Source organism: Micromonospora sp. NPDC005203 (assembly GCF_042872705.1).
Classification (GTDB): domain Bacteria; phylum Actinomycetota; class Actinomycetes; order Mycobacteriales; family Micromonosporaceae; genus Micromonospora.
In genome coordinates, this window is record NZ_JBIAKV010000001.1 from 819521 (window position 1) to 876846 (window position 57326).

Sequence of the window (57326 nt, forward strand, 5' to 3'; positions counted from 1 at the left end):
AGGTGTCCCGCGACGGCACGAGGATCGCCGGCGGGGCGGACGCCTCCTACGACCCGGACGTGTTCGTCTTCCGGGCCGACGGCACCGAGCTGGCCCACTTCGAGCTGAACGACGACCTCAGCCCGGGCGCGCTGGCCTGGGCGCCCAACGGAGCCCGGGTCTACGCGGTCTCCTACGACTGGACCGGGGACCACCCGGTCACCCTGCACGTTCTGCCCGTTCCGGCCGGCTGACCGGCCCGCCGACGGATGGTCGGCGTGCGCGGGGCCGGGCCAGACGGTCCGGCCCCGCCCGGGAGCGCGGGTTCCGTTCCAGTCAGCTCCGTCGGGGCACTAGCCTCACCAGAATGAACCACGGCTTCGACACGCTCGCGATCCACGCCGGTCAGGACCCCGAGGCGCGGACCGGCGCGGTGATTCCACCGATCTACCAGACCAGCACGTACGCCCAGGACGCCGTGGGCGCGCCCCGGCTCGGCTACGAGTACAGCCGCTCCGGCAACCCGACCCGGGACGCGCTCCAGGAGTGCCTGGCCGCGCTGGAGGGCGGGCCGGTGGGGCTCACCTTCGCCAGCGGCCTGGCGGCCGAGGACGCCCTGCTGCGGGCCGTCTGCCAGCCGGGCGACCACGTGGTGATCCCGGACGACGCCTACGGCGGCACGTACCGGCTGTTCGCCCGGGTCGCGCGGCGGTGGGGCCTGGAGTTCACCCCGGCGAAGGTCTCCGACCCGGCGGCGATCCGGGCCGCCGTGCAACCCGGCCGCACGAAGATCGTCTGGTTGGAGACGCCGACCAACCCGCTGCTGAGCATCGCCGACATCGCCGCCCTGGCCGCCGTGGCACACGACGCGGGCGCGCTGCTCGTGGTCGACAACACCTTCGCCTCGCCGTACCTGCAACAGCCGCTCGCGCTCGGCGCGGACGTGGTGGTGCACTCCACCACCAAGTACATCGGCGGGCACTCCGACGTGGTCGGTGGCGCGCTGGTCGTCGCGGACACCGCGCTCGGCGAGGAGTTGCGCTACCACCAGAACGCGATGGGCGCGATCAACGGCCCCTTCGACGCCTGGCTCACCCTGCGCGGCATCAAGACCCTCGGGGTACGCATGGACCGGCACTGCGACAACGCCGAGCGGCTCGCCGCGTACCTCGACGGGCACGCCAAGGTCGCCCAGGTGCTCTATCCGGGGCTGCCCTCACACCCCGGTCACGAGGTCGCCGCCAAGCAGATGAGCCGGTTCGGCGGCATGATCTCGTTCCGTGCCGCCGGTGGTGAGGAGCACGCGGTGGACATCTGCAACCGCGCCAAGCTCTTCGTGCTCGCCGAGTCGCTGGGCGGCGTGGAATCCCTGATCGAGCACCCGGGTCGGATGACACACGCAAGTGCTGCCGGCTCGCCGCTTGAAGTTCCCGGCGATCTCGTGCGACTGTCTGTCGGCATCGAGACGGTCGACGACCTACTCGCCGATCTGGAGCAGGCGCTGGGCTGACCGCTGGGGGAGGATGGCCGTGCAGGACATCATGGCGACCTGGGTCGGGGCGACCGCCAAGCAGATTGCCCGGGGCGTACGCCGAGGTGACGTCTCGGCGACCCAGGTCGTCGCCGACCACCTCGAATACATCTCCCGCGCCGACCGTGAGCTGGCCGCGTTCCGCGCCGTTCGCGGCGGTGAGGCGATCACCGAGGCGGAGAAGGTCGACGAGCAGGAGGACCTGGCCAATCTGCCACTGGCCGGGGTGCCCGTGGCGGTCAAGGAGAACACTCCGGTCGCCGGTCTGCCCACCTGGAACGGGTCGGCCGCCGCCCGCAGTGACGTGGCGGAGGCCGACCACGAGGTGGTGCGTCGGCTGCGCGGCGCCGGAGCGGTGATCCTCGGTGTGACGCGGATGCCGGAGTTGGGGCTGTGGGCCCTCACCGACGACGACAGCGCGGTGACCCGTAACCCGTGGGACAGCACGCGTACCCCCGGTGGTTCCTCCGGCGGCGCGGCCGCCGCGGTGGCCGCCGGGCTGGTGCCGATCGCGCACGCCAACGACGGTCTCGGCTCGATCCGGATCCCGGCGGCCTGTTGCGGGCTGGTCGGGCTCAAGCCCGGTCGGGGCGTGGTCCCCTGCCAGCTCGGCGCGGACGACTGGTTCGGCCTCACCGAGCACGGCGTGCTGACCAGCACGGTCGCCGACGCGGCGGTGGGTTTCTCGGTGCTCGCCGGCCGGCGTCCCGAGAAGCTGGTTCCGCCGCAGCGGCTGCGGGTGGGTGTCTCGCTGCGCTCCCCGGTGCGGGGTGTCGCAGCGGACGCGCCCAACCGGGACGCGGTCGCCGCCGCCGGTCGGCTCCTCGCCGCCGCCGGGCACGACACGGTGCCGGCCGATCCGGTCTATCCCACCGCGCTGGGCCTGCAGGGCATCGCCACCTGGTTCGCCGCCGCAGCCACCGACGTGCGGGCCGCCGGGTTGGACCGCCGTGGCCTGCAACGACGTACCCGGCGGCACGTCGCGCTGGGCGAGTGGGCGCAGCGTCGCGGCTACGTGCGGGAGGCCGACCGGGCCGCGTGGCGGCAACGGTCGGTCGACTTCTTCACCGACCACTCGGTCGACCTGCTGCTCACCCCGGCGCTGGCCAGCGCGCCACCGGAGGCGGCCCGCTGGTCCGATCGGTCCTGGCGGGCGAACATGACGGCCAACATCCGGTACGCCCCGTACGCCGCACCGTGGAACATCGCCGGTCTGCCGGCGATCGTGGTGCCGGTCGGCCGCCGCCCGGACGGTCTGCCGGTCGCCGTGCAGCTCGTCGGTCCGCCCGGCTCGGAACTGCTGCTGCTCGGGGTGGCCGGCCAGTTCGAGATGGCCGCGCCGTGGGCACGCCACGCCCCTGGTTATCCCCGGGTCGGTCTCGGGGCCCCGGAGGTCCAGTCCCTGGGCTGATCCACTCCGGTCCCTGGGCTGATCCACTCCGGTTCCTGGGCTGATCCACTCCGGTTCCTGGAAAACGCGCTGTCGAGGCGCGGTTGATAGCGCGATATCAGGGATGTCGAGTGGATCAGCGCGCCGGGCCGGGGCGGGGCAGCGGTCGAGGCCGGTGTCGCCGCAGGGGCCTCCGGAGGCGGGTGGCACGATCGAGGCATGACGGAACTGGTCGGTCTCGACGACGTGCGGGCTGCACGGGAACTGCTCGCCGGTGTCATCCGGACCACCCCGCTGGAGCCCTCCCGTCCGCTCAGCGCGGCGCTGGGCGGGCCGACCTGGCTCAAGTGCGAGAACGTGCAGCGCGCCGGCTCGTACAAGGTGCGCGGCGCGTACGTGCGGATCTCCCGGTTGTCGGCGGCGGAGCGGGAGCGCGGCGTGGTCGCGGCGAGCGCGGGCAACCACGCGCAGGGCGTGGCCCTCGCCGCGGGCCTGGTCGGCACGCGTGCCACCGTCTTCATGCCGGTCAACGCGCCGCTGCCGAAGGTGGCCGCGACCAAGGGGTACGGCGCGCAGGTCGAGTTCGCCGGCAACACCGTCGACGAGTCACTTGTCGCCGCGCACACCTACGCCGAGCGCACCGGAGCGGTGCTGATCCACCCGTTCGACCACCCGGACGTGATCGCCGGTCAGGGCACGGTCGCGCTGGAGATCCTCGAACAGTGCCCGGACGTGAAGACCATCATCACCGGGGTCGGCGGCGGCGGCCTCATCTCGGGCATGGCGGTCGCCGTGAAGGCGTTGCGACCCGACGTCCGGATCATCGGCGTCCAGGCGGCCGGCGCGGCGGCGTTTCCTCCCTCGCTGGTGGCCGGGGAGCCGGTCCGGCTGCCGGCGTTCTTCACCATCGCCGACGGCATCGCGGTCGGTCGGCCCGGTGAGATCACCTTCAACCATGTGCGCAAGCTCGTCGACGAGATCGTCACGGTTTCCGAGGAGGACATCTCCCGGGCGCTGTTGATGTTGCTGGAGCGCGGTAAGCAGGTCGTCGAGCCGGCCGGGGCGGTCGGCGTCGCCGCGCTGCTGGCCGGCGTGGTCGAGGTGGAGACGCCGGTGGTCGCGGTGCTCTCCGGTGGCAACATCGACCCGCTGCTGATGCTCCGGGTGATCGAGCACGGTCTGGCCGCCGCGGGCCGCTACCTGCGGGTGACCGTGCGCTGCTCGGACCGGCCGGGACAACTGGCGTCGCTGCTCAGTCAGATCGCCGAGCACCGGGCCAACGTGGTGGACGTGGAGCACCAGCGCGCCAACCCGCACCTCAGTCTCGGCGAGGTGGAGGTGGCGCTGTCGGTGGAGACCCGGGGCGTGGAGCACTCGGACACGCTGATCAGCGCGCTGCGGGCCAGCGGCTACCAGGTGGTCTTCGCCGCCGAGGCGTGACACCGGGTGGTGCCACGCCTCGCCGGCGGTGCGTCTGGGCCTCGGTGCAGCCGGCGACGTCAGCCGGAGAAGGGCTCGAAGCTGACCACTGTCACCTTGATGTCGGCGCCACTGGGTGCCGTGTAGGTGCAGGTCTGCCCGGGCCGACCGCCCAGGATCGCCTTGCCGAGCGCGGACTCGGGGCTGTAGACGGTCAGGTCGGTGGTGGCCGCGATCTCGCGCGAGCCGAGCAGGAAGGTCTCGGTGTCGGCGGTGTCGTCGTCGAAGTAGATCGTCACGACCATGCCGGGCGACACCGCGTCCGCGGATGGCGCCCCGCCGACCTTCGCGGTGCGCAGCAGCTCCTGCAGGTAGCGGATGCGTCCCTCGGCCTTGCCCTGCTCCTCGCGGGCGGCGTGGTAGCCGCCGTTCTCCCGCAGGTCGCCCTCCTCGCGCCGAGCGTTGATCTCGGCGGCGATCGCCGGGCGGTTGGCGATGTGCTCGTCGAGCTCGGCCTGGAGGCGGTCGTGCGCGTCCTGGGACAGCCAGGTGGCGGGCGCCTCGTTGCCAGTGGACACAGGCGTTCTCCTCAGTTGTGCGTGGCTGGCTGACAGGTGAACTACCAAGTTACCAGTGCGGTACGACACAGGGTGTCGGCCATTACCGCCAGTGTCCGGATCCAACACCGGCGGGTAGGCGCCCTCCGAGGCTGGTCGCTGAGGCTGTTTCGGCAGCTCAGGACGGGGGCCGACAGCGCAGGACCTCGCCGATGAACGGCCGCGCGGTGGTGGTCAGGCGGTGCCGGGTCGTGACGTGCCGATCGCCGGGCCGGGCGGTGACGGTGATCTGCTCACGGGCCACCTCGGCGCCCGCGTGGGTCCGGGCCCGCAGCACGCAGACCGCCGAGCCACCCGCCGGTACGGTCACCCGAAAGTCGACAAGCACCTGGGTGTCCGTGATGTCGGTGTACGTGATGACCTGGGCGTCGTAGACCGGGTCGCCGTACTGGCGGTAGAGCCGGAACGAGATCACGGTCAGCGTCGCCACGAGCGCCAGCAGCACCAGCGCGGCGAGCAGGCTGCGTCGGCGTTCGCCGCCAGAGGCCCGGCGACGGCCGTAGCGTCCGGCGGGAAAAACCGGAGCGCCGGGTGAAATTGTGGCGTGCGTCTCGGTCACCGGCGGGTATCTCCTGGCGTTGTTGTCGGCGGCATCGGCAAGAATGACAGAGTCCATCCTCCCACCCGGTCCAGCGGCAGGAATGGCAGGTCATCCCCTGCGGTGCTGGCCGGCGTCAGGGTGCGGTGAGCAACGATCCCGGCAGGTCAGCCGGTCGAGCCCGGTCGGGTCCACCGGCCGGCACAGACGAGGAGTGCCGAAGTTGGCAGAGCAGCTGCGACTCATGGCCGTGCACGCGCACCCCGACGACGAGTCGAGCAAGGGTGCGGCGACCATGGCCAAGTACGTCGCCGAGGGCGTGGACGTCCTGGTCGTGACGTGCACCGGTGGGGAGCGCGGCAGCGTGCTCAACCCCAAGCTCGACCGTCCCGATGTCTGGGCCAACATCGGCGAGATCCGCCGCGCCGAGATGGACGCCGCCCGGGCGATCCTCGGCGTCGAGCAGGCCTGGCTCGGCTTCGTCGACTCCGGGCTGCCCGAGGGTGACCCGCTGCCGCCGCTGCCCGAGGGCTGTTTCGCCCTGCAGGACGTCGAGGTGGCCGCCGGCCCACTGGTGCGGCTGATGCGCGAGTTCCGTCCGCACGTGGTGACCACGTACGACGAGGAGGGTGGCTACCCGCACCCGGACCACATCATGTGCCACAAGGTGAGCGTGGCCGCGTTCGAGGCCGCCGGTGACCCGGAGCGCTACCCGGAACTGGGCGCGCCCTGGCAGCCGTCGAAGCTCTACTACGACATCGGCTTCTCCAAGGCCAAGATCATGGCGTTGCACGAGGGCATGCTGGCCGCGGGCAAGGAGTCGCCCTACGAGGAGTGGATCAAGCGCTGGGAGGACCGGCCCGACAAGGGTCCACGGATCACCACGCGGGTGGAGTGCTCCGAGTTCTTCCCCGTCCGCGACGACGCGCTGCGCGCCCACGCGACCCAGGTCGACCCGGACGGCTTCTGGTTCCACGTGCCGATGGAGTTGCAGCGCCGCGCCTGGCCGACCGAGGACTTCGAGCTGGCCCGATCAATTGTCGACAGCCCGCTGCCCGAGTCCGATCTCTTCGCGGGGGTGCGGGAGACGGCGCACGCGCGCTGATTCCGGGCAGAGCTACCCTGGTTACCAACCGCACATCGGAGGAACGCCATGCTGACCGCTGCCCAGGTGCTCGCGGAGAACAACTTCGGAGACACCCGCACGGGTGGTCTGGCCGGGCCGATGGGCCTGTTCCTCATCCTGCTGCTGGCCGCCGCGACCATCCTGCTGATCCGCAACATGAACGCCCGGCTGCGCCGCCTGCCGGACCGGTTCCCGCAGCAGGCGACGCCGTCCGACCCGACCAGGGTCGACGCTTCAGTCGTCGATCCGACAGACGGGACCACCGGGCGTGATTCATCCGCCACCGGTCCCAATGGGCACCAGCAGCACCGGAACGGGTAGCCAGCGCGTGAATCACGCCGAACCGGGTGGTCGCCCCCTGTTGCGACCACCCGGTTTGGCTTAGCCTTCCGCCGGGGGACCAAAAGTCTCCGAGCCGTGTGCGGGAGGGGGCGCCGATGACACGCACAGCACCGGCCGCCCGCCGTACCGTCGGTCGGTCGACTGACGGGGGAGGTCGATGACCTCCGGTCCGGCCGGCTGCTCGTCTGACCGGCTCGGGGTGCGGGGCACACCGGGCCGTCTGCTCGTGCTCACCGCCGCCGTCACCCTGACCGCCCTGGCCGCCTCCGCGGTGGGGTTGACCCTTCCCGCCCGGCTGCCGGCCGACGATCCCCTCGGCGGGCCGGCCCGATTCGGCATCGCGGTCGCCGTCCTCGCGCTCGCCCAGCTCGCCCGGCTGCGCTTCCGGTCGTCGGCGGGCATGGTCAGCATCACCTGGGGCGAGGCGGCGTTGATCGTCTGCCTCCATCTGACGCCGGCCGGCTGGCTGCCGTCCGCCACGCTGCTCGGCACCGGCCTGGCCTGGACGATTCTCTCCCTGCACAACGACCGCCGTCCGGCCCTCGATGTCCTCCGGATCGCCGCGTCGCTGGCCGCCGCGACGGCACTGGCCGCCTCCGTGGCCACCGCGCTCGGGCGGCCGTTGCTCGCCCCGCCCACCCCGATGCTGGCGTCGGCCGTGATCGCCGGCTCGGTGACCTACCTCCTGGTGACCGCCTGGCTGGGTGGGGTGACGCTCGGCCTGCGGCACGGGCTGCCGATCGGGCCGCCACTGCTCGCCGCGCTGCGCGGCAAACTGCTGATGTTCGTCGGCAACGTCGCGGTCGGCCTCGTCGTCGTCGCCCTGATGGAGCTCGACCCCCGGTGGTTGCTGCTGCTCCCACCGCTGCTGTGGCTGCTGCAACAGACCTACCGCTACCGGCTGCGCTCCGATCAGGAGCATCGCACCTGGCGAGCCTTCGCCGAAGCCACCGCGGCTCTCAACCAGCTCGACGAACGAGGTGTGGCGAGTGCGGCGGTCACCGGCGCGCTGACGCTGTTCAACGCCGAACTGGTGGACGTCGACGTCGCTCGGACCGACGGCCGGTGGCACCGGTACCGGGGAGACGCCACCGGCCAGTTCGTCGACCGGGAGACGGACCCGCCAGACCGGTCCGAGCTGGACGAACACGAGCTGAGTCGGGCACTGTCGGTGGGTGCCGCGCCGGTGGGTCGGCTGCGGGTCCGGTTCCCGCGATCTGCTCCGCCCAACGCCCGGGAACGCGATGCGGTGGCCGCGTTCGGTGACGCGCTCGCCGCCGCGCTGCACGACGCCGCGACCCACCGGGAGCTGCGGCTGGTCACCGCCCGTTCGTCGTACGAGGCGGTGCACGACCCGCTGACCGGGCTGGCGAACCGGGCGGCGATGCTCGGCAAGGGCGATCAGTCGCTGCGACAACTCGCCCACGATCACCCGGTGGCGCTGCTGCTGCTGGACATCAACCAGTTCAAGGAAGTCAACGACACCCTCGGTCACGCCGCCGGCGACCAGTTGCTGCGACTGACCGCGAACCGGCTCAGTGCGCTGGCCCGCCCCGGTGACCTGCTCGGCCGCCTCGGCGGCGACGAGTTCGCTCTGCTGCTCACCGCGGTGCCGGTGCTCGGGGACCGGGCCGCCCCGATGGCGCACGCACTGCGGCAGGCCCGCGAGATCGCCGAACGACTGGCCGCGCCGACCGAGGTGGCCGGCGTCCGGATGTCGATCGAGGTTTCCGTCGGGGTGGTGGTGGCCGACGCCGGCACCGCAGACCTGACCGAGCTGCTGCGCCGGGCCGACATCGCCATGTACCAGGCCAAGGAGGGCGGCGGCAACGTCGCTGCATACGACGGCACCCGCGACGCGGCAAGCACCGACCAGCTTGCCCTGCTGGCCGAGTTACGCGAGGCGCTGAAGGTCGACGACCAGTTGGTGCTGGCGTTGCAACCGGCTGTCGACCTGGCCACCGGTGCGCCCACCGGGGTGGAGGCGCTGATCCGCTGGCAGCATCCCCGGCGCGGATGGCTGGGTCCGGCCGACTTCATCCGGCCCGTGGAAAACAGCGAGCAGCTCGGCACCTTCACCCGCTACGTGCTCGACAAAGCTCTCGGCGTGGCCGCGAGTTGGGCCCGGGACGGGCTCGACGTCCCGATCTCGGTCAACCTGTCGGCGCGCAGCCTGCTCGATCCCCGGTTGCCGGCGGAGATCGCCGAGGTGTTGCGCCGACATCAGGTGCCACCGCACCGGCTGGTCCTGGAGATCACCGAGACGGTGGTGATGAGTGAACTGGAGATCATCGACGAGGTGCTGGCCACGCTCCGGTCGATGGGCGTGCAGCTCGCCGTCGACGATTTCGGGACCGGCTTCTCATCGCTGACCTTCCTCACCCGGATCGCGGTGGACGAGCTGAAGGTGGACCGCTCGTTCGTGATCCGGATGACGGACTCGCCGGAGGCCGCCGCGATCGTACGGACGACTGTGGGGCTCGCCCACGAGTTGGGGCTGCGCGTGGTCGCCGAGGGGGTGGAGACTGCCGAGCAGCGGCTGGCCCTGGCCGAGCTGGGCTGCACCTCGGCGCAGGGTTACCACTTCTTCAAGCCGATGCCGGCCGACAAGATCGGCGCGGTGCTCGGGTCGCTGCGCGACTCGGCGGAGTCGAACGTGTTCCGGCTGCGCGCCGACGGCGCCTCCTGACCGTCGCCGGCTCGGCGATCCCGACTCGACGTTCGAGCTGCGCCAGCATGCCGACAACCCGGTCGACTGGTGGCCCTGGTCGGACGAGGCGCTGCTCGAGCACCGACAGCTCTTCCGCCTGCATGCCCGTCTCCCACTCCCGGAAAGTACCGACTACCGGGACCGAGGAAGAAGCCACGCCGACGGCGTGAAGCCTTGGCGTGAGCGGCTGGAAGTCGTGGAGCCGGCTCTCTGGTACGACGTCCCCCTAGCTCCTCCAGCACGCCGCCAACCCGGTGGAGTGGTGGCCGTGGGGAAGATGCCCTTGGCAGAAGACAGACGACGAGACGTACCGGTTCTGATCAGTATGAGGTCTTCGTCTTGCCACTGGTGCTCGTGGGCATGGACAACCAGTGGCGCGCCTGCTGGGACGACACCGGGGAGGCGTCAGCCGATCACACGTGCAGCAGCTCCCACATGACCGTCACCGGCAGGGCCGGATGGGCGCAGGCCGCGCGGAGCACGTCCCGCTCGACGTTGCCCCGGGCCAGCGCCGCCAGCGTCGCCGGCCGGGTGTTCTCGTGCTCGGCGATGGCGAGCCGGGTGACGTGGTCGGCCCCGTCGAGTAGTCGGTCCAGCAGCTCTCCCGAGGCGTTCCAGTTCCGCGCCAGCCGGTGGGGCTTGGCGGGCAACCGGTCGAGAACGTCGCGCGGGGTCCGCCCGTTGGCCGCCAGCGCTTCGCCGACGCCCTTGACGGGCACCGCGGCGAGTCGGCGCAGTATCTCGGGATACGAGCAGTGCCGGGCGAGCCGGCGGCGGACCATGGGGTCCCGATCGTCGGCCAGGAGAGCGGCGGTCTCCTCCGACAGCTGCCAGTTGGCGGTGGCAGCGGCGCGTACGCGCGCCGAGCGTGAACCCGCGCACTGCGCAAGAAGGGTCTGGAGTGCCTCTTCCGCCTTCTCGACCGGCCACTCGGGCGGACCTGGTTCGCAGCCGGACTTGAACTTGCCGATCAGGTCCTCGATCTGTTCGACGGAGAGCCGGTCGGCATCGGCCTCCAACCGCGCCAGGCTGGGCAGCGGTCGGGAGGCGTCGGTCGTGAAGCGTTGGACGGCCGTACGGGCCACCGTGTCGTCCACATCGCGGGTCAGTGCCGTCAGGCTCTCCGTCGACGTGGCGGAGTTCAGCGCGACCGCGCGGCGGACCTCGGGGTCGGCGTCGCGGGCGAGAACCGTCAGCACCGGGCTGGTCAGGCGCTCCGACCAGGCCAGCGCACGACGTACGGCGACGACCGGATCGTCGGCCAGTGCCAGCATCGCCGCCGGAGACAGGCGTCCCACCCGTGCGACCTCCGCGCGGGCCTCCTGGTCGGGGCTGGCAGCCAGCTCCTCACCCAGCCAGTCTCCGGTCTGTGGGACGGCGTATGCCCGGATGGCGGGGACCCTGTCGTGCACAAGGATCTCGGCGATCTCGGCGGACAGTTCACGTTGACCAATCCCGTCACGTACGGTCGGGTCGGGGTCGCGGGCCAGCGTGGCCTGGAGTTCCGGGCTGAGGTCGACGAGGCACGCCACGGACCGCCGTACCTCGGGGTGGGGATCGTCGGCGAGGGCGGCCACGATCTCGGGTGGGCAGGCCTTGATCCAGGGAACCTCGCACCGCACCAGGTGGTCGGATGAGGCGGCCAGGGCCACGACCGCGTCGCGCGGGAAGTCGCCTTCCAGTGCGAGCCGTTGCAGCAGATGCGGATCGCCGGTCTCGGTTGTCACCGCCACCAGCGCCGCGGCGACCTCCGGCATCTCCTCAGCCAGGTCCGAGATCGACCCGTAGAGGCGCTCGGCGAGTACGAGCCGTGGCAGCCGACCACCGTCCCGAACCAGGGCGAGCAGGATGTCGGTCGGCGCGGCCGGGTTCACCGCGAGCCCGGCCAGCCGGTTCTGGGCGCGGGTGTTGGCGGGGCCGGGTAGTTCGAGCCGCCAGCGCGCGCCCTCACAGCAGCCGGTCCGGATCACCTCGGGCTGCGCCCAATCCGCAGTCTCGGACATCCGAGCACCCTAGCGGCACCACAACGGACTGGGCGCCCTGTCTGTGTGGCGGGCTGGAATCGTGAGTCGGCTTGGCGACGCCACCTCCCCGTACCTTCTCCAGCACGCCGACAACCCGGTCGACTGGTGGCCCTGGTCGGACGAGGCGTTCGCCGAGGCGAGACGGCGGGACGTCCCGGTGCTCATCTCGGTGGGCTACGCGGCGTGTCACTGGTGCCAGTGAACTCGTCAACCTCGTAGTGGGGTCTGGGCTGACGTCAGGGGTGGGCAGATGCCGGCGGCAGCGAGTCATATTTTGTTGTGTTCGAGTTCTTTTGAGTGACACTCAACAAGTTGCGAGGTGCCGAGGTGCCGAGGGATGTTGTCGCGTCTGATTAAATCTCGTCAGAGCGCGACAACTAGCACCCGCTCATCGGCTCAGGCAGGCAGCCTCGACCCCATGCCACGTGGGCGCCCATCACGGCAGACGATCTATGACCGGCTCGAGGAGGCGATCACGGACCTCCGGACGCGCATGGGAGGACTTCCGAGCCCTCGATGGCAATGGCCGTATGGGCCGGCTTCTCCTCAACCTTCTCTTGGTTCGGCTCGGGTATCCACCGGCGATCGTGTTCAAGAATGAGCGCGCAAAGTACCTCGACGCGATGCGTAAGGCGGACAAGGGTGACTATGGTCCGATGGGTGAACTCGTCGCCCGCGCTGTCACCAACAACCTCTACCGGTTCGTCGTACCTGCTGTGGCCGGCCCATCCCGCCTGGTTCCGCTAGCGAGCCTGGTCGATGAGAAGGGGGGCGTCACGGCTGTCGCGCTGCGTGCTGCAGCCGAGCGTGGACGCCTTCGGGCACAGAAGTCTGACAGTGGAATCTGGCTGAGTTCGCGGAAGTGGCTCGACGACTATCTGAAGAACAGGCACAAGCGCGCCGATAAGGTCACGAAGCAGGCCCACTTGCCTGCCGGACTTGGCGGCTGAGCGCCACGAGGGCCCATGAATGATCTTCACTGGAGAGTGACCGAGCCTAGGTGCCGACGCATCCTTGCTCCATAGCTCCCAAGGCGGTTGGAGGCCCGGAGCGGATCGGTCGACGCCCGCCAGCTCGGGCAGTATGGCGAACTGAGTCCTCAAGCTGCCTGTGAGAGGGTTGGGTCATGGCCAATCGTCTTGCCTGGGCGACGTCGCCCTACCTTCAGCAACACAAGGACAACCCGGTGGATTGGTGGCCTTGGGGGGACGACGCCTTCGAAGAAGCCAAGCGACGAGACGTTCCAGTCTTGATCAGCGTGGGTTATTCGAGTTGTCATTGGTGTCATGTCATGGCCCACGAGTCGTTCGAGAACGAGCAGGTCGCGGCCCTGTTGAACGACAACTTCGTGTCGATCAAGGTGGATCGTGAGGAGCGCCCGGACGTGGACGCGGTCTACCTGACCGCGACCCAGGCGATGACCGGCCAGGGCGGCTGGCCAATGACAGTCTTCGCCGCCCCGGACGGCACCCCGTTCTTCTGCGGCACCTACTTCCCGCGCCCGAACTTCACGCAGTTGCTCCAGTCGATCACCACCGCCTGGCGGGAGCAGCGCGAGGCGGTGGTGCGCCAGGGCGCCGCAATGGTCGAGGCGATCGGTGGCGCACAGGCCGTGGGCGGCCCCACCGCCCCGCTGGACGCGCCGCTGCTCGACGCCGCGGCCGGCAGGCTGGCCAGCGAGTACGACGCGACGAACGGAGGCTTCGGCGGCGCCCCGAAGTTCCCACCGCACATGAACCTGCTCTTCCTGCTGCGCCACCACCAGCGCACCGGCGACCCGCGCAGCCTGGAGATGACCCGGCACACCGCCGAGGCGATGGCCCGCGGTGGCATCTACGACCAGCTCGCCGGCGGCTTCGCCCGCTACTCGGTGGACGAGCACTGGACGGTGCCGCACTTCGAGAAGATGCTCTACGACAACGCGCTGCTGCTGCGGGTCTACACCCAGCTGTGGCGGCTCACCGGTGACCCGCTGGCCCGCCGGGTGGCCCGGGACACCGCCCGCTTCCTCGCCGACGAGCTGCACCGGCCGGGGGAGGGCTTCCTGTCCGCGCTGGACGCCGACACCGAGGGCGTCGAGGGGCTCACCTACGCCTGGACACCCGCGCAGCTCGTCGAGGCGCTGGGCGAGGAGGACGGCCGTTGGGCCGCCGACCTCTTCGCCGTAACCGACGACGGCACCTTCGAACACGGCATGAGTGTGCTCAAGCTCGCCCGGGACGTCGACGACGCCGCACCCGAGGTGCGGGCCCGCTGGCAACAGGTGGTCGGGCGGCTCCTCAGTGCCCGGGACAGCCGCCCGCAGCCGGCCCGCGACGACAAGGTGGTGGCCGCCTGGAACGGCCTGGCGATCACCGCCATCGTCGAGTTCCTCCAGGTGGCCGCGTTGTACGCGTCCCCGCAGGACGAGGACGCGAACCTGATGGACGGCGTGACGATCGTCGCCGACGGCGCGATGCGCGACGCCGCCGAACACCTGGCAGGAGTGCACCTGGTGGACGGCCGCCTGCGCCGGGTCTCCCGGGACGGCACGGTCGGCGAGCCGGCCGGTGTCCTGGAGGACTACGGCTGTGTGGCGGAGGCCTTCTGCGCGCTGCACCAGCTCACCGGCGAGGGACGCTGGCTCACGCTGGCCGGCGAGCTGCTGGACACCGCGCTGGCGCGCTTCGCCGCACCCGGTGGCGCCTTCTACGACACCGCCGACGACGCGGAACGGCTGGTCGCCCGGCCCGCTGACCCGACCGACAACGCCACCCCGTCCGGGCGGTCGGCACTGGTCGCCGGGCTGGTCGCGTACTCGGCGCTGAGCGGGGAGCCGCGCTACCGGGAGGCCGCCGAGGCGGCGCTCGCCACCGTCGCGCCGATCGTCGGGCAGCACCCCCGGTTCACCGGGTACGCGGCAACGGTCGGTGAGGCGTTGCTCTCCGGGCCGTACGAGATCGCCGTGGTGACCGACGACCCGGCGGGTGATCCCCTGGTGGCCGCGGCCCACCGGCACGCCCCGCCCGGGGCGGTGGTCGTCGCCGGGCAACCGGACCAGTCCGGGGTGCCGCTGCTCGCGGACCGTCCGCTTGTCGACGGGCGGTCCGCCGCGTACGTCTGCCGGGGGTTCGTCTGCCAACGGCCGGTCACCTCCGTCGAGGAGCTGGTCGCCGAGCTCGGCTGAGCGCACCGTAGTTGCCCACGCCGCACGCCGGGCGCCCGCCGCGGCGCTTCCGGGGCGGGTCGCCGGCCCACCGGGTGGGCGTGCCGAGGCCCCGGATAGGCTGGCCGCGCTATGGATTCCCGTACCGGTCTGCCTGTTGTCGGCATGGTGGGTGGCGGCCAGTTGGCCCGGATGACCCACCAGGCCGCGATCGCCCTCGGCCAGTCACTGCGTGTGCTCGCGACCGCCCCCGACGACGGCGCGGCGTTGGTCGCCGCCGACGTCCAGTACGGCGACCACACCGACCTGGCCGCCCTGCGCACCTTCGCCAAGGGCTGTGATGTGGTCACCTTCGACCACGAGCACGTGCCCTCCGAGCACATCCGCACGCTGACGGCGGAAGGGGTGACCCTCTATCCGCCGGCGGACGCGCTGCTGCACGCCCAGGACAAGCAGGTCATGCGGGAACGCCTGACCGAGCTGGGCGCGCCCAACCCGGCGTGGCGGCCGGTCGATGAGCCCGCCGACCTCGTCGGTTTCGGCGAGCAGGTCGGCTGGCCGGTGGTGCTGAAGGCGGCGCGCGGTGGCTACGACGGCCGGGGCGTGTGGATGGTCGACGACGCCACCCAGGCCACCGAGCTGGCCGCGACGCTGCTCGCCGGCGGCACCCGGCTGATCGTCGAGGAGCGGGTGCCGTTGCGCCGGGAGCTGGCCGTGCAGGTCGCCCGGTCGCCGTTCGGTCAGGTGGCCGCGTACCCGGTGGTGGAGACGGTGCAGTCCGACGGCATCAACGTGGAGGTGCTGGCCCCGGCTCCCGGCCTGGACGAGGAGCTGGCGGTCTCCGCCCAGCAACTCGCCATCGACCTGGCCACCGCGCTCGGGGTGATCGGCCTGCTGGCCGTGGAGCTGTTCGAGGTGCGCGACGACGCCGGCCGGCCCGCGATCGTGGTCAACGAACTGGCGATGCGCCCGCACAACTCCGGGCACTGGACCATCGAGGGTTCCCGGACCTCGCAGTTCGAGCAGCACCTGCGGGCGGTGCTGGACTACCCGATGGGCGACACCTCGCTGACCGCGCCGGTGGTGGTGATGGCGAACGTGCTCGGTGGAGAGCCGGGCGGCATGTCGATCGACGAGCGGCTGCACCACCTCTTCGCCGCCGAGCCCGGCGCCAAGGTGCACCTCTACGGCAAGCAGGTGCGACCGGGCCGCAAGGTCGGGCACGTCACGGTGCTCGGCGACGACCTGGACGACGTACGGGCGCGGGCCGCGCGGGCCGCCCGCTGGTTGCGCGAGGGGCACGAGTGAGCCCTACGGTCGAGAAGGAGACCTCGGTGAGCACGGTCGGCTTGATCATGGGTAGCGACTCGGACTGGCCGACCATGCGCGCCGCCGCCGAGGTGTTGGACGACTTCGGCGTGGCGTACGAGGTGCGGGTCATCTCGGCGCACCGCACTCCGGTGACGATGATCGAGTACGGCCGGGACGCCGCCGACCGGGGCCTCAAGGTGATCATCGCCGGGGCTGGCGGTGCTGCCGCCTTGCCGGGCATGGTCGCCTCGGTGACGCCGCTGCCGGTGATCGGTGTGCCGGTGCCGCTGAAGCACCTCGACGGCATGGACTCGCTGCTGTCCATCGTGCAGATGCCGGCCGGGATCCCGGTCGCCACCGTGTCGATCGGCAACGCCCGCAACGCGGGCCTGCTCGCCGTACGGATCCTCGGCGCCCACGACGAGGCCCTGCGCGCGGCGATGACGACCTACCAGCAGGACCTGGAGAAGCTGGTGGCAGACAAGGAGTCCGCCCTCCAGGCAACCCTGCCCTAGCCGTACCCCCGCGATCTTGCACTTTCGGTCGTTGCTTCGTGGCTTTTGCGCCTTATGTCGCGACAGAAAGTGCAAGATCGCGCGAGGTCGCTCCGCGAACCCCGGCCCACTCACCCACGCCGCAGGGACCCTCTGATCTACCTCATGCCGCGCAGGGCGGTCTGGAGGCGTTCCTGGGCGCGGCGGCGGCGCTCGTTACTCGCGCCGAGCACGAGTAGCAGGATGCCCACCGGGATGAGCGCCAGCCACGGGCCGAGGCTCACCAGCGCGTGGATCGCGGCGATCGCCGTGACCGATGCGCCGACGATCACCGGTGCCTGCTGCCGGCTGGACGAGCCGAAGATCAACACCGCGACCGCGCCGAGCAGCAGTAGCATCTGCCGTACCGTGCTGGACTCGGTGGCCAGCACGATGGCCAGCGTCGGTACGAAGGCGGCGACCAGCGCCGGCCCGTACGCCACCCAACTGCTCAGGTCCGGTCGGTGGCGCAGCTCCAGGACGCCGACGAGCAGGGCCAGCGCGGCGAACGGCAGCGTGTACGCCTCGGGCAGCGCCACGTCGGCGACCCGCATCAGGATCCACCACGCGGTGATCTCGCAGATCACCACGGCCCAGAACAGGATCCGGCGTTCCACCGGCCGACGGCCGGGCCGGGTTGCCGCCACGCCGAGGACCGCACCCCAGGCGGCCAGCAGGGCGGCGATGTGTCGGGGCGAGTCGAAGGCGAGGGCCAAGGCGATGAGCGCGGCGGCGTAACCGGTCCACTCTACGGTGGACGCCTCCCGCTGTGCCTCGGGACGGCGCAGCCGGGGCAGGGTCGCGGCGAGCACCTGCAGGACCGCCCCGACCGCGAGCACCCCGAACGCGGACCAGACCGCCGCCAGCCCGGCGACCAGGCCGGCGGTGAGGACGAAAAGCTGCGCCATGAGCGAGGCGAAGAGCCAACCGAGGATGCGCGCCCGCTGGGTGGTGCCGAACACCGCCCCCACCGCCCCCACCGCGACAGCGCTGCCGAGGGTGAACAGGGTCAACTTTCGATCGGCCAGACTGCCGGCGAGTCCGGCGCTGCCGCCGGCCAGACCGATGACGAACACCAGCACCCGGGCCAGCCGCAGCGAGCGGGCACGCTCGGCCAGCGGCGGCGGTGGGGTCAGCGCGAGGCCGAGCATCGCGATGGTGAAGACGGAGAGCGCGGCGACCGTGCTGGCGGGCCAGCCCCGACCCAACGCGATGGGTGCGATCAGCAGGGTGACGGCTGCCCCGGGCAGCACCACCGGCACGGCCCGGGACCGCCGCCCGCCGCTGAACCCGGTGGCGGCCAGTGCGGCGGTCGCGGTGAGCAGCAGCGCCGTCAGCACGTGCGTCGGGTTGACCACGTCCGGCGGCGGGGTGAGCAGCTCCGGCGGCGGACCCTGCCAGATCCGGGTCAGGGTGCGGTGGGGCTCGACCAGCGCGGTGACCAGCGCCGGTGCGATCGAGGCGAGAGCCAGGGCGGTCGGCAGGGCCGCCGCGGCCAGTGCACCCGCGGCCGGGTTGACCCGCCACCGGCGTCGTTCCGGGTCATCGGGCAGTCGCCGGAGCGCGCCGTCGAGCCGTACCGCCCAGCGCCGGACCGGCTGGGCGGAGCCGGTGGGCGGCACGGTGGCCGCTCGGATCAGCTCGGCCAGCACACCGAGCAGCGCGGCGGCAGCCGCGTAGACGCCTGCGGGAAGGCCGGTGGGGATGGCGGCGAGGGCGCTGATGCTGGCCCCGCCGACCACCGCGACGCTGACCCAGGGCAGATATTGCGGGACCTGGCGGCGGACCGCGGCCACGGCGGCGAGGCCGAGGCTGGACGCGGCCAGCGCGGCGGTCAGCACCACCTGCGCCGAGTTCTCGAATTCGGCGGCCAGTGCCGCCACCGCGCCGGGGAGGGCCAGCAGCGCCGCACCGATCGCCGCGCCACCGATCTGCACCAGGTGCGGCGGCATCCCCTCGGTGTCGATGTCGGCCACCTGTGGGCCGGCCAGGACGCGTGCCAGCGTCGCCACCACCACGCCGATCAGCGCAATGCTGCCCAGGGCCAGTGCGGTCGTCCAGGGCTGGACCAGGCCGGCTCCGGCGGCGTGCAGCGCGACCACTCCGGCCACGGTCGCCCGGGACAGCCCGGCGCGCGCCTCCTCGCTGGCTGCCGCCGCCATCCCGTAGACGGTGGCGACAGTTGCGCCGACCAGGACCGGCGACCACCAGGCCAGATCGAACGCGGCCGGCGCGCCGATCGTGGCGAGCACCACGGCCGCGCCGGACACGTCCCACCGCCAGGGCGGCGGGAGCAGGATGCCGGCGGCGAGGGCCAGCAGCACCAACGCGACAGGCGCCTGCCAGGTGGCTCCGCCAACGGGCGCGGCCGGCCAGCCGCTCAGGTCGCCCTGCCAGATCGGGCCGGGGGTGGCCAGCACACCGACCCCACCGCGAATCGCCGACCAGCCGGCGAGTACGCCGATGAGGAGACCGCCGGCGGCGAGGCCGAGGATTGGTCCGCGTCGCCACTCCTCCGGCATGGTGCGTGCTCCCACGGCGACCACCAGGACCAGTGCGGCGGCCATCGCCAACTGCCCGCCCGGGGCGAGTACCGCCCCGATCCGTACCAGCGTGGCGATCAGGGCGGTGGTGACCGCCGCGGCGGCCAGGTCCGAGCCGTCGAGGGTGAGGTCGGCGCGACGGCCAGCGTCGATGGATGGGGCCAGGAACAGCAGCACTGCGGCGACCAGCAGCAATGCGCCCACCCAGGCGTCGGCGACGGTCGCCCCGGGCGCTCCGAACGCGGCGGCGGTGATCAGCAACGCGCCCAGCCCGGTGCCGACCGACAGCGGTGCGGGGATGCGGCGCTGGGAGACCTGCACGACGGCGGCGTAGCCGAGGGTCACGCAGACCGCCAGGAAGCTGGCCGCCAGCACCGGGACGGTCACCTCGCGGAGGCTGGCCGGGGTGAGGGTCGGCTCGGTGGGCACGGTGGCCGCCACGAACGCGGCCACCGCCCCGGGCAGCGCGAACGCAGCCCCTCCGGCGGCCCAGGCGGTGACCGTGTCGGAGGCGGCCGAGGCGATCCGGATCCGGGGTGCCAGCGCGACAAGCGTGCCGGCCGTGAACAGGGTGAGCAGGACCGCTGCGGTGAGTGCGGGGCGCGACAGGCTGGCACCGGCGCCGAGCAGGCCCACCACGGCCGCTCCGATGGCGTGCGCCGCCGCCGCCCGGTCGGTGCGGGCGGAGAGCCCGATGACCCCGATGCCGATCGCGGTGATCACCATCGGCCAGGGTGCCGCGGCCCAACCGAGACCGAGCGAGGCCGGTATGGCGAGCGCGGTCAGCGCCGCGCCGGCGACCGCGAACTCCCGGCGGATCTCCGCCGGCAGGGCCAGCACCGCCGCGATGGTGAGCAGGAGGGCGGCACCCGCGAGCTGCCAGGTGGTCGGCCCGACCGCGGCGGCCAGCGCGGCCGGATACCGGTCGAGGTCGGCATCCCAGGCGGGCAGTGCCGCCCGGACCGGCGCCAACCCGGCGCGTAGCGCGCCACCGGCGACCACCAGCCCGCTGACGGTCAGCGCCACCGCCGAGGCGAGCTGCGGGCCGCGTCGGGCCGCCTCGGGGACCACGCGCACGGCCAGCCCGGTCACCGTGATGACCGCAGCGATCAGCAGCAGCGCGCGGCCCGGGAAGGCCACCGAGGCGATGCGACTCAGCGCGCCGATCACGGCCAGCGTGACGATGCCCGCCGCGACGTCGGGCAGCGGCGCGCGACGCAGCACCAGCGCGCCGGCCAGCCCGATCGTGGCGGCCAGCAGCAGCACCACCCCGGCGCCGGTCGCGGTCGGCACGGTCTGTGCCCGGAGCAGGGCGGTGACCGCGTACGCCAGGGCGACCGCGACCGCCACCGCGTGCAGCACCCAGGTCAGCTCGCCCAGCCCGGGGACCGGGCGGCTCGGCCCGGTGTCGGCCGAACCCGCGCTGGCGTCGATCAGCTCGGCAACCTCCTCCGCATCGCTCTCCGGCCGGGTCTCGACGCCGCGTTGGCGGGGCGCCGAGGTGGTGTCCGACGGTGGCAGATCCTGCCGGACGGGGCGTTCCAGGGCCACGCCGGAGCGGGCCAGCCAGAGGTCGACGAGGGCGACCAGGGCCAGCACCAGCGCCCAACCACCCGGGCCGGTGATCTGGTCGTACGCCAACAGCGGCAGCACCGGCTGCGCGGCGAGCACGGTGGCGAAGCGAGGTGCGCGTAGACCGGTCCAGCCGGCGTACCCGAAGGCGACTCCCGCGGTGACCGCGAAGAGCACCCCGCCGAAGACGGTGCCGGAGGCGCCGCCCGCGCCGATCCGGTCCACGGCCCAGAGGGCGTTGCCGGCGAGCGGCACCAGCAGCAGGCCGACCGCGGCGATGGTCTCGGCGGTGGAGGTGAGCCCACGCCGGGCCAGCACCGGTGGGGCGAGCAGCATCAGCACCGTCGCCAGGAGCAGGATGCCGAGCCGGGCCAGCGCGTCCATCGAGCTGGTGGCGACGGCGGCGAAGACCACCGCGGCCACCGCGAGCAGCAACGCGCCCAGCCCGAGGGGGATGTTCTGCACTTCGCGCGACGAGGCTTCCGGGGGGTGCGCCGGGTCGTCCGCGTCCAGCCAGCTCGGCCTCGGTGGAGGCGGCGGCGCGTCCTCGGGGGCGGACGGGGTGCCCTGCCGGGGGACCCGGGGCGGCACCGAGGCGCCGGCGGCCGATGGGCGCCGGCCGGGGCGGCGGCGGAGCACGCGGCGCGGCCGGGTGGCCTGCTTGAGCCGCTCCTCTCCGGCGTGGGCGAGGATGTCCCGCTGGAAGAGCGCGGCCTGCATCTTCGCGGCGATCTGCCGCTGCTCGCTGGCGATGGCGGCGTCGCGCCGCTTCATCTCCGCGATCGAACGCTCGATGTCCGCCAGGTGCTCGACCCACTGCGGCTGGTCAGCCCCGCAGTGTGGGCAGTGGACGGCCGGTTTGATCTCCCGGCCGCACGAGGAGCATTGAAAGTTCGCCACGACACCCCTCCACCCGCACTGTGGACTCCCACTGTCGCAGCATGCCCAAAGCTGGCCCGGATTTCGACTCTTGTCGGCGGGTCCGGGGCAAACAACGACACCGGCCGGCCACCGATACGTTCGATGGCCGGCCGGTGGGGTGCTCCGATCAGGGGCGGCCCATGCCCCGGTACTCCCAGCCGGCCTGGGTCCAAAGGGCCGAGTCGAGGCAGTTACGACCGTCGACCACCTTGCGACCGTTGACCAACTCACCGAGGACGACCGGGTCGGCGTTGCGGAAGTCGGCCCACTCGGTGAGGACGCAGACCAGGTCCGCGCCGGTGACCGCCTCGTTGATGCCGCTCTCGTAGATCAGCTCGGGCACTGCGCGGCGGGCGTTCTCGCTGCCCTGCGGGTCGTACACGTGCACCTCGGCGCCGGCCTTGTGCAACAACGCGGCGACGGCGAGCGCCGGAGCGTCGCGGACGTCGTCGGTGTTGGGCTTGAAGGTCGCACCGAGCACGGCGATCCGGGTGCCGGAGAAGTCCGGGCCGGCCGGACCGGAGCGGCGGCCGAGCAGATCCGAGGCGAGTTGCAGCACCCGGGTACGACGGCGCAGGTTGATCAGGTCGACCTCGTGCAGGAAGCGCAACGCCTCGCCGGCGCCCAACTCCTGGGCCCGGGCCTGGAAGGCCCGGATGTCCTTGGGCAGGCAGGCGCCGCCGAAGCCGAGGCCGGCCTGGAGGAACCGGTTGCCGATCCGGGGGTCGTAGCCGATCGCGCGGGCGAGTTGGGTGACGTCGCCACCGGAGGCCTCGCAGACCTCGGCCATCGCGTTGATGAAGGAGATCTTGGTGGCCAGGAAGGCGTTCGCGGCGACCTTGACCAGCTCGGCGGTGGCGAAGTCGGTGACCACCAGGGGCACCTCGCGGTCCTCGGTGGCGGCCAGGTCGAACACGCCCTTGTGCGCGGCGTAGAGCATGCCGTTGGCCCACTCGCTCTTCACGCCGACCACGATCCGGTTGGGGCGCAGGACGTCGTCGACGGCGAAGCCCTCCTGGAGGAACTCGGGGCTCCACGCCACCTCGACGCCCAGGTCGCCGGGGGTGTGCTTGCCGACCAACTGCTCCACCCACTCGGCGGTGCCGACCGGCACGGTGGACTTGCCGACGATCAGCGCCTTGCGGGTGAGGTGCTGCGCGAGGCTGGTGACCGACGCCTCGACGTACGACAGGTCGGCGCCCATGCCGTCGGCCCGCTGCGGGGTGCCGACGCAGATGAAGTGCACGTCACCGAAGTCGGCGGTCTCGGCGATGTCGGTGCTGAACCGGAGGCGGCCGGCGGCGAGGTTACGCCGCAGCAGCTCATCCAGGCCGGGCTCGTGGATCGGCACCTGACCAGCGTTCAGCATCGCGATCTTGTCAGCGTCGACGTCGAATCCGAGCACGTCGTAGCCCAGTTCGGCGTAGCAGATGGCGTACGTCGCACCGAGGTAGCCGGTCCCCAGGAACGTCACCCGCGGTCGAGGCGCGCCCGAGGGCGGTGCCACCACGGCGATGGCGGGGGTCGGCTGGATGGTGGGGTAGGGGATCGTCACGCCTGTCTTCTCCGCTCGCACTGGCGGCGCGTCGTCGCGTCGCATTCTGCTGCGGCGCCTGGCGGGGCACCGGAGGGGTGGCTCACTGTTGTCCTCCATCATTGCCCAGCGGCCTGGGTGCACCCTCATGCCCATACCTACGCGCCGGTAACATCACCTGAACTGCAGTAGCTAGTCTTCAGTCTGCGCGGTCGGCGGTCAGGAGTCGCCACAGACTGCGCATGATAGCGGTGAAGGGAAGGGACCCAACATGGCCGCAGGCGAGTCGTTCGACGTCTACCGGTTGCCCGAGGAGCACCAGGCGATCCGGGACGCGGTCCGGGAGGTCTGCACGGCGAAGGTGGCCCCGCACGCCGCCGAGGCCGACGAGACCGGGGAGTTCCCCAAGGCGTCCTACGAAGCACTGCGGGCGGCCGACTTCCACGCCCCGCACATCCCCGAGGAGTACGGCGGCGCGGGCGCGGACGCGCTGGCCACCGCCATCGTGATCGAGGAGGTGGCCCGCGCCTGCGCGTCCTCCTCGCTCATCCCGGCGGTGAACAAACTCGGCACGATGCCGCTGTTGTTGTCCGGTGCCGAGGACCTCAAGCGCCGTTACCTGACGCCGGTCGCGGCCGGGGACGCGATGTTCTCGTACTGCCTCTCCGAGCCGGAGGCGGGCAGTGACGCCGCGTCGATGACGACCCGGGCCGTGCATGACGGGGATCACTGGGTGCTCAACGGCGTGAAGCGGTGGATCACCAACGCGGGTGTCTCCGAGTACTACACCGTATTCGCCGTCACCGACCCGGCCGCCCGATCCCGGGGCATCTCGGCCTTCGTCGTGGAGAAGTCCGACGCCGGTGTGAGCTTCGGCGCACCGGAGAAGAAGCTCGGCATCAAGGGCTCGCCCACCCGCGAGGTCTACCTCGACAACGTGCGGATCCCCGCCGACCGGATGATCGGCGCGGAGGGCACCGGCTTCGCCACCGCGATGAAGACCCTGGACCACACCCGGGTCACCATCGCCGCGCAGGCCGTCGGGATCGCGCAGGGCGCGCTCGACTACGCCAAGGGGTACGTGGCCGAGCGCCGACAGTTCGGCAAGGCGATCGCCGAGTTCCAGGGCATCCAGTTCATGCTCGCCGACATGGGCATGAGGCTGGAGGCGGCCCGGCAGCTCACCTACGCGGCTGCCGGCAAGTCCGAGCGTGGCGACGCCGATCTGACCTACTTCGGCGCGGCGGCCAAGTGCTTCGCCTCGGACGCCGCCATGGAGATCACCACGGACGCGGTGCAGTTGCTCGGCGGTTACGGCTACACGCGGGACTACCCGCTCGAGCGGATGATGCGCGACGCCAAGATCACCCAGATCTACGAGGGAACCAACCAGGTGCAGCGAATCGTCATGGCGCGGGAGCTCATGAAGGGCTGATTCGGGGCTGTTTCAGCAGCTCAGGGAAGGTGTGGATGGGCCGAGGCCGCGGTGATCTGGGCGGCGGGTGCTTCAGGTGTCGCGGCGGGTCGGCGGCAGCATGAGCTCGCTGCATTTGGAGAGGGCGCCGGTCCAGTCGTCCTGGGCGACGTAGGCGACGTAGCCGTCGGGCCGGACGAGGATCTGCGCCGGGTTGGTGATGCCGTAGATGCGGCGCACTCCTGCCGCATCCTTCTCGGGAACTTCGACGGTCTTGAGAGCAGCGCCCGTGCTGGGCCATGAGATGTGCTTGAGCGCCGACACTGCGGGCTCCCCGGCGGCAATGAGGGTGAAGTGAGCACCGCGAAACGTGTCGAACAGTTGGGCTGGCCGGCCGTTGGTGTCGAGGTAACGAGCGTTCGGTGCGCGGTCGCCGGCGACGACGTTGCGGGACTCCTCGCCGCTGTCGGCAGCCAGCGGGCCGCCGCGGTAGTTGAGGGCGAGTTGGCGTTCCTCGTCGCCGCGTTTGGCCGCCGCGAGCGGGCGGCTGCTCATCCGGGCGTAGATGTCGCTCGACAGCCCCAGTACCCGGGCGGCGATGGGCTGCCGTTCCGCCTCGTAGGTGTCGAGCAGGTCGTCGGGGGCTCCGGCCAGGACCTGGCCCAGTTTCCAACCGAGGTTGTAGGCGTCCTGCACGCCCGTGTTCAAGCCCTGACCACCGGTCGGCGGGTGAACGTGGGCGGCGTCTCCGACGAGGAAGACGTTCCCGGACCGGTAACGCTGCGCCAACCTGATGTTTGGCCGCCACACCGAGGCCCAGTGCACCTGCGCCACGTGCAGTTTGGAGCCCGTGAACTCCTGGACGAGGCGGTTCACGGCTTCCTGGCCCAGATCTGCCTTCTCGTCCGGACACAGCTTGAGCATTAGTTGGAACTTGTTGCCGTCGGGCAACGGGCACAGTGCCATGAACCGGCCGTTGCTGCGGGGCCAGATGTGCCACCGGTTGCGGGGCAGACCGGTCAGGGTCACATCAGCGACGATCATCCGGTCGCTCTCGTCGGTGTCCCCGATGAAGTCGATGCCCGCGGTACGGCGGACAGTACTGCCGCCTCCATCGGCGCCGACCAGGAAACGGGCGGAGATCCGCACGATGCCGGCCGGACCTTCCACGGTGGCGACGACACCGTCCGCATGCTGCTCGTAGGACGACAGCCGGGTCCGGTACTCGACCGTGCCGCCGAGTTGTTCGAGACGGCGTTTGATCGCCGCATCAGTGTCGTGCTGCGCCACCAGCAGGGTGTTCGGATGGGGAACATCCTCAGTCGGCTTGCGGTGCCTGATCATCATCCAGGGCACGGTGAGGGGGCCGACATGCGCGCCGAGTAGGGGGTAGAGCGAACTGTGGGACTGGATTTCGGCCAGGATGCCGAGGTCGTCCAGAACCTCTTGGGTTCGTGGCTGGATCCCTTTGGCCCGAGAGCCCTCGAAGCTGTGGTCGGCGGCGTCGATGACGCGCAGCCGAACACCGCGGCGCTGAAGATCACAGGCCAGCGCGAGCCCGGCCGGGCCGGCCCCGACCACCAGCACGTCGATACGGTCAGTCATTGCCGTCACCTCGAAGCTCAAAAGCGGCTGAGTGGCTTCGCCCAATCCATGGATCGATCGGGGCGCTGTGCCAGTGGTTCCGTCGGCCGAACGCCAGGTCAGCGGGGAGTCGCGTCGTTGGTCTAGGGCCTCAGTGATTTACGGCTACACCGTAGCCGAAAAATAGTGGTCGGCGCAATGGCGTGGGTCAAAGCCCGATGGCGCCAGCGACGGTGAGTGCAATGGCATGCCATCCGGCGCCCGCGGCGAGCAACGGCGTGTGCGCGAGGTGTGGAACCAGGCGCCGACCCTGGGACCCGCTGCGTGGGCGAGCCAGAACTGGTCCGGGATCAGGAACAGCGCCGGGCTCAGCCACCAGCGCTGCCCAGTGGTCGCAAACACGACGAGAGCGGCTCCGGCGACGGGTCAGACCATCGAGCCGAAGCAAGGTCAGCGGTCGGCCGGTGACGACGCCTGGCGTTCCGGCGAGGGCGTCGGGCAATGTCCGCACCGAGGCTGGCTTTCCCGTGCGTGGTTCCGGGGCGTTCGCCGGCGGCTCGGGTGGACGGCGTCCTTCTCGGGATTGCCCTGTGCCAGAACGAATGGGACGGCATCAGGCATCGCCCTCCCCGTGTGCACCGTGGCGGCCTATCCGTGCGCGAGCGTCTGCAACCAGACGACCACCAGGCCGGCGACACCCACGGTCAGGAGGAACAGCGTTCGCTGCCACCACGGCACGTTGATGCCGCGTATCGCGACGGCGGCGACGGTTACGAGCGTTGCGAGAAGGACGGCTGCGGAAACCCACAACGCGGCGGTGACGGGCCAGGCGCCGAGAGCGGAGGCGCCGAGCAGAACAAACGGGGCGACGACCGTCACCAACGAGCCCAGCGAGGCCCGCAGCGCGTGGCGCAGTTCCGGACCGTTCAAGAACCTATCGTGTACGGCCAGGTGTGCGAGCGCGTCGGCGGTCAGTGCGGCGACCACGGTCCCGGTGGTCGTGGCGAGCAGAACGAGTGCCGCCGCAAGAGGTGTCCCGGGGTGGGAAGCCACGACGAGGGTGACGGAGAGCGCGGTGAAGGTGACATAGATCCCCTCGCGTAGGGAGTCGGTCTGCTGCGCGGGGGTCGCAGCCGGGGTGAATCGGCGGCGTCGAGAGAACTTCCTGTCAGTATTAATGACTACAGCGTATCCATAAATCTTCGAGCAGGCCAGTGGATCCGCACCGTGATTTCGAGCTCCGCCGCGGGGATAGCCGTCGTCGACCAGGGTGCGCAGGGATCAACGGCCCGGCCAGCCACCCGTTCGAGGCACCCGATGCCAGAGCGTCGCCACGCCGGAGCTGCGGTCCGCAGCGGTCCCTTGAGTCCGGCAATGCCCGCATCCGCTTCTCCTGCTCCCAGGCGTGTAGCGTCGTCGTACTGTCCTGACCCGAAGGGCGTGGCCTCGAACTCGTGATGGGAGACGCGATCGGATGGACGGTCCGGCCAGGGAAGGACCAAAGCGGCCACGAGGACGTCCCGCCGTCGGTCGCGCCCGCATCGTCGAGGCGGCACTCGGTGTCCTCGACGAGGAAGGCGCAGAAGCACTCACCCTCCGAGCTGTGGCCAAACGTCTCTCATCGAGCACAGCGACGCTTTATCGTCATGTCGAAGGCCGCGCTGAACTACTCGGGCTTGTCATGGACTACCTTCTTGGCGAAGCTGACGGCCAGATCCGGGCCCAGCTCGGCGCGAACGCGAACTGGGACGAGGTCTGCCGCAACTCCGCCAGAATCTCGTACCGGGTCATGTCGAGCCACAACGCCTCAGCGCACCTGTTCACCAACACTTTTCCGCTCGGCCCGAACGGCCTGGTCATCCGGGAACGGATGCTGGCCGCCCTGTTGCGGGCCGGGTTTCCCCCCATGATGTCCGTGAACACAGTCGCAACGATCTCCCGTTACGTGGTGGGGTTCGCGATGCAGAACGACGCGACGGTCGGTCGTTCGACGCTGGAGGACGCCTTTCTGGGGGGAGGCGGCGACCGGTACCCCGCCACGGCCTCGGTCGTGCACCTCCTGCCCCGTCCGCTGGACGAGGAATTCGAGTTCGGGCTCGATCTGATTCTCCAAGCCCTGAACAACGGACTCCCGCCTTCCGCACCTGTGGTGGGGCACGGAACAGCTGTTTGAAGCGGGCATCCGTGTGTCGGCTCCCCAAGGTCAACATCCTCGGATGGCGCACTAGGCTCGGGGGATGTCCGAGCAACGCCGCCTTCCGTTGTGGGCGGGACGCACGGTAGCGCTGCTGGGCATCGTGCTCGTCGCATTCACCCTGCGCCAGGCGGTGGCGACGATATCGCCGATCCTCGGCGACATCCGGGTGAACATCCCGATTTCGAACCTTGGCGTCGGGCTGCTCGGCACGTTGCCACCGATCCTGTTGGCGGTATCGGGGTTCATCGCACCGCGCGTCGCCCGTAACCTCGGCCCTGACGGCGGCATCGTGCTCGCGCTGCTGCTCATGACCCTCGGCCATCTCGTGCGCGCGTTCGCCCCGGGCTTCGCGGTGCTGCTCCTCGGCAGTGTTCTCGCGCTCGCCGGTACGGGCATCGGCAATGTGCTGCTGCCGCCCATCGTGCGCCGCTACTTCCCCGACCGGGTAGCGCTGCTGACCGCCGTCTACGTCTGCATCGTGGGCGTGGGCACGGCCGTGCCCGCCGCGGTCGCCGCCCCGGTCGCCGCGCAGCTCGGCTGGCGGTTCGTGCTCGGCATCTGGTCGGTGACCTCGGTAGTCGCGCTCGTGCCGTGGCTCGTCGTCATCGCGCGCGAGCGCCGCCAGCGACTCTTGGACGCCGCCGTTGAGTCCCCGCCTGCCGCTGTTCTCACGCGCCTATGGCGGTCAAGCGTGGCCCTGTCGATCACCGTCGTCTTCTCGACCAGCACGATCTGCACCTACGCGGCTTTCGCGTGGCTGCCCGAGATCCTCGGCGACATCGCCGGCTCGACGCCGACCGAGGCCGGTGTGCTGCTCGCCATCACCGGCCTCATCAGCGTGCCCGGCGCGTTCATCGCGCCCCTCCTCGTCGCGCGGCTGCGCAATGTCGGCTGGCTGATCGCCGCCGGTGTCGCGAGCTTCGTATTCGGCTACCTCGGCCTGCTGCTCGCGCCCGCGACACTCACACTGCTCTGGGTGCTGCTCATCGGCTCCGGGTCGATCCTGTTTCCGATCTGCCTCGTGCTCATCAACGTTCGCACCCGTTCCCACGACGGCACCGTCGCGCTGAGCGGCTTCGCCCAGGGCGTCGCGTACGCGCTCGGCGCGCTCGGTCCGCTGCTCGTCGGGCTCCTGCACGACATCAGCGGCGGGTGGACCCTGCCGCTGCTGTTCCTGCTCGCTGTCGCCCTCGTGGCGACCATCCCGGCGATCACGCTGGCACGGCCCGCGTTCGTCGAGGACGAACTCGCCCGCTGACACACCGCTGGACGACCCAGGCGATCCTCGCCCACGCCGCTGTCTCCGCCGCCCACCGCGACCAGCCCGACCCCGGCCAGGCTGATCGCGCTGACCGTCAACGATCAGGCGCTGTCTTCGTTGGGGGATGCCCTCCAACCAATGGATTCAGGTGAACCGACGTTGGCGCCAGACAGAGCCCAGGGCTGGCAGCTCAATCCGCGCGGTCGGCGGTCGGTGCCGACCGTCGATCAGGGGAGCAGATTGGGAGGAACAGAATGCCCTGAACAGCCCTGAACTGCCGCTAACAGCAACCGACGGTGCTCAACTGCACCCACCCCTGCCTGCTGATTCAGATTCTCAGCAGGTCAGAGTCGGTGCCGCATCCTGTTTCGCCGCGACGGTAGTGCTTACCGACGCCGGACAGAGGCGAGGGCCTTGACCTGTGGTGATTCGGTGCAGCGGTGCGGCGTGACCGCCGGTGGGGGCGGGTCTTCTTGGCGGTGACGCCGAGCTTGGTGCAGGTGTCGTGCCAGTCCGTGTCGAGGCCGGCAAGTCTTGCTCCTCGTAGTACCGCAGCGCCCGGACACTGACCCGGGTCCTCGAGCCGCACAGTGATCTGCTTCGCAATACTTGCCTCTGACACCAATGTGAGGTTTTAGCCTGACGTCATGCAGATCAACGGCACGAAAGCCCTCGTAACAGGCGCCAACCGTGGCCTCGGCAAGGCCTTCGCCGAGGCTCTCCTCGCCCGCGGCGCCACCACCGTCTACGCCACCGCCCGACGCCCCGACCGCATCAACATCCCCGGGGTCGTCCCCCTCCAACTGGACATCACCGACCCGACATCCGTAGACGCCGCGGCAGCCGAGGTGGGCGACCTTGATGTCCTCATCAACAATGCTGGCATCTCCACAGACGCGCCCCTGCTCGGGCCCTCTACGGAAAACGTCCGCCGCGAGTTCGACACCAACTTCTGGGGCACCCTCAACGTCACCCGCGCCTTCGCCCCCAGGCTTGCCGGTGGTGCCATTCTCAACGTCATCTCAGCGCTGAGCTGGTACACCTTCAGCCCCGCCAGCAACGGCTACGCCGCCTCCAAAGCTGCGGAGTGGTCTCTCACCAACGGCATCAGGCTCGAGCTGGCCGACCAGCAAACCCAGGTCACCGCCCTGGCCCTGGCCATAGCCGACACCGACATGATGGCCGCCTACGACATCCCTAAACTCCCACCTCATGAGGTGGTCACCATGGCACTGGACGGCCTGGAAGCGGGCAAGCTGGAAATCATCGCCGACAGTCCCACCGCCAATGTGAAGGCCTCGCTTTCCCGTGATCCCGCCCTCTTCTACGCCGACATCCACGCCGCCCTCTTCAGCTGACACCACCACCTCCTGCGCAGCCGGCCAGGGAATGTGAGGCCGACCGACGTACTGCTGGGGCTGGCGGTGAACTCTACGACCGCAGCTTCCGGACCCTGGCCGACGCCGTCTGGTCCCTTGTGAACACAAGGATCCGAGCGGCCCGAGCAGCCAGCCCTGCCAACCTGCGCCGCGCCCACGAACTGGTGGAAAGCTCCGCGACCATCGGCAAGGTGGTCATCGTCGGCTTCGACCGGTGAGACGGCGACGGCGAGCAGCGCCCGGCGCGGACGAGGCCGATTATGAGTTACCTAGGCGGATCGGGGTCGCGCCTACCGGGACACGGACAATCTGGTACGGCGGGATGCGGTCGTCGGCGTTGCCGTTGAACAGCGGGGCGCGTGGCAGTTGGTTGAGGCTGACGTACAGATAGCCGTCTGCGGCGAGCGCGAGGGTGTCCGGCCACAGCGCGCCGGGTGCGTGCAGCACCGTGGACCACGACCCGTCGGCGGCGAAGGGGCGGGTGCCCTCCGAAGCGAGGCGACGTACGTCCTCGGCTGGGGAGGCGGTCCAGGTGTGGATGATCGCGAGCGCGCGGTCGAGGTCGTGGTTGAGCAGCGTACGGAGGGCGAACTCGGAGGTGAGGCGGCCGGTCAACTCAGCCAGCAGGGCCATCGCGTCATCAAATGCCTCCGCCCCGCCGTCGGCGACCGCCTTGGCGGCGATCGCGCTGGTGACCGGCCAGATCAACCATCCGTCAAAGGGCGGCTGTCCGGCCCGTCCGGCCCGGCGAACGGTACGGGCGAGGTGGGCGTACCCGCCGGGGAGGTCCGCCAGGAGGGCGTCTCCGAGTAGGTCGGCGCGTTCCCGCAGCGAACGGTTGGCGAGGTCGCCGGCGGCGGAGCGGAGCGCGGTGAGTGGGGTCCCCGGGGCCGCGGACGCCACCGCCCGGATCAACATTCTGGCCGCGTGCTCACCAATGAGGTCATCGGCGAAGGGCATGGCGTCTCCAGGGGTGATGTCGCCTCCGGCGGAATTCGCTGGAGCGTGGGACCCATGCTGCGCGCGACGCAGGATGGTCGGCAGGGCCCAGCTACCCGGGAGCACGGCACCCTGGCACGCCTCCGACCAGGGGCTCTACCCTGGTTGACATGCGCAGCAGCAATGCTCTTGGGGAGTTCCTCCGGGCCCACCGCGCCCAGGTCGACCCCGCAGATGTCGGACTGCGCGGGGGTGGCGACCGGCGGGTAGCCGGGCTGCGCCGCGAGGAGATCGCCGTGCTGGCCGGAGTGAGCGTCGACTACTACGCCCGCCTCGAACAGGGTCGGGAGCGCAACCCATCCCCACAGGTACTCGATGCGATCGGACGGACCCTGCGGCTCAACCCGGACGCGCGAGGCCACCTCTTCCGGCTCGCCGGGCTGAATCCCAGGCTCGGCCCGAACAGCTCCCGGGACCTGGTCCATCCCACGCTGCTACAACTGCTGGACGCCTTCCCCACCTCGGCCGCCTACGTGCTCAATCCCGCATTCGACGTGCTCGCCACCAACAGCGTCGCGGCGGCGCTGCTCGCCCCGTTCGCAGGCACGACCAACATGGTGCGGGTGCTGTTCCAGCACCCGCAGGCACGCACCGTTTTCCTGGACTGGCCCACCCTGACGGAGAACGCCGTACACGCCCTGCGCCTCAACGCCGGTCTCTTCCCCGACGACCTGGAGATCCAGGCGCTCGTCGCCGATCTGCGGCAGGCCTCACCGGAGTTCCGCGCCCTGTGGGAGGACCAGACCGTGCGCGGCCTGACCCGCCTGTTCAAGGTCTTCCATCACCCGGACGCCGGGCGGATCGAGCTCACGTACCAGACCTTCGACGTCCGCGACGCGCCCGGTCAGCAACTGCTCGTCGGCACGCCGGAACCAGGCAGCCGCAACGCCGAGGCGCTCGCCTACCTGGCCGCCATACACACACCCGCCTGAAAAAGCACAGCCAACGCCGTTCACCCCTGTGCCGTAACAGAAACTTACGCAAATGGGTATCGCTACTCGGCGGAGCCAGTGACGTGATCTCAACAAGAATCCGATAGGTAGCGGTATTCGAAGTGCGAGAAGGCGGGCCTTCCGCTGATCGACCGTTTCGTGTCCTTCGACATCACCGACGACGGCGAGCCCGAGATCGGCGCACAGATCGCGCAGCTCCACAAGCGCAGCTACGAGGAGAACCAACTGGTGGCCGACGTGCCGTCCTTCGCGGCGGGCGCGGTCCCGACCTCGGCCCTTTCTGCCGCCCGCCAATATTTTGCTGGCTGTTGACTGTGGAATGTTGGTGCCAGGCCATCCGTACGTCTTACCGGCCTGTCCGACGACGGCCGCTCGCGGGATGATCTCACCTCCGGCGAGTAGGGGGCCGAGTGTCAGATGGTGTCGCTCTGGTACGAGTTGACCCCCGGAGTGAGTCCGGAGGAGGTCGTGGAACGCCTCGATGAAGAGTTCATGCTGCAGGCCAGTTACCGGGCCGATGTCGATCTGCCCTGGACCACTGCCGGGGACAGTGGCATCGGTCCAGGCCGCCTTCCACTCAGGGGCCGAGCGCCGCACCGGCAGGGATCGTTGAAATCAATCTTGTTCAAGGTGTGGGGCGATGGCACGCCGTGAACGGATAGTCAAAATGGGATGCCTGCTGCGCGATGGGGTGGTGGGTCTTCCAGGGAGTCACTGCTCGGCATGCTGCGGCTCGCCGCGCATCACCTGGATATTTCCGAACGGCCTTGACGGCTCCGGTCGAAAGCGCAGAACTCTGCAACGGTCCAGAATTCTCGGAACAGTAGGTCAGGGTGCCTGAGTAAGATCAAGAAACCGCCGCTGCTCGTCCCAGGATACTGAGCGACCGGTATGTGTCTGCGAAACAGGTCGCAATGCCGCTTGACGTACGCGATCGTGTCGGTGACGTCGCTGGATGCCCGGAGCGGCACGCCGCCGACAGCACCAGCCGGGTCAGGCGGCCACCGTACGGTAATGGCGGTAGAGGGCTCCGGTGGCGCCGAGCCGTTGCAGAAACGGCGCCCAAACGTCGGCGATGTGCGCTGCGGCCTGGGCCTCACTGCGCCATTCGGAGAAGCTCAACACCCGCCGCCCGTCCAGGCTGACCTGCAGGTGAGCGGCGATAGCACCCGGATAGTCGCGGTCGGTGCCCTCGCGTTCCTCCTCCCCACGAAGCATGTCGTCGACCCAACTCTGGGCCGAGGTCTGCTCGTCCATCGTGAAGAAGGCGACGGGAAAGGATTCCGGCAGTGTCGCACCGCCCTCGGCGCTGCCGCGAACGACACGGTACGGCCGGAACGGTATCGACATCGGTTCATCCGGTCGGCACGTCCACCACTGGGGTCCACCCGCACCCTGGGCGGCCGGCCCGGTCGGTGGCGGGCCGTCGCCGGCGTGTCGGGCGTAGGCCAGCACCTCGTGGCCGTCGCCGCTGACGAAGACGCTGAGCGCCACCGGCCGCATCGAGTGGGGTGCCCGCACATGACGGCCCGCATCCCGCACGGCGGCACTCTGCCAGTGTCGGATCGCGCTGTCCGCGAGCTGCTGCTGGTGCTGCTGGTTGCGACCCTTGACGACGGTGACCAGCACGACGGCGGTGCCGGGATCGTCCAGGACGGGGCGCAGAGAGGGCTGAACCGAGGTCATCGAGAGGCTCCAAACTGGCGGCGCGGTCGGTGTGACCCCTTGAGCCTGCAGGGTCGAACCGACCGGCCGGGAGGTCGTACCGTCAGGAGTTCGCAAGGTTTTGGCCGATAGTTCAGGAGTCACCAAAATTGTGATCAAGATCGATGTCCAGGGCGGTGAGCCGCTGCCGGGTCAGCTCGTCCAGGCGTCGCGCGGCCCGGGGGTCGAACCCGGCGGTGTCGACGCGGAGCCTGACCCCTTCCACGAAGGCGGTCAGCGGATCCGCCGGCGGATCGTCCAGGGCGGCGAGAATCGGTGGCAGCACGGCCGAGACCGGCTTGGCGTTCTGCTGCATCGCGCGGATGTGCGGCAGCGTGGCCCTGTCGTAGGTGCCGGAGAAGCCCGTCGCGGTGACACCGGGATGGATGAGCACGTAACGGGGGCCGGCGGGGCTGTGCTGTTCGGCGAACGCGACGCCGAGCAGGTCGTTGAGCTTGCCTCCCTGCCCCAGGGCGGTGCCGCCGTGGTAGTCCCGGTGCAGTTCCAGGTCGTCCCAGTGGACCACGTTCAGATCGGCGCCAGGACCGGCCACGTTGACCACGACCGCTCGGGGCGCCCGGCGCATCGCTGGCACGAGACCGTGGCTGATCAGGTATCGGCTGAGGTAGAAGAGGGCGAAGTTCTCCTCGATGCCCTCGGCGGTCACGCTGCGCCGCGAGTGGTAGTGGCGGGCGCACAGGACGACCGCGTGCACCATCGAGTACGCCTTCCGGATCTGCGCGACCGCGCGGGAGGTCTCGCGCAGCAGGCTGAGATCGGCGTGCACGAAGTGCAGCCGCTCCCGCGCACCCAGCTGCGACGCCCGCGCCTGGACGATGTCGGCCTTGACCGGATCCCGTCCGACGAGGACGACGGTGTGACCGGCGGCCAGCCGTTGCAGCGCCACGGCACGGCCGATGCCGTCGGTGCCGCCGGCGATCACGACAACGCTCATACCCGCTTCTCCGCACCGGCCAGGGAGGTATCGCTGCCGGCCGGCGGCTGCTCCTGCGGCTCCTGCGCCGGGAGGCGCCCGGGCAGCAGGTTGCTCGCGAGGATGAGCACCGCCAGTGCGCCGACCATCGTCCAGAACGCGGCGTGGAAGCCGCTCAGCGGATTGCCGTCTCCGGCGGTCAGCATGACCACGGCGACGGCGGCGATGCCGATCGAGGCGCCGAGCTGGTTGAGCATGTAGAGCACCGAGCTGCCCTGCGGGACGAGTTCGGCGGGAAGTGTGCGGTAGAGCGAGCCGATGGTCGGCGCGCCCACGGCACCCAGCCCGAACCCGATAGTGAAGGAGGCCGCCGTCACCCAGACCTGCGACGTCTGCGGGCCCATCTGCGTGAAAGCCAGGGCGCTGAGACCGGCCAGGGTGGCACCGCCGAGAGCGAGCAGGCGGGCACCCACCCGATCGGAGCGCCGGCCGGCCAGTGGCATGGAGATCGCCGAACCGATGCCGAGCGGGGCGAGCAGCAGGGCCGCCTCGAAGGTGTCGTGGCCCCGGACCAGTTGCTGGTAGAGCGGCAGGGCGAAGATGCTGGCGAAGGTGACGAGCCCGACCAGGCCGCCGACCAGGACACTGGCGGCGAAGCTGGGCCGGGTGAACAGCCGCAGGTCGATCAGCGGCGCGGTGCGGCGTGGGCGCAGAGCGTGCCAGGCATACCCGCCGAGCAGCAGGACTGCGGCGGCGAGCGGGGCGAGCACCCAGGTGTTGGTGACGGTGCCGCGCTCGGCGACCTGGGACAGGGCTAGCACACCGGCGGCGACGCCGGGGCCGAGCAGGGCGATGCCGATCACGTCGAGCCGGCCGACCGGAGCCGTGTTGTCGGCGTCGCGCGGCACGGTGCGCAGCGACAGTGCCAGGGCGAGCAGCCCGATCGGCACGTTGACCAGGAACATCCAGCGCCAGGACAGCGACTCCAGGATGATGCCGCCGACGATCGGGCCGAGCACCGGGCCGCTGGAGCCGACCACGCCCATCAGGCCCATCACCCGGCCGACACGGGAGCCACCGGCGGCCCGGGCGAGCAGGGTGAGCATGAGCGGGTCGACCAGCCCGGCGCCGATGCCCTGCAGCACCCGGAACGCGATGAGGCTCTCCACGTTCCACGCCAGGCCGCAGAGGATGGACCCGATCAGGAAGACGGCCAGTCCGCCCAGCCAGAGCCGCCGGCCTCCGACCCGGTCGACCGCCCAGGCGGTGACCGGAATCGTCACGGTCAGGGCGAGCAGGTAGCTCGCGGACACCCAGCTGACGGTCGCCAGCGATGTGCCGAAGTCGTGGGCCAGCCGATCGGCGGCCACGGCGATCATCGAGCCGTCCAGAATGCCCATGATCCCGCCCAGCAGCACCACGCCGATCAGACGGCGAAGGGCGGGATCGAGGCGTTGCACCTCTCCTTGACTCATCAGGATCTCCACTAGATCGAGCAACGGATTGCACTGATGGGTGCAGTCTAGGGAGCAGGATAGGGTGGCGCAATGCACTTGGTTAACTAGTTGCTACGGATAGTGCGGTTAAATGCACGGAGAGGTAAGGTCTCATCGTGGAATCGACGATCGTCCCCGCCGGCCGTTCAGCGGCCCGTGGGCGCATTGACAAACGCGAGTCGATCATCGCGGCGGCATTCACCGTGTTCGCCAACCGCGGTTTCGCGAGGGCCTGCATGGAGGAGATCGCCGAGGTCGCCGGCGTGGCGAAGCACACCGTCTACAACCACCTCGGCGACAAGGAGTCCCTGTTCCGTGAGGCGCTGGCGACCGTCGCCGGCGACATGATGGCCGGCAACCTGGCGGTCGTCGAGACGTCCCTGGGCATCGGCGCCGCGGCAGACCCGGAGAGTGCCCTGCACGACGCCGCTCGCCAGCTGCTGCACCGATGTTGCGACAAGCGGTCGTGGGCGCTGCGCCGACTGCTCTACGCCGAGATCAACCATTTCCCCGACCTGCTCGAGGTGGTGTGGGGGCACGGCGCGAGCCGCCTGCGGGAGGCCCTCGCCGACCGGCTGGCCCGGCTGTCACTGGCCGGTCACCTCGACACGCCCGACCCCAGCGAGGCGGCCGAGCAGTTTCTGGCACTGCTGACCGGCCCGATGGAGGCCCGCTCGCATCTCGGCACGAAGGCCGTCGACGACCAGGAACTCGAACGCGTCGCCCGGACCGCGGTACGCACCTTCCTGATGGCGTACGGCAGGCGCGACTGATCGCGCAATGGCGTGTGCCAGTCGACGAGGTCCGGCACGCTGCCACCGCGAAGACGACAGGAGAGGCAGGCGACAATGCGGGTCCTCGTGGTGGGAAAACCTCGTATCGCCCACGGGCATCTCGTCCCGGCGCTGCAACGGCAGGAACACTCGGTGACCACAGTCGACACCGGGGCAGCGGCGCTCAGGGCTCTCCGCGGAGTGGATTTCATCCTGGTCGACCTGCAACTGCCGGACATCGACGGTCTGGAGGTCTGCCGCCGGCTGCGCGAGCGGTGCGACACCCCGGTGATCGCCTTCACCGACGCCGGCACCGAGTTGGATCGAGTGCTGGGGCTGGAGGCGGGTGCCGACTCCTGCCTGGACAGCCCTGTCGAACTCCGTGAACTCATCGCCCGCGTCGAGGCTATCAACCGGCGTGCCGGGCTGCGGGCCGGACCGGGACGGGCCGACACAACCGTGCTGGAAGCCGGTGACCTGCGCATCAACGTGGCCGCCCGGGAGGTCACCGTCGGCGGCCGAGCAGTGGAACTGACCCGCAAGGAATTCGACCTGCTGGTCTTCCTCGCCCGGCACGTCGAGACAGTGGTTACCCGGCAGCGCCTGATGGCGGAGATCTGGGACGACCCACGCTCGTTGAGTTCGCGTGCCAGCCGCACCGTCGACACGCACATCAGCTCGCTGCGCGGCAAACTCGGCGGTAGCGACCGCATTCACACCGTCCGCGGCGTCGGCTTCTGTCTTGTGCCGCGGCCGGCCTCCCCGGAGCCGCCCGTGCCGCACCAGCGCCGCTCCCTGGTTTTCCCGGATCTGACACTCAATTATGGATAAGCCGAAACTCGCCTGGCACAACATTTCCCAGCCCGGTCCTACGTTCGGAAGGCAATGCCCGCCCTCGTAGCGACGGAGACCCGCATGACCACCGTTGAGCCCGATCGGGCCACACCCGGGTGCCCCTACCACTCTGCGGACCTCACCTCCGAAAGACTGGACCTCGACCCCCTGTACGCCGAACTACGGGACCGGGAACCGTTGGCCCGCATGACCATGCCGCACGGCGGCGACGCCTGGCTGGTGACCCGCTACGAGGACGTCCGCGCGGTGCTCGCCGATCCCCGCCTGAGCCGGGCGGCTGGTGTCGGCAAGGACGTGCCCCGCTCGAGCCCGCTGATCCAGCAGCCGGAATCGCTGCTGAGCATGGACCCTCCCGAGCACACCCGGCTACGCCGGCTCGCGGCGAAGGCCTTCACCAAACATCAGGTCGACGCCACCCGGCCACGGGTAGAGGGCATTGTGGACCTTCTCGTCGACCGCCTGGTCGACGCCGGGCCGCCGGCGGACCTGGCCGTCATGCTGGCGTGGCCGATGGGCGTCACGGTGATCTGCGAGGTGTTCGGCGTCCCGCCGGAGGACCGGGACCGTTTCCGGGGCTGGACGAACGAGATGATGGCGCTCACCGCCGACGACCCACAGGCCATCGAGGCCGCCCGGGCCAGTCTGGACGGATACCTGCGCGAACTGATCGCCCGGCGGCAACGCGATCCCGGTGACGACCTGCTCAGCCAGTTGGTCACCGCGCGCGAGGGCGAGGACCGGCTCACCGACGCGGAACTCGCGATCTTCGCGGTCGACCTGCTCACCGCTGGTCACGAGACCACCGCGAACCAGACCGGCAACTTCCTCTATGTCCTACTCGCGCATCCAGAACTGTGGCAGCAACTGGTGGCCGACCCCACCCTGGTGCCCAGTGCGGTCGAGGAACTGCTGCGGTTCACGCCCCTGGCGGCCGCAGTGGCCCCCTTCTCCCGGATCGCCGTCGTCGACGTCGAACTGCACGGCAAGGTGATCCGGGCCGGTGACGCCGTGGTGGCACAGAACGACGCCGCCAACCGCGACCCGGCCGTGTTCACCGAACCCGAGACCATCGATCTGGGCCGTGCCACCAATCCGCACGTAGCCTTCGGTCACGGGCCGCACCACTGTCCGGCGGCCGCGCTGGCCCGCCTGGAGCTGCAGGTCATGCTGGACACCCTGGTGCGCCGGCTGCCGGGGTTGCGGCTGGCGGTCCCAGCCGACGAGGTGAGCTGGCAGCGCAACCGTGTCATGCGCGGCGTGCGGCACCTGCCCGTCAGCTGGTGACGAAACGGCTCGGGCGCGACTCCCCACGGGGTCGCGCCCGAACCGTCGGAGTTCAGCTGAACGACGTGACGTTCTCGGTCGCCCACGTCGCGAACGACCGGGCCGGGCGGCCCAGCAACGCGGCGACGTCGTACACCGGCCCGGGCTGTCCGTCGCGTTCGCGCTGGTAGTCGAGCAGGGAACGGACGAAGGTCGCCGGTACGTGCGCCGCCAACTGTTGGGCGTACGTCTGCGGGTCGATCTCGCGTACCTCGATCGGCCCATTGATCGCCGTGGCGATGGCCCGAACCTGTTCGCGGGCCGACAGCGACTGCGGGCCGGTGATCCGGTGCACCGCACCGGCCGGGCCGTCGTCGAACGCACGCACCGCGACCTGCGCGAGATCATCGGGGTGCACCGGCTCGCTGTGGGTGTCCGGGTACGGCATCGCCACCCGGCCCTCCGCCCGGATCTGCGCGGCCCACTGCAGCGCATTGCTGGCGAAGGCCCCGGGACGCAGCACGGTCGCGCCGATCCCGGAGACCTCGATGGCCCGCTCGACCAACAGGTGCTGGCGCGCGATCGGACCGGGCTGGCCGGCGTCGTGGTCGATGGCCAGCGACGACAGCAGCACGATGTGCCGCAGGCCGGCGTCGGCGGCCACCTTCAGGAGCTGCTCGGCGCCCTCGGGCTGGGCATAGAGGAAGACCTGCTCGACTCCGGCCAACGCCCGTGCCGCCGACGTGGGCGCGGCCAGATCAAGCTCGACCCATTCCACGCCGCCGGGCAGGTCCGCGCCGCCGGGCAGGTCCGCCGGCTGCGTCCGGCCAGCCGCCCGGACCGGCCGGCCCTGTTCGTACAGCTGCCGCAGGACTGTGGCGCCGATGCGCCCGCCGGCTCCGGTCACCAGGATGGTCATGGCTGGTCCTCCTTCAGGTGGGTCGGGCCGAGGCTGCGGAACAGGTGGTAGCGCCGGAAACCGATCGGTCGCACGCCGGGGGTCGCGGCGGTGGCCCGCAGTGTTGCCCGCCGGGTGGCGCCCGCGAGGAATGCCTCGTGGGCCGCGTCGTCGGTCCACCGCGCCAGGTTGAGCACCCGGGTGCCGTCCACGCTGAGGTGGAAGCGGGCACTGAGCATGCCGCGATGGTGCTCCGGGGGCGTCTGCTCCAGCGCCCGCACCACGGACGTGACGATCTGCTCCTGCCGGGGCGGGTCGTCGACGTCGAAGTCGGCGACGACCGTGCATCCGGCCCTCGGAGCGCCGTCGAGCACGATGGACCTGTGCGGCCGGTACTCGACGGCGGTGCGCCGGGCCACGCCGGTCAGAGTGCTGACGTGCCGGGCGTAGGCGTCGGGGTCGGCGGCGCACACGTACAGCAGTGCGGTCTCAGCGGTGACCCCGGCATAGGCGTCCAGCGTCAGCAGACCCAGCGGCCACGGGGCCGCGGCCCAGGCCGCGGTCACCTCCTCGAGCACCGCGGCGGTCGCCGCCGGAGTGTGCCAGCGGGTCACGAAGACCGCCGCGACGGCCGGCTCCGGGGAGCCCGGGTCAGCCATACGGGTGCTCCGCACGGGCGGCACGCAGCGGGCGGGCCCACCAGACGAGCTGGTCGAACAGTGTCTTGGCGGCCGCCGCGGCACCCGCGTCGGTCACCGTCGTGCCGACCGGGAACTGTTCCCAGGCGTGGTGGAAGCTGACCGTCTCCCGCACGGTGACGGTGTGCAGCTCGGCGAAGACCAGCCGGAGCTGCTCCACCGCGCGCAGCCCTCCCGCGTGGCCGCCGTAGGAGACGAAGCCGACCGGCTTGCCGGCCCACTCGGTGAGGAACCAGTCGAGGACGTTCTTCAGCGATGCCGGGAAGCTGTGGTTGTACTCCGGGGTCACGATGACGAAGGCGTCGGCCCTGGCCAGCTGCGTGCTCAGCCGGTCACGGGTCGCGGCCACCTCGGGTTCCGGGGACCGCCCGGGTGCCGGCAGCACCAGCGGCAGCGGATGGTCGAGCAGGTCGATGAGGCTGACGTCGAGCTCGGGCCGGGTGGCCGCCTGGGCCAGCACCCACTCGCTGACGGCCGGGCCGAGTCGAGTGTCCCGGACGCTGGCGGTGATCACCGCGAGTCGTAGCGGCGAGATGTCGGTCAAGGAAATGCCTTCCTGTGCGGGGACGAGACGCCGACGGCGGCCAGCAGGCCGACCGCCGCCGCCAGGGAGAGGATCAGCCAGGCGGTACGCCGTTCGCCGGCAGCGGTAACGGTCGCGGCGACCGGCAGCAGCGCCACGGTTCCGACCTGGACCGCCGCCTGGTAGAACGCGATCGCCGCAGGCCCTTGGCCGGGTGGCGCCGCCGTGGTGGCGCGCATGTTGAGCGCGGCGAACGACAGCACCAACCCGAGACCGACCAGGGACAGTGCCGGTAGTACGCCGGTGACGTACCGGGCGGGGTGGGGATGCCACAGCAGGCTCAGGTAGCCCAGCAGTGCGGCGGCAGCTCCCAGGGCGACCAGGCGGTCCCCGCCGAACCGGGCTACCAGGGCAGCGCCCCACGGTGCGGCGAGTGCGAGCGGCAGGCACGCCGGCAGCAGAGCGATCGCGTTCTGCCAGCCGGCCCACCCGAAGCGGCCTTGCAGGTCGAAGGTGAGCAGCAGCAGCAGGGTCTGGTAGCCGCCGTTGAGAGCCGATGCCGTCACCGCCGCCCCGAGCAACGCGCCGGTGATCCGCAGTCCGGCTGGCCGGACGTCCGAGTGTGTCGACTCCGGCGAGTCCGGTGGCAGCAGACGGCGGCTGAGCAGCATCAACGCGATGGCCACCGGTGCCGGGAAGACGAAGGTCCACCGCCATCCGGATTCGGCCAGCACACCGGACAGCAGCAAGCCGCTGGTGAACCCGGCCGCTCCGAACAGCGAGTACACGGCGACGGCGCGGCGCCGCGCGGCCTCGTCGGGGTAGGTGGTCGCGATGATGGCCAGCCCGGCGGGGGCGGTCAGGGCGGCGCACATGCCCTTGACCGCGCGGATGGCGATCAGCACCGCACCGCTGTCGGCGAGACCGCCGGCAAGGGACGCCACGGCGAAGCCGGCCATCGCCGTCAGGTAGGTGCGGCGGCGGCCGAAACGGCGGGCCAACCACGGCCCGAACGGCAGCAGCACGGCGAACCCGGCGGCGAACCCGCTGACCAGCCATTGTGCCGAGACGAGGGACAGGTCCAGGTCGGCCGCGACGTGCGGCACCGCGACCAGCACCACCGACACCTCGACCGCGTCGAGAATCATGGTGGCGGACAGGACGAGCAGCAGGGCGGACGAGCGGCGCGAGGTGAGCGCCGTCATGACGCCGCGGCCAGCAGCGCCGGAAGACGGCCGGTGACCAGGGCGATATTGTCGGCGACCAGATCGTCGGGCATGCCGGCGACGTCCGCCCAGAAGATCAGGTGGCGGACCGGCAGCCCGGCGGTCAGTTCCTTGATCTCCACTGCCGCCTCCTCCGCGGTGAGGATCCGCAGCAGGCCGCGGGTGTCCCGGGCGTGCGGGTCGCGAAGGTCGTCGAGTGTCAGCGGCGGAGAGGTCTGGCCGGTGCCCTCCAGCGCACCCTGCCGGTAGGAGTTGACCTGGTGCACCAGGTGCGGGCCGATCCGAGCCCATGCCCGCTCCGGGTCCCGGGCCAACAGGATGGGCAGCAGAACCGCGACCCTCGCGACCGAGGGGTCGTGGCCGCCCTCGGCCAGGCCCCGCTGGTACTCCACGAACGACTCACGCGACAGGTGCAGCAGGCCGATGCCGAGCCGGCCCGCCATGCGGGCGCCGCGCGGCCCGTAGAAGCCGCCCCACAGCGGGGGAAGATCCTGTACCGGCGCCGGGGTGATGCCACGCTCGCGCCACAGCTCCCGTACCCGCTCGATGTGCTCACCGGCGCGGGAAATGCGGCGGGCGAAGTCGACGTCGTACAGCTGGTACTCGGGACGGCGGTAGCCGGCCCCGAGACCGAGTTCCAGACGTCCTCCACTGATCAGGTCCACCACGGCCGCCTGCTCGGCGATCTCGACGGGATGGTGCAGCGGGGCCACCACCACCGCGGTGCCGATGCGGGCCCGCCGGGTCCGGGCGGCGGCCGCCGCCGCGAAGGTCAGTGGCTGCGGAAGATAGCCGTCGGCGAACAGGTGATGCTCGGTGAACCAGAGGCCACCGACACCCCGCTGGTCAGCCTCGGTGCAGAAGTCGAGGATCCGGCCGTAGTGGCGGTCGCGGGGCCGCTGCCATCGCTGGGGGTTGCGCAGGTCGAAGAGCAGTCCGACATCCACGGTGCGTCCTTTCAGAGCGGAGGGTTGCCGTGCTTGCGATGCGGGATGTCGCCGTGTTTGGTGGCGAGCATGGCCAGCGCGCGGCACAGCACCGGTCGGGTCTGCCGCGGGTCCACCACGTCGTCGATCAGCCCTCGTTCGGCCGCGTGATAGGGGTGGACCAGTTCCGCGCGGTACTCGGCGATCTTCTCGGCGCGCGCCGCCTCCGGGTCGGGCGCCGCGGCGATCTCCCGGCGGAAGATCACATTGGCGGCGCCCTCCGGCCCCATCACGGCGATCTCGTTGGTCGGCCAGGCCAGTGCCAGGTCCGCGCCGATCGACCGGGAGTCCATCACGATGTACGCCCCGCCGTAGGCCTTGCGCAGGATCAGTGAGATCCTCGGAACGGTGGCCGCGCAGTAGGCGTACAACAGCTTCGCGCCGTGCCGGATGATGCCGTTGTGCTCCTGCACCACTCCGGGCAGGAAGCCGGGCACGTCGACAAGCGTGATCAAGGGAATGTTGAAGGCGTCGCAGAACTGCACGAAGCGGCCGCCCTTCTCGCTGGCCGGGATGTCCAGGACACCGGCCAGAACGGCGGGCTGGTTGGCCACGATTCCGACCACCTGCCCGTCGAGGCGGGCGAGGGCACAGACCAGATTCCGGGCGTACGTCTCGTGCACCTCCAGCAGCTCGCCGTCGTCGACGATCTCGGCGAGCACGGCGCGCATGTCGTACGCCCGGCTGCCGTCGGCCGGCACCAGGTCGAGCAGCGCGTCGCTGGGCCGCTGTGCGGGATCACCCCCGACGACGGTGGGTGGTAGTTCGCGGTTGTTGGCCGGCAGGAGCGACAGGAGGTACCGCACGTCGGCCAGGCAGCTCTCCTCGTCGTCGTGGACGAAGTGGGCCACCCCGGATATGCCGGCGTGCACGTCGGCGCCGCCGAGTTCGTTCTGGCTGATCTGCTCACCGGTGACCGCCCGCACCACGTCCGGCCCGGTGAGGAACATCTGCGCGGTGTCGCGGACCATGAACACGAAATCGGTCAGGGCCGGGCTGTACGCCGCGCCTCCCGCGCAGGGCCCCAGCATCACGCTGATCTGCGGGATGACGCCGGAGGCGCGGGTGTTGCGCTGGAAGATGCCGCCGTAACCGGCGAGGGCGGTCACCCCCTCCTGGATGCGAGCGCCGGCGCCGTCGTTGAGCGACACCAGCGGGGCCCCGGCGGAGATCGCCAGATCCATCAACTTGTGGATCTTCTGGGCGTGCGCTTCCCCGAGCGCTCCGCCGAAGATCCGGAAGTCGTGGGCGTAGACGAACACGGTGCGGCCCTCGACGGTGCCCCAGCCGGTCACCACACCGTCGGTGTACGGGCGGCGGTGTTGCAGGCCGAACTCGGTGGCGCGGTGCCGACGCAGAGCCTCCACCTCGGTGAAGCTGTCCTTGTCGAGCAGCAGGTCGATGCGTTCCCGGGCGGTCAGCTTGCCGCGGGCATGCTGGCGTTCGGTAGCGGCGGGGTCCGTGCCCAGCCGGACCGTCTCCTTGAGGTCGGCGAGTTGCGCCGTGCTCTGCCGGATGCTCATCCCAGCAGCGTCCCGCCGGTGGCGTCGAGGAAGGCGCCGGTGATCCAGCGCGCCTCGTCGGTGGCCAGGAACGTGACCACATCGGCGACGTCGCCGGTCTGACCGACCCGGTTGAAGGCGGACAGGCTCGCCATCTGCTTCACGGCCTCCGGGATGTCGAACACCGGCCCGCCGTTGTCGGTGATGCCGGGCGCGACCGTGTTGACGGTGATGCCGCGCGGCGCGAGCAGCCGCGCCAGGTGCAGGGTGAGCTGCTCGATGGCGCCCTTGGTCATCGCGTACGGGATCTGGTCGGGGTTGGCGACCCGGGTGAGCCCCGAGGAGATGTTGATGATGCGGCCGCCGGCCGGCAGGTGCGCCAGCGCCCGCTGCACGAGGAAGAACGGGGCTCGGGCGTTGACGGCGAAGAATCTGTCGAACACCGCGCCGGTGACCTCCTCGATCGGGATGCCGGTTGCGGTGGTCTCGCCCGCGTTGTTCACGAGGATGTCGAGGGTCGTCTCCCCGGTGCGGTCCTTGAGCTGCTGTTCCAGGCCCAGGAACAGGGTGTGCACGTCGCCCGGGACACCAAGTTCGGACCGCACGGCGAAGGCCTGGCCACCGTCCTTCTCGATCAGGGCCACGGTCTCCTCCGCGGCACCGGTGTTCGCGGCGTAGTGGACGGCCACCAGTGCGCCCTCGCGGCCCAGCCGGATCGCGATCGCCCGGCCGATGCCACGGCTGGATCCGGTGACGAGTGCGGTCTTGCCGGTGAGTCGGCTCATGCCGGAACACCTTTCTTCTCGGAGTCGTGGGTGAGCGCCGTGCGGTCGAGGCCGCCGACAGCACGGGCCAGATGGTCGCGGGCCGCGTCGAGCTGGATCAGTTCGGTGAACACCGACCGCAGGCCGTCCACGCCCGGGTCGCCCAGCAGCAGGTCGGCCTGGACGCGGATGTTGGTGAGCGTGCGGGCGCCGGCCGCACGCCGGACCCGGTCGTAGCCGACGAGCACGCTGTCGCCGGCGTCACCCCTGGCCCGAGCGGCGAGCCGCGGGCCGAGCTCGGCGGCGTCGTGCAGGCCGAGATTCAGCGCCTGACCGCCGGCCGGGAGTTGCTGGTGGGCGGCGTCGCCGGCCAGCACCACCCGGCCGCGGACGTACTCGGCGGCCTGCCTGCCGACGTCGTCGAAGGCGTTCACCCAGCGGGGCGTGCCGGGTCCGATGTCCTCGCCGGTGACCTCGGCCCAGGTCTCGGCCAGTTCGGCGTACGGCACCGGCCCGCTACGCCACCGTGGTGCGGCACCGTAGCGGTGCACCATGATCCGGGTGGCGCCGTCCGGCCACCGAACGGCCGTGGCCATACCGCGCGGCAGGCGTTCGAAGCGCCGGTCCGGCACGTCGATGCCGTCCACGTCGGCGCGTAGCAGCTCCCGCCTTGGTCCGGTGGCCGGTTCGGTCAGACTGAACCCCCCAAGCTGGCGTACGGTGCTGCGTTCGCCGTCACAGCCGGCCAGGTGACCGGCGGCGAGCCGGGCCGGGCCGGTGCGCGTGTCGAAGTAGTCGATCTCGACGCCGTCGTCGTGTTGCCGCAGCCCGGTGACGACCGCCCCGCGCCGGATGTCGGCGCCCGCCGCGACCGCCCAGGTGGCGAGGACCGACTCCAGGCGGGTCTGCGGGCACTTCCACTGCCCGGCGTACGGGTGCCCCGCCTCCCCTGCGGCGAGATCGAGCCGGATGCCGCCGAAATGACCAGGCCCACCCTCGGGCAGGTCGCCGAGCAGGGGAAGCACGTCACGCCCGGCCAGCAGTTCCATGGTGTGCGCGTGCAGGGTGGAGGCGCGTGATTCGGGGTGCGGCGCGGTCCGCTGTTCGAGCACGGTGACCGTGACGCCGTGCCGGGCGAGGTCGCCGGCCAGCAGCAGGCCGACCGGACCGGCTCCGGCGACCACCACGTCGCGGCGTCCCGGATCGCCGGTGGTGGTCATCGCCGGGCTTCCGCGTACTCCTTGGCATGGCGCAGGGTGGTCAGGCTGTTGCCACCGAGGGCCTCGCGCAGGAACCGGTGAGCCTCCGGCAGGCCGGCATCGGCGCCGAGGATGCCGGCAATGCGGTCCGGGTTGATCGCCACGGTGTGTTCCGCGGTCGCGGTGGTCCGGCCGTCGGCGTCCTCGTCCAGCTGCCAATAGCCGGTGTGCAGGGTGAGCAGGGCCGGCAGGGTGGTCTGCTTGTAGACGATGCGGTGGTGCGCGAAGGCCACCCGGACCGACTCGGTGACGTGCGAGGAGCCGTCCTTGGTCAGCGTTGTCAGCCGCAGGTTCTGCAGGCCGGGCGTGGGTTCGCTGAACTCCACGTCGGACACGTGCGGCAGCCGGTCCGCCCAGTGCTGAGCCTCGTTGAGGAAGTCGAAGACATCCTTGGCGGAGCCGTCGATCTCGACGCTGTCGCTGAACGACCGGGTGAGCTCGCCGTCCGCTGTCAGTTCCAGGCTGTCGCGCAGCCCGGGCAGCTCGGCGCGGCTGTTGTCGTCGACGGCCCGGTCGATCCAGGCGAGCTTCTCCGGGTCGTCGTCGATCGCGGAGTACTCGTGCAGCAGGCGGACCCTGCTGCGGCGTTGGGCGAGCGGCTCGATGATCCAGGTCCCGGTCATCTCGCGTACCGGCGGGGCGGGCACCTCCTGCCAGAACCGGATGCGCAGGCCGGCTTCGTCGAGTACGCGGCGTGACGTCCAGTTCTTCGCCTCGCCGTTGGCGGTGGCCCAGATGCGGATGCGTTCCTGGTTGCCGTCGCGTTCCAGGTAGTCGACGTGGATCGAGGGCGGGAACAGTCGGGGCCAGTTCTCCACCTCCGCGAGCAGGCGGTAGACGTCGTGGGCGGACGCCTCGACGAGGATCTCGTGTTCGACCTGGCGGTCGGCCATGACAGGTCCTTTCGGGAGGGTCAGAAGTTGCCGAGGCCGCCGCAGACGTTCAATGCCTGGGCGGTGATCGAAGCGGCGGGGTCGGAGGCGAGGTAGCCGACCAGACCGGCGACCTCTTCGGGGGTCGAGTACCGGCCGAGGGGGATCTTGGCCTGGAACTTTTCGAGGATCGCTTCCTCGCTGGTGTCGTACGCCGTCGCGTAGCCCTGCCGGACCCGCTGGGCCATGGGCGTCTCGACGTAGCCGGGGCAGACGGCGTTGACGGTGATGCCGGTGGGTGCCAACTCGTTGCCGAGCGCCTTGGTGAAGCCGACGACACCATGTTTGGACGCCGAGTACGGTGCGCCGAGCACGACGCCCTGCTTGCCGGCGGTCGAGGCGATGTTGATGATCCGGCCACTGTCCTTGCCGCGCAGGCCACCGGTGTTGAGCACCTCCCGGGTGACCCGGAAGACGCTTGTCAGGTTCGTCTCCAGCACGTCGGCCCAGAGTTCGTCGTCGAGGTCGGCGGTGACCCCGCCGCCACTGCGGCCGGCGTTGTTGACCAGGATGTCGATCGGGCCGTACCGGTTGACGGCGCTCTGCACGAAGGCGTGGACCTGCGCGCCGTCGCGCACGTCCACGGCGGCGCCGTCGACGTCGAGACCCTCGCCGGTCAGCTGCTTGACGGTGTCGGTGACCGCGGCGGCGGTCCGCGCGCCGAAGAACACCCGGTGTCCCTGGGTGGCCAGCAGGCGGACCACGGCCAGGCCGATCCCGCTGGTGCCGCCGGTGACCAGCGCCGTCCGGCCGGCGCTCATGTCGGGCTCCCGGCGGCGAGCTGGGTGTTGACGGCGTCGATGACTTCGCGGGGGCGGGTGTCGCCGACGAGCAGTTCGTCGTCGAGGCCGACAGCGAACTCGCGCGCGATGCGGCTGCCGGTCTCCAGCAGGGCCAGCGAGTCGTAGCCCAGGTCGGCGAAGGCGGTGTCCAGGATGTCGCCGGCAAGGTTGACGTTCTCGCTGGTGCCGGCGCCGTCTCGCAGGATGCGCCGGAGGTCGTCGAGGGTGAAGGGAGTGGATCCGGGCATGGTTTGGCCTTTCCGGTCAGCAGGGATGGGAGGTGCTGACGAGCACGGGCTGTGGCGCGCGGACGACCAGGGCGGAGTTGAAGCCGCCGTGGCCGCGGGCGAGCACCAGGGCGGTACGCACCTGGGCGGGTCGTGGCGCTCCGGTGACCAGGTCGAGTTCGTACTCCGGGGCCGGGTCGCTGTTCACCGTCGGCGGGATGACACCGTCGCGGATGCTGAGCAGGGCGGCGGCCACGTCCAGCGGGGCAGCGCCCGAGTACAGCCGGCCGGTCATCGTCTTGGGGGCGGTCACCGGCACTCCGCGCGGGCCGAACACGGTGCTGATCGCGGCGGCCTCGACCTGGTCGAGTTCGGGAACCGCGGCCGCGTCGGCGAAGACCACGTCGATGTCGGTGGGGTCTACGCCGGCCTCGGCCAGTGCGAGGGTGACGGCACGGACCAGGCCGGAGGGGCGGCCGGTGCCGGGGGCCGGGTCGGTGGTCGCGGCATGCCCGGCGATCTCGCCATAGACGTGCGGGGCCTGCCGTCGCCGTGCGTGCGCCGCGTCCTCGACGATCAACAGGGCACCGCCCTCACCGGGTACGTGCCCGGCCGCGCGTTGATCGAACGGCAGGTAGGCGTGTTGCGGGTCGCGGCCGGTGCTGAGCCGTCCTCCGGCCAGCTGGGCGACCCAGCCCCACGAGCACAGGGACGCGTCGACGGCGCCGGCGACGACCACTGGTGTTCCCTTGCGGACCTGCCGGCGGGCGTGGGCCAGGGCGTCGAGTCCCCCGGCCTGGTCGCTGACGACGACGGCGCTGGGGCCGCGCAGCTTGTTGCGGATGGAGATCTGGCCGCTGTTGACGGCGTAGAACCAGGCGAACGACTGGTAGGCCGAGACGAACTGCCCGCCCTGGCTCCACAGCGCCCGCAGTTCCTTCTCACCGAATTCGAACCCGCCCGAGTGACTCGCGGTGATCACGCCGATGTCGTACGGCCCGAGGTCGGCGGGGGTCAGCGCCGCGTCGGCCAGGGCCCGGTCGGCGCTGACCAGGGCCAGTCGTGTCATCCGGTCGGTCTGCGGCAACAGCCGGTCGGGCAGCTCCTGCTCGGGCGCGAACCCGGTGATCTCACCGGCCAGCGTGGCGGGGTATCCGGACGCGTCGAACCTGGTGATCGGGGCGATGGCGGTCCGCCCGCGCAGGGTGGCCTGCCAGTATGGGTCGACGCCGACGCCGGTGGGGCTGGCGATGCCGAGCCCGGTCACGACGGTGCGGATGGTCATCGTGGGCTCCTGTCGGGCCGGGCCAGCACCACGGCGCTCTGGAAGCCGCCGAAGCCGCTGCCGACCGAGAGCACGGCGTCGGTGCGGTGGCTGCGGGCCGTCAGTGGCACGTAGTCGAGGTCGCAGTCGGGGTCTCGGTGGTGCAGGTTGGCGGTGGGCGGCACGACGTGGTGCTCCATGGCCAGTGCGCAGGCGGCGACCTCGATGGAGCCGATCGCCCCCAGCGAGTGGCCGACCATCGACTTGATCGAGCTCATCGGGACGCGGCGGGCGTGGTCGCCGAGGCCGTCCTTGACGGCGGCAGTCTCGTGCCTGTCGTTCTGCTTGGTGCCCGAGCCGTGCGCGTTGACATAGTCGATGTCGGAGGGGTTGAGCCGCGCCTCGGCAAGGGCCGTGCGGATCGCCTCGGCCATCTCCCGGCCGTCGGGGCGCAGCCCGGTCATGTGGAAGGCGTTGGACCGGGTGGCGTAACCAGCCACCTCGGCGTAAACGTGCGCGCCGCGGCGGCGGGCAGCGTTCAGTTCCTCGAGAACGAACACGGCGGCCCCCTCGCCGAGCACGAAGCCGTTGCGGGTCGCGTCGAAGGGACGGGAGGCGGTCTTCGGGTCGTCGTTGCGGTCGGTGGTCGCCTTGATGGCGTCAAAGCAGGCGACGGTGATCGGCGAGATCGGTGCGTCGGTGGCACCGGCGATCATGGTGTCGGCCAGGCCCTCCCGGATGACGTCGGCGGCGTAGCCGATCGCGTCGAGGCCGGACGTGCAGCCGGTGGAGATCACGGTGCTGGGGCCTTCGGCGCCGGTGGCCCACGCCACCTCGGTGGCGAAGGAGCTGGGCACCAGATAGTCGTAGAGGTGCGGCACCGCGTACCGGTGATCCACAGTGGCCAGCCGGCCGCCGTCGCTGACCGTGCGGTACTCCTGGTCCAGGCTCATCGTGGCACCGACCGCACTGCCAATGGTGACGCCGACGCGGGCCGGGTCGAGGGTGTCAAGTTCCAGGCCGCTGTCCTGCACCGCCTCCCGGGCGGTGACCACGGCGAACTGCGCCGCCCGGTCCATCCGGCGGATCTCCTGCGGGCGCAGGCCGGCGCTCTCCGGGTTGAAGTCGACCTCGGCGGCGACGTGCGAGCGGAACGGCGTGGGGTCGAAGAACGAGATGCGCCGGGTCGCGGTACGGCCGTCGGAGATGAGCTGCCAAAATTCCTTGGCACCCGGTGTGCCCGGCGCGGTGACCCCGATTCCGGTGATGACCACGCGGCGGGGGGCGGTCATCGGGCTTCCCAGTGGTAGAAGCGCTGCGCCAGGGCGTCGGCCGGGGAGCGCCAGGTCGCCGGGTCGTAGGCCTCGATGTAGGGCTTGAGGTCGGCGCTGATCCGGACGAAACGTTCGTCGGTATGGGCTTCGTGGATGCGTTCGGCGCCGTCCGGTTGGTCGAAGTCCTGCAGGTGGAAGTAGAGGCCGCGGTAGGCGAACAGCTCACGGCGGCGGGTGCCCATCCGGTGCGGCATGTCGGTGTCGTCGAATCGGGAGAACAGATCCGACACCGCGCCGGCGGAGTCGGGCTGCATGCGGGCGACGATCAGGGTACTGTGCGTCATCATTTCTCCTGGTTGCGAGCGCGGGCCGGTCCGAACCACCGGTTCAGCGCAGTGGGCAGGTCGTACCGGGTGCCCGGGGCGGCCCAGGCGACATAGCCGTCAGGCCGCACCAGGACCGCGGTGGCGCCGGCGAGCGACTCAAGGGACTGCGGGTCGCGTGGACTCGCCGTGACGATGTCGACGCGGTCACGCCAGCCGAAGGCTCGCCGGCGTAGCCACGGGTTGTCGTCGAGGTCGAGGAGCACGCCACGGCCGGGACGTAGCAGCGCGGCGGTGTCGGACGGGCGGTCGCGGGCCAGCACGGTGAGCCGGGGCAGCCGGGCACCGAGCAGTGGATGGGCGCCGGCGCCGACGTCGTAGCGGATGTCGAGGCCGCTCACCTTGGCCGCCAGGTGCCGCCGCACCGGTTCGTGAGCCATCAGTTCGGTCAGGACGTCGCGGATCGGTTGGGCCTCTTCGCCGCCGAGGATGAGACGGGCCTGCGCCTGGGTGTTGGCCAACAACTGCCGGCCGACCTCATGGCGTTCGGTGTGGTAAGTGTCCAGCAGGCTTTCGGGGGCGGCACCGCGCAGGACCGCAGCCAGTTTCCAGCCCAGGTTGACGGCGTCCTGGATGGAGGTGTTCATGCCCTGTCCGCCGGCGGGCAGGTGCACGTGGGCGGCGTCTCCGGTGAGCAGCACCCGGCCGCGCCGGTACTGTTCGGCCAGGCGCGCCGTGTCGGTGAAGGCGCTGACCCAGATCGCCTCGGCGTGCGAGATGTCGGTGCCGGTGAGCCGTTTCCAGGCTTCGGCGACCTCGCTGAACAGGGGTGGAGCGGTGCGGCGGCGGGGCTCGGCGCCGCGCTCGCAGATGATCACCCGGTTGACGCCGTCGCCGAGGGGCGCTGCCATCACCATGCCATTGGCGAGCACCTGTCCGGTCATCCGCGGTGTGATGTCGGCGCCGCGGATGTCGGCGAGCAGCAACTCGGTGGTGGGTTCGCTGCCGGGGAAGGCGATGCCGGCGCGCTCACGCACCCGGCTGCGGCCGCCGTCGGCGCCGACCAGGTAGCGGGCGCGCAGGTGCTGCTCCCCACCGGCCGTGCGGATCCGAACCTGTACGGAGTCCTCGTCCTGCTTGAGGTCGAGCATCTCGTGTCCGAAACGGATGTCGCCACCCAGGTCGCGTACCCAGTCTTCGAGGACCTTCTCGGTCACCGACTGCGGTATGCCCTGCACGGCGCGGGCCTGCCCGCCGAGCACGGCCAGGTCGAGCGGGATGCCGCCGAAGTGACCACGGGTGGTGGTCTGCAGCTGGGGGAAGCGGGGCAGCAGTCCCCGCTGGTCGAAGGTCTCCAGCGTACGGACGGTGAATCCGAGGCCCCGGGATTCGCCGGAGCGGGCGGTCAGCCGGTCCAGCACGACAACGTCCGCACCGGCCAGCCGAAGCTCCCCAGCCAGTGCGAGACCGGCCGGGCCGGCGCCGACGACGATCGCCGAAGCATCCATGGTTTTCCTCCCGACCGATGGCCGCAGCGCACCATTCGAATTGATGGACGCCACCATCGGAGTGATGCCGACAATCGTCAATCGGTCGCCGCCCTGGATTCAACCCATGCATTCACAGATTCCCCGCAGGGCTGGGTCAGACGATTGTCAAATCCCCCTCAGCGACCCCAGGGGGACGTCTGCGGGACGGTCGCCGCGGCGCTTCCACTCGGCCGGGAAGCTCGTGAAGATACAGAAGAACTACAGAGGAATGTCAATTCATCGCCGGCACCCGGCTCCGACCTCGGAGTGATCGCTGGACGTGATGTCACTCACTACCGTTGGCAAACCCAAGACCCTAGCCTGGGTACCGGCGGCGACGAGGCGGCTCTTGATGGTGCAAAACCTATCAAACCTATAGGTTTTGTATGTAAGGCGATACGGGGAGATCCGCCGGAGATCACGGCGGAAAAAACAAGGGAGCAGTGCGAATGAGGGCCCTGGTGGTCGATTCCGACAATTCCCGGCGCGCAGAGCTCAGTGCACAGTTGAAAAGGCACGGCTTTGACGTCAAAGAATGCGGGACCGGAGCTGAGGCAATCGGCGCGCTCGAACGTTCCGACCTCATGCTGATAGACCTGTGCCTCCGTGACATGGACGGCGTGGAAGCATGCCGGCGGGTGCGAAGCGCCAGCGACGTCCCGCTGATCGCGTTCACCGAGCAGCACATGGCGGTCGAACGGGTCCTGAGCCTGCAGGCCGGCTGCGACGACTGTGTGACCAAGCCGTACGGCGTCCGCGAACTCTTCGCCCGGATCGAGGCGATCATGCGCCGCGTCCGGGCCGGGGCGGGGCGCACCAGATCCGGAGCCGTGCTCATCCGTGGCGACCTGCACATCGACCCGCGCGTCCGCGAGGTCCGTGTGCACGGGAATCCCGTCCAGCTCACCCGCAAGGAGTTTGACCTGTTGCACCACCTTGCCGGCGAACCGGACGTCGTCCACTCCCGGACCCGCCTCGCCACCGAGGTGTGGGGCTTCCCCGCCGACACCTACACGCCCAGCCTGACCACCAGCCGCACCATCGACACGCACGTGAGCGCCCTGCGCGCCAAACTCGGGGACCGCGACGTGATCGTCACGGTACGCGGCGTCGGCTTCCGGCTCGGCCGGTCGATGCCGTCCCGGCTGTCTCGGGCCGGCTGAGCCTCACCGCCGCCCACCACCCTTCCTCACCATCACGGAGTCTCCCCATGCCACTACCACGTGGGCTCACCACGGTCGCCGCCATGCTCCCCGTCCTGCTCGTCGCCTGCGGCACCGCGGCCGGGAGCCGGTCCAGCACCGGGACGCCACGATCCGGCGGGGAGCTGAAGTTCGCCCTGCCCGCCGACCCGACCTGCCTCGACCCGCACCAGGCGGCGACCAGCGAGGGCCTCTACGTCGCCCGTGGCCTGGTCGACTCGCTCACCGACCAGAACCCGACCACCGGCGAGATCGTGCCCTGGCTGGCCAGGTCCTGGAACGTCGGCAAGGACGCCTCCGAGTTCACCTTCCACCTGCGCGAGGACGCCACCTTTGCCGACGGCACCCCGGTCGACGCCGAAGCGGTCAAACGCAACCTGGACGACGTCGCCGCGCTGGGCGCCAGGTCCATCCTCGGCAGCGGGTTCGTGCAGGGCTACCAGGCCACGACGGTGACCGGACCGCACACCGCCGTGGTCACCTTCGGTGGCCCCAACGCCCAGTTCCTCCAGGCCACCTCCACACCAACGCTGGGCCTGCTCGCGCCCACCAGCCTCAGCAAGGGCGCGGAGCAGCGCTGCACCGCCGGGCTGGTCGGCTCCGGACCGTTCCAGCTCGGCGGTTACCAGACCAACCGCAGCACCACCCTCACCCGCCGGACCGGCTACGCCTGGCCCTCCCCGCTGAGCCTGCACCAGGGCGACGCCCGACTGGAGAAGGTGACCTTCCTGGTGATGCCCGAATCCGGCGTACGGACCGGCAGCCTCACCAGCGGACAGGTCGACGGCATCGCCGGTGTCGCACCCCAGGACGAACCTGCCCTGGGTGGCGGACGGGTCAGTGTGCTCAGCCGGGCCAATCCGGGCGTCCCCGTCGCCTTCAGCGTCAATACCGCCCGGCCACTCGCCAGCAACCTGGCCGTACGTCAGGCGTTGCAGGCCGCCGTCAACCGCGCCGAGGTCGTCGACACCGTCCTGAGCCCCAGCTACCGGCCGGCCACCAGCTCGCTGTCCAGCAGCACCGCGAACTTCACCGACAACAGCCCCCTGCTGCGGCACGACCCGCAGACCGCCCGCCGGCTACTCGACGGCGCCGGCTGGCAGCCCGGAGCGGACGGCATCCGGTCGCACGACGGCCGCCGGCTCACCCTCGAAGCCATCCTGGCCACCAACTTCGGACCCAACAAGGCCGCAGTCGAGCTCATCCAGCAGCAGCTGCGCGACGTCGGCATCGAACTCGACCTGCGGATTCTCTCCATCGCCGACTACCAGCAGGCACGCGGCAGCGGCGACTACGACCTCGCCTGGGGTAGCGGGACACGCGCCGACCCGGACATCCTGCGTACCGCCTTCTCCGACAAACTGCTCAACCTGTCCCGGATCGACGACCCGGACCTACAGCGGGACCTGGATGCGCAGGCCGCCGCCGGCGACCCGAAGCGGCGTGCCGAGCTCGTCGCCACCGCCCAGCGGCGGGTGCTCGAGCAGGCGTACCAGATCCCGGTGTTCGAAATGACGACCGTCTTCGCCCTCAGCGGCAAGGTGCACGACATCGCGTTCACCTCCTCCTCCGGCCTGCAGTACTACGACGCATGGCTGTCCTGACCGCCGGCCGCCGGTTGCTGCACGCCGTGCTTGTGCTCTGGGCTGCCTACACCCTCTCCTTCGTGCTGCTCTACGTGCTGCCCGGCGACCCGGTGGCCGTGATGGCCGCCGGCGGCGGTGACGCCACCACAGTGGCCGCGGGGCAGCTCGACGCGCTCCGGGCCGAACACGGCCTGGACCGCCCGCTGCCCGAGCAGTACCTGGACCGACTCACGGGCGCCGTTCGCGGGGACCTGGGCACGTCGGTGCAGACCGACGAACCGGTCGCGCGGATGCTGCTGGACGC

The 57326-nt window shown here is 70.7% G+C and carries 49 protein-coding genes and 2 pseudogenes (2 of these 51 running past the window's edge); 24 read left to right on the plus strand and 27 right to left on the minus strand.

Features of this window, described 5'->3' with window-relative positions:
• From ACFYPM_RS04015 to ilvA, 4 genes are all read left to right on the plus strand, one after another.
• Positions 1-233, plus strand: the end of a protein-coding gene (locus ACFYPM_RS04015; RefSeq protein WP_387191001.1) for a hypothetical protein. Its footprint begins 817 nt before the window's first position; only the last 233 of its 1050 coding nucleotides appear in the window; the start codon falls outside the window, past its left edge; its stop codon occupies positions 231-233.
• Between the two features lie 113 nt (positions 234-346).
• Positions 347-1489 (plus strand): cystathionine gamma-synthase, encoded by a 1143-nt coding sequence (locus tag ACFYPM_RS04020; RefSeq protein ID WP_387191003.1) that lies wholly within the window; start codon positions 347-349, stop codon positions 1487-1489.
• A 13-nt stretch (positions 1490-1502) separates the two neighbouring features.
• Positions 1503-2921, plus strand: coding sequence for an amidase (locus ACFYPM_RS04025; RefSeq protein ID WP_387191005.1), 1419 nt, complete (start codon positions 1503-1505; stop codon positions 2919-2921).
• Between the two features lie 198 nt (positions 2922-3119).
• Complete coding sequence (gene ilvA, locus ACFYPM_RS04030) at positions 3120-4340, plus strand: threonine ammonia-lyase (protein WP_357241810.1); 1221 nt, start codon at positions 3120-3122, stop codon at positions 4338-4340.
• Positions 4341-4399: 59 nt separating this feature from the next.
• Here ilvA and greA read toward each other — a convergent pair whose 3' ends face one another.
• Both greA and ACFYPM_RS04040 read right to left on the minus strand, forming a co-directional pair.
• Complete coding sequence (gene greA / locus ACFYPM_RS04035) at positions 4400-4897, minus strand: transcription elongation factor GreA (protein ID WP_387191007.1); 498 nt, start codon at positions 4895-4897, stop codon at positions 4400-4402.
• Positions 4898-5054: 157 nt separating this feature from the next.
• Complete coding sequence (locus ACFYPM_RS04040) at positions 5055-5495, minus strand: DUF4307 domain-containing protein (protein ID WP_387191474.1); 441 nt, start codon at positions 5493-5495, stop codon at positions 5055-5057.
• Between the two features lie 202 nt (positions 5496-5697).
• On the opposite strand from ACFYPM_RS04040, the gene mca reads away from it, so the two are divergent.
• From mca to ACFYPM_RS04055, 3 genes are all read left to right on the plus strand, one after another.
• A complete protein-coding gene (gene mca, locus ACFYPM_RS04045; RefSeq protein WP_387191009.1) occupies positions 5698-6579 on the plus strand; it encodes a mycothiol conjugate amidase Mca in 882 nt (293 codons plus the stop codon).
• Positions 6580-6627: 48 nt separating this feature from the next.
• A complete protein-coding gene (locus tag ACFYPM_RS04050) occupies positions 6628-6921 on the plus strand; it encodes a hypothetical protein (RefSeq protein ID WP_357241819.1) in 294 nt (97 codons plus the stop codon).
• Between the two features lie 178 nt (positions 6922-7099).
• Positions 7100-9631, plus strand: a complete 2532-nt coding sequence (locus tag ACFYPM_RS04055; protein WP_387191011.1) for a putative bifunctional diguanylate cyclase/phosphodiesterase — start codon at positions 7100-7102, stop codon at positions 9629-9631.
• A gap of 434 nt (positions 9632-10065) precedes the next feature.
• Here ACFYPM_RS04055 and ACFYPM_RS04060 read toward each other — a convergent pair whose 3' ends face one another.
• Positions 10066-11655 (minus strand): hypothetical protein, encoded by a 1590-nt coding sequence (locus ACFYPM_RS04060; RefSeq protein WP_387191013.1) that lies wholly within the window; start codon positions 11653-11655, stop codon positions 10066-10068.
• Between the two features lie 61 nt (positions 11656-11716).
• On the opposite strand from ACFYPM_RS04060, the pseudogene ACFYPM_RS04065 reads away from it, so the two are divergent.
• The 5 genes and pseudogenes from ACFYPM_RS04065 to purE form a co-directional block, all read left to right on the plus strand.
• Positions 11717-11872 (plus strand): annotated as a pseudogene (locus ACFYPM_RS04065) (DUF255 domain-containing protein); the annotation flags it as partial.
• A 334-nt stretch (positions 11873-12206) separates the two neighbouring features.
• On the plus strand, positions 12207-12626 hold the full coding sequence (locus ACFYPM_RS04070) for a hypothetical protein (RefSeq protein WP_387191015.1): 420 nt from the start codon (positions 12207-12209) through the stop codon (positions 12624-12626).
• A gap of 176 nt (positions 12627-12802) precedes the next feature.
• Positions 12803-14842: a thioredoxin domain-containing protein gene (locus tag ACFYPM_RS04075; protein ID WP_387191017.1), complete on the plus strand. Its 2040-nt coding sequence runs from the start codon at positions 12803-12805 to the stop codon at positions 14840-14842.
• Positions 14843-14953: 111 nt separating this feature from the next.
• Positions 14954-16129, plus strand: coding sequence for a 5-(carboxyamino)imidazole ribonucleotide synthase (locus ACFYPM_RS04080; RefSeq protein WP_387191019.1), 1176 nt, complete (start codon positions 14954-14956; stop codon positions 16127-16129).
• A 26-nt stretch (positions 16130-16155) separates the two neighbouring features.
• Positions 16156-16647, plus strand: a complete 492-nt coding sequence (gene purE, locus ACFYPM_RS04085) for a 5-(carboxyamino)imidazole ribonucleotide mutase (protein WP_387191021.1) — start codon at positions 16156-16158, stop codon at positions 16645-16647.
• Between the two features lie 137 nt (positions 16648-16784).
• Here the strand turns inward: purE and ACFYPM_RS04090 are convergent, their stop codons facing one another.
• Positions 16785-21680, minus strand: coding sequence for an SCO7613 C-terminal domain-containing membrane protein (locus tag ACFYPM_RS04090; RefSeq protein WP_387191023.1), 4896 nt, complete (start codon positions 21678-21680; stop codon positions 16785-16787).
• Positions 21681-21828: 148 nt separating this feature from the next.
• On the minus strand, positions 21829-23256 hold the full coding sequence (locus tag ACFYPM_RS04095) for a UDP-glucose dehydrogenase family protein (RefSeq protein WP_387191025.1): 1428 nt from the start codon (positions 23254-23256) through the stop codon (positions 21829-21831).
• 250 nt (positions 23257-23506) lie between these two features.
• Between ACFYPM_RS04095 and ACFYPM_RS04100 the strand changes: the two genes are divergently transcribed.
• Entirely contained in the window at positions 23507-24670 is a 1164-nt protein-coding gene (locus tag ACFYPM_RS04100; RefSeq protein ID WP_387191027.1) for an acyl-CoA dehydrogenase family protein, read from the plus strand.
• Between the two features lie 72 nt (positions 24671-24742).
• Here the strand turns inward: ACFYPM_RS04100 and ACFYPM_RS04105 are convergent, their stop codons facing one another.
• The 3 genes and pseudogenes from ACFYPM_RS04105 to ACFYPM_RS04115 all read right to left on the minus strand — a co-directional run bounded on the left by ACFYPM_RS04105 (position 24743) and on the right by ACFYPM_RS04115 (position 27286).
• Positions 24743-26275, minus strand: coding sequence for an FAD-dependent monooxygenase (locus ACFYPM_RS04105; RefSeq protein ID WP_387191029.1), 1533 nt, complete (start codon positions 26273-26275; stop codon positions 24743-24745).
• Positions 26276-26398: 123 nt separating this feature from the next.
• Positions 26399-26641 (minus strand): annotated as a pseudogene (locus ACFYPM_RS04110) (DUF4260 family protein); the annotation flags it as partial.
• A gap of 240 nt (positions 26642-26881) precedes the next feature.
• Positions 26882-27286 (minus strand): hypothetical protein, encoded by a 405-nt coding sequence (locus tag ACFYPM_RS04115; RefSeq protein WP_387191031.1) that lies wholly within the window; start codon positions 27284-27286, stop codon positions 26882-26884.
• Positions 27287-27707: 421 nt separating this feature from the next.
• On the opposite strand from ACFYPM_RS04115, the gene ACFYPM_RS04120 reads away from it, so the two are divergent.
• The 3 genes from ACFYPM_RS04120 to ACFYPM_RS04130 all read left to right on the plus strand — a co-directional run bounded on the left by ACFYPM_RS04120 (position 27708) and on the right by ACFYPM_RS04130 (position 31049).
• The gene (locus tag ACFYPM_RS04120) at positions 27708-28406 is read left to right on the plus strand and encodes a TetR/AcrR family transcriptional regulator (protein WP_387191033.1); all 699 of its coding nucleotides are present in this window, start codon (positions 27708-27710) and stop codon (positions 28404-28406) included.
• Between the two features lie 64 nt (positions 28407-28470).
• Complete coding sequence (locus ACFYPM_RS04125) at positions 28471-29688, plus strand: CynX/NimT family MFS transporter (RefSeq protein ID WP_387191035.1); 1218 nt, start codon at positions 28471-28473, stop codon at positions 29686-29688.
• A gap of 650 nt (positions 29689-30338) precedes the next feature.
• On the plus strand, positions 30339-31049 hold the full coding sequence (locus tag ACFYPM_RS04130) for an SDR family oxidoreductase (RefSeq protein ID WP_387191037.1): 711 nt from the start codon (positions 30339-30341) through the stop codon (positions 31047-31049).
• A gap of 279 nt (positions 31050-31328) precedes the next feature.
• Here ACFYPM_RS04130 and ACFYPM_RS04135 read toward each other — a convergent pair whose 3' ends face one another.
• Positions 31329-32030, minus strand: a complete 702-nt coding sequence (locus tag ACFYPM_RS04135; RefSeq protein WP_387191039.1) for a hypothetical protein — start codon at positions 32028-32030, stop codon at positions 31329-31331.
• Positions 32031-32179: 149 nt separating this feature from the next.
• Between ACFYPM_RS04135 and ACFYPM_RS04140 the strand changes: the two genes are divergently transcribed.
• Positions 32180-33001, plus strand: a complete 822-nt coding sequence (locus tag ACFYPM_RS04140) for a helix-turn-helix transcriptional regulator (RefSeq protein ID WP_387191041.1) — start codon at positions 32180-32182, stop codon at positions 32999-33001.
• Between the two features lie 159 nt (positions 33002-33160).
• Positions 33161-33334: a hypothetical protein gene (locus ACFYPM_RS04145; protein ID WP_387191043.1), complete on the plus strand. Its 174-nt coding sequence runs from the start codon at positions 33161-33163 to the stop codon at positions 33332-33334.
• A gap of 681 nt (positions 33335-34015) precedes the next feature.
• On the opposite strand, the gene ACFYPM_RS04150 is transcribed toward ACFYPM_RS04145, so the two are convergent.
• From ACFYPM_RS04150 to ACFYPM_RS04160, 3 genes are all read right to left on the minus strand, one after another.
• Positions 34016-34708 (minus strand): hypothetical protein, encoded by a 693-nt coding sequence (locus tag ACFYPM_RS04150; RefSeq protein ID WP_387191045.1) that lies wholly within the window; start codon positions 34706-34708, stop codon positions 34016-34018.
• Between the two features lie 112 nt (positions 34709-34820).
• Complete coding sequence (locus ACFYPM_RS04155; RefSeq protein WP_387191047.1) at positions 34821-35681, minus strand: SDR family NAD(P)-dependent oxidoreductase; 861 nt, start codon at positions 35679-35681, stop codon at positions 34821-34823.
• A complete protein-coding gene (locus tag ACFYPM_RS04160; protein ID WP_387191049.1) occupies positions 35678-37135 on the minus strand; it encodes an MDR family MFS transporter in 1458 nt (485 codons plus the stop codon). The genes ACFYPM_RS04155 and ACFYPM_RS04160 overlap by 4 nt, the downstream gene beginning before the upstream one ends.
• A gap of 137 nt (positions 37136-37272) precedes the next feature.
• On the opposite strand from ACFYPM_RS04160, the gene ACFYPM_RS04165 reads away from it, so the two are divergent.
• The 3 genes from ACFYPM_RS04165 (at position 37273) to ACFYPM_RS04175 (ending at position 40068) form a co-directional block, all read left to right on the plus strand.
• Positions 37273-37929, plus strand: a complete 657-nt coding sequence (locus tag ACFYPM_RS04165) for a TetR/AcrR family transcriptional regulator (RefSeq protein WP_387191051.1) — start codon at positions 37273-37275, stop codon at positions 37927-37929.
• Between the two features lie 75 nt (positions 37930-38004).
• Positions 38005-38760: a response regulator transcription factor gene (locus tag ACFYPM_RS04170; RefSeq protein ID WP_387191053.1), complete on the plus strand. Its 756-nt coding sequence runs from the start codon at positions 38005-38007 to the stop codon at positions 38758-38760.
• Positions 38761-38844: 84 nt separating this feature from the next.
• Positions 38845-40068 (plus strand): cytochrome P450, encoded by a 1224-nt coding sequence (locus tag ACFYPM_RS04175; protein ID WP_387191055.1) that lies wholly within the window; start codon positions 38845-38847, stop codon positions 40066-40068.
• 52 nt (positions 40069-40120) lie between these two features.
• Here the strand turns inward: ACFYPM_RS04175 and ACFYPM_RS04180 are convergent, their stop codons facing one another.
• The 15 genes from ACFYPM_RS04180 to ACFYPM_RS04250 are packed head-to-tail and all read right to left on the minus strand — an operon-like array spanning position 40121 to position 54213.
• Positions 40121-40966 (minus strand): SDR family oxidoreductase, encoded by an 846-nt coding sequence (locus ACFYPM_RS04180; protein ID WP_387191057.1) that lies wholly within the window; start codon positions 40964-40966, stop codon positions 40121-40123.
• Positions 40963-41604, minus strand: coding sequence for a hypothetical protein (locus ACFYPM_RS04185; protein ID WP_387191059.1), 642 nt, complete (start codon positions 41602-41604; stop codon positions 40963-40965). The genes ACFYPM_RS04180 and ACFYPM_RS04185 overlap by 4 nt, the downstream gene beginning before the upstream one ends.
• Complete coding sequence (locus ACFYPM_RS04190; protein WP_387191060.1) at positions 41597-42187, minus strand: NADPH-dependent FMN reductase; 591 nt, start codon at positions 42185-42187, stop codon at positions 41597-41599. Before ACFYPM_RS04190 ends, ACFYPM_RS04185 begins: the two co-directional genes overlap by 8 nt.
• Positions 42184-43371 carry an MFS transporter gene (locus ACFYPM_RS04195; RefSeq protein ID WP_387191062.1) on the minus strand — a complete coding sequence of 396 codons (1188 nt, stop codon included), beginning with the start codon at positions 43369-43371 and terminating at the stop codon, positions 42184-42186. Before ACFYPM_RS04195 ends, ACFYPM_RS04190 begins: the two co-directional genes overlap by 4 nt.
• A complete protein-coding gene (locus ACFYPM_RS04200) occupies positions 43368-44339 on the minus strand; it encodes an LLM class flavin-dependent oxidoreductase (protein WP_387191064.1) in 972 nt (323 codons plus the stop codon). The genes ACFYPM_RS04195 and ACFYPM_RS04200 overlap by 4 nt, the downstream gene beginning before the upstream one ends.
• A gap of 11 nt (positions 44340-44350) precedes the next feature.
• Positions 44351-45901 (minus strand): acyl-CoA carboxylase subunit beta, encoded by a 1551-nt coding sequence (locus tag ACFYPM_RS04205; protein ID WP_387191066.1) that lies wholly within the window; start codon positions 45899-45901, stop codon positions 44351-44353.
• Positions 45898-46665 (minus strand): SDR family oxidoreductase, encoded by a 768-nt coding sequence (locus ACFYPM_RS04210; protein WP_387191068.1) that lies wholly within the window; start codon positions 46663-46665, stop codon positions 45898-45900. The genes ACFYPM_RS04205 and ACFYPM_RS04210 overlap by 4 nt, the downstream gene beginning before the upstream one ends.
• The gene (locus ACFYPM_RS04215; protein ID WP_387191070.1) at positions 46662-47864 is read right to left on the minus strand and encodes an FAD-dependent monooxygenase; all 1203 of its coding nucleotides are present in this window, start codon (positions 47862-47864) and stop codon (positions 46662-46664) included. The genes ACFYPM_RS04210 and ACFYPM_RS04215 overlap by 4 nt, the downstream gene beginning before the upstream one ends.
• On the minus strand, positions 47861-48796 hold the full coding sequence (locus tag ACFYPM_RS04220) for an aromatase/cyclase (RefSeq protein ID WP_387191072.1): 936 nt from the start codon (positions 48794-48796) through the stop codon (positions 47861-47863). The genes ACFYPM_RS04215 and ACFYPM_RS04220 overlap by 4 nt, the downstream gene beginning before the upstream one ends.
• Positions 48797-48816: 20 nt before the next feature.
• Positions 48817-49596, minus strand: a complete 780-nt coding sequence (gene fabG, locus ACFYPM_RS04225) for a 3-oxoacyl-ACP reductase FabG (protein ID WP_387191074.1) — start codon at positions 49594-49596, stop codon at positions 48817-48819.
• Positions 49593-49865, minus strand: a complete 273-nt coding sequence (locus ACFYPM_RS04230; RefSeq protein WP_365066544.1) for an acyl carrier protein — start codon at positions 49863-49865, stop codon at positions 49593-49595. The genes fabG and ACFYPM_RS04230 overlap by 4 nt, the downstream gene beginning before the upstream one ends.
• A 16-nt stretch (positions 49866-49881) precedes the next feature.
• Complete coding sequence (locus tag ACFYPM_RS04235; RefSeq protein ID WP_387191076.1) at positions 49882-51129, minus strand: ketosynthase chain-length factor; 1248 nt, start codon at positions 51127-51129, stop codon at positions 49882-49884.
• On the minus strand, positions 51126-52400 hold the full coding sequence (locus ACFYPM_RS04240; protein WP_387191078.1) for a beta-ketoacyl-[acyl-carrier-protein] synthase family protein: 1275 nt from the start codon (positions 52398-52400) through the stop codon (positions 51126-51128). Before ACFYPM_RS04240 ends, ACFYPM_RS04235 begins: the two co-directional genes overlap by 4 nt.
• Complete coding sequence (locus ACFYPM_RS04245; RefSeq protein WP_387191080.1) at positions 52397-52726, minus strand: TcmI family type II polyketide cyclase; 330 nt, start codon at positions 52724-52726, stop codon at positions 52397-52399. The genes ACFYPM_RS04240 and ACFYPM_RS04245 overlap by 4 nt, the downstream gene beginning before the upstream one ends.
• Positions 52726-54213 carry an FAD-dependent monooxygenase gene (locus ACFYPM_RS04250; RefSeq protein WP_387191082.1) on the minus strand — a complete coding sequence of 496 codons (1488 nt, stop codon included), beginning with the start codon at positions 54211-54213 and terminating at the stop codon, positions 52726-52728. The genes ACFYPM_RS04245 and ACFYPM_RS04250 overlap by 1 nt, the downstream gene beginning before the upstream one ends.
• 470 nt (positions 54214-54683) lie before the next feature.
• Here ACFYPM_RS04250 and ACFYPM_RS04255 point away from each other — a divergent pair, with 470 nt between their 5' ends.
• The 3 genes in view from ACFYPM_RS04255 to ACFYPM_RS04265 are tightly spaced (at most 47 nt apart) and all read left to right on the plus strand, a layout consistent with a single transcriptional unit that may run on beyond the window.
• The gene (locus tag ACFYPM_RS04255) at positions 54684-55397 is read left to right on the plus strand and encodes a response regulator transcription factor (RefSeq protein ID WP_387191084.1); all 714 of its coding nucleotides are present in this window, start codon (positions 54684-54686) and stop codon (positions 55395-55397) included.
• 47 nt (positions 55398-55444) lie between these two features.
• A complete protein-coding gene (locus ACFYPM_RS04260) occupies positions 55445-57040 on the plus strand; it encodes an ABC transporter substrate-binding protein (protein ID WP_387191086.1) in 1596 nt (531 codons plus the stop codon).
• A protein-coding gene (locus ACFYPM_RS04265) for an ABC transporter permease (RefSeq protein WP_387191088.1) crosses the window boundary here: on the plus strand, positions 57028-57326 show its beginning. It continues 664 nt past the right edge of the window; only the first 299 of its 963 coding nucleotides appear in the window; its start codon is at positions 57028-57030; its stop codon lies beyond the right edge, outside the window. The genes ACFYPM_RS04260 and ACFYPM_RS04265 overlap by 13 nt, the downstream gene beginning before the upstream one ends.

Coding starts and splice junctions, on each gene's coding strand:
- ACFYPM_RS04135 (WP_387191039.1), bottom strand. CDS start 32,030: ATGCCCTTCGCCGATGACCTCATTGGTGAGCACGCGGCCAGAATGTTG.
- ACFYPM_RS04255 (WP_387191084.1), top strand. CDS start 54,684: ATGAGGGCCCTGGTGGTCGATTCCGACAATTCCCGGCGCGCAGAGCTC.
- ACFYPM_RS04230 (WP_365066544.1), bottom strand. CDS start 49,865: ATGCCCGGATCCACTCCCTTCACCCTCGACGACCTCCGGCGCATCCTG.
- ACFYPM_RS04170 (WP_387191053.1), top strand. CDS start 38,005: ATGCGGGTCCTCGTGGTGGGAAAACCTCGTATCGCCCACGGGCATCTC.
- ACFYPM_RS04050 (WP_357241819.1), top strand. CDS start 6,628: ATGCTGACCGCTGCCCAGGTGCTCGCGGAGAACAACTTCGGAGACACC.
- ACFYPM_RS04220 (WP_387191072.1), bottom strand. CDS start 48,796: ATGGCCGACCGCCAGGTCGAACACGAGATCCTCGTCGAGGCGTCCGCC.
- ACFYPM_RS04185 (WP_387191059.1), bottom strand. CDS start 41,604: ATGGCTGACCCGGGCTCCCCGGAGCCGGCCGTCGCGGCGGTCTTCGTG.
- ACFYPM_RS04125 (WP_387191035.1), top strand. CDS start 28,471: ATGTCCGAGCAACGCCGCCTTCCGTTGTGGGCGGGACGCACGGTAGCG.
- ACFYPM_RS04020 (WP_387191003.1), top strand. CDS start 347: ATGAACCACGGCTTCGACACGCTCGCGATCCACGCCGGTCAGGACCCC.
- ACFYPM_RS04250 (WP_387191082.1), bottom strand. CDS start 54,213: ATGGATGCTTCGGCGATCGTCGTCGGCGCCGGCCCGGCCGGTCTCGCA.
- ACFYPM_RS04060 (WP_387191013.1), bottom strand. CDS start 11,655: ATGTCCGAGACTGCGGATTGGGCGCAGCCCGAGGTGATCCGGACCGGC.
- ACFYPM_RS04235 (WP_387191076.1), bottom strand. CDS start 51,129: ATGACCATCCGCACCGTCGTGACCGGGCTCGGCATCGCCAGCCCCACC.
- ACFYPM_RS04130 (WP_387191037.1), top strand. CDS start 30,339: ATGCAGATCAACGGCACGAAAGCCCTCGTAACAGGCGCCAACCGTGGC.
- ACFYPM_RS04210 (WP_387191068.1), bottom strand. CDS start 46,665: ATGAGCCGACTCACCGGCAAGACCGCACTCGTCACCGGATCCAGCCGT.
- ACFYPM_RS04070 (WP_387191015.1), top strand. CDS start 12,207: ATGGGCCGGCTTCTCCTCAACCTTCTCTTGGTTCGGCTCGGGTATCCA.
- ACFYPM_RS04175 (WP_387191055.1), top strand. CDS start 38,845: ATGACCACCGTTGAGCCCGATCGGGCCACACCCGGGTGCCCCTACCAC.
- ACFYPM_RS04180 (WP_387191057.1), bottom strand. CDS start 40,966: ATGACCATCCTGGTGACCGGAGCCGGCGGGCGCATCGGCGCCACAGTC.
- ACFYPM_RS04150 (WP_387191045.1), bottom strand. CDS start 34,708: ATGACCTCGGTTCAGCCCTCTCTGCGCCCCGTCCTGGACGATCCCGGC.
- ACFYPM_RS04205 (WP_387191066.1), bottom strand. CDS start 45,901: ATGAGCATCCGGCAGAGCACGGCGCAACTCGCCGACCTCAAGGAGACG.
- ACFYPM_RS04195 (WP_387191062.1), bottom strand. CDS start 43,371: ATGACGGCGCTCACCTCGCGCCGCTCGTCCGCCCTGCTGCTCGTCCTG.
- ACFYPM_RS04075 (WP_387191017.1), top strand. CDS start 12,803: ATGGCCAATCGTCTTGCCTGGGCGACGTCGCCCTACCTTCAGCAACAC.
- ACFYPM_RS04080 (WP_387191019.1), top strand. CDS start 14,954: ATGGATTCCCGTACCGGTCTGCCTGTTGTCGGCATGGTGGGTGGCGGC.
- ACFYPM_RS04140 (WP_387191041.1), top strand. CDS start 32,180: ATGCGCAGCAGCAATGCTCTTGGGGAGTTCCTCCGGGCCCACCGCGCC.
- ACFYPM_RS04260 (WP_387191086.1), top strand. CDS start 55,445: ATGCCACTACCACGTGGGCTCACCACGGTCGCCGCCATGCTCCCCGTC.
- ACFYPM_RS04245 (WP_387191080.1), bottom strand. CDS start 52,726: ATGACGCACAGTACCCTGATCGTCGCCCGCATGCAGCCCGACTCCGCC.
- ACFYPM_RS04120 (WP_387191033.1), top strand. CDS start 27,708: ATGGACGGTCCGGCCAGGGAAGGACCAAAGCGGCCACGAGGACGTCCC.
- ACFYPM_RS04055 (WP_387191011.1), top strand. CDS start 7,100: ATGACCTCCGGTCCGGCCGGCTGCTCGTCTGACCGGCTCGGGGTGCGG.
- ACFYPM_RS04215 (WP_387191070.1), bottom strand. CDS start 47,864: ATGACCACCACCGGCGATCCGGGACGCCGCGACGTGGTGGTCGCCGGA.
- ACFYPM_RS04240 (WP_387191078.1), bottom strand. CDS start 52,400: ATGACCGCCCCCCGCCGCGTGGTCATCACCGGAATCGGGGTCACCGCG.
- fabG (WP_387191074.1), bottom strand. CDS start 49,596: ATGAGCGCCGGCCGGACGGCGCTGGTCACCGGCGGCACCAGCGGGATC.
- ACFYPM_RS04100 (WP_387191027.1), top strand. CDS start 23,507: ATGGCCGCAGGCGAGTCGTTCGACGTCTACCGGTTGCCCGAGGAGCAC.
- ilvA (WP_357241810.1), top strand. CDS start 3,120: ATGACGGAACTGGTCGGTCTCGACGACGTGCGGGCTGCACGGGAACTG.
- ACFYPM_RS04025 (WP_387191005.1), top strand. CDS start 1,503: ATGGCCGTGCAGGACATCATGGCGACCTGGGTCGGGGCGACCGCCAAG.
- ACFYPM_RS04160 (WP_387191049.1), bottom strand. CDS start 37,135: ATGAGTCAAGGAGAGGTGCAACGCCTCGATCCCGCCCTTCGCCGTCTG.
- ACFYPM_RS04155 (WP_387191047.1), bottom strand. CDS start 35,681: ATGAGCGTTGTCGTGATCGCCGGCGGCACCGACGGCATCGGCCGTGCC.